The sequence below is a fragment of the Bacillus sp. LR_5 genome, from assembly GCF_042709275.1.
The window spans coordinates 1-57,671 of the sequence record NZ_JAVAXX010000003.1 but is presented as its reverse complement, the minus strand read 5'-3'; the positions used below and the strand labels follow the sequence as shown (position 1 = coordinate 57,671).

Sequence of the window (57,671 nt, the reverse complement as noted above, 5' to 3'; positions counted from 1 at the left end):
AACGTATCGGCAAGCACTTTATTAAAATAGTCTGCCACTTGGTTATGCTTATAAATGCCTTCCACCAATTCCATTGAGGAATGCGGGAACATGATATCTGTGGCAGGGACTTCCCCTGTCAAAATATCCGGTAATGCCTTCAACATGGTCTCTGCTAATACAACCATCGCCTTTGTATTGCTGTCATTGAGCCACTTTTCTTTTTTCGCATTCCATTCTTGCCAAAGCAGCCCAATATCCTCTGCTTGATCCTTCCTCACCAATGAATCTCCATCTTTCTTAAGATAATCATGCTGCAGAAGGAATTCACTGCTTTGCTGAAGCCATTTTTCATAAAATTCACGAGTCTTGTATTGTTGAAGGCGTTCAACTGATAATCTATGACCATCAAACAGTCCGGCCGTTTGCAGCTGCCCTAACAACAACCTGTAAAGAAGATCGTCCAGCTCTTCATGTGTGACTCTTTGTAATTGTCCTGTTTTCGGCAGGCGCTCCTTCAGGCTTTCAGCGTCAACTGAAGGGTGCTCGGGATAAAGGGTGATGAATTCATTCTGATTCACGCCTTCGACTGCGACAGGTTTTGTCGTATGAATGAAAGCCGTTTGGCTGACTGGCCCAGAAAGCAGTGCTTCCAGCGCCTTCATGCCTTCCGCAGGCTTAATTAAGCCTAAGCCAATTTGATTCATGAGCTGTACATATTGTTCATCCTCGGCGGCTTCACTGTTCCCCCAATATCCCCAGTTCATGACTTTTACAGGGCAAGCCCAGCTTTGGGAAAGACGGTGAGCAAAAGCATCTGCAAATGCGCAGCCAGAGGCATAATGGCTTTGTTTCACATTTTTGATATGGGCTACAAGCGAAGAGAAAAATAAAACAAAATCCAAATTCTCCTGACGGAACACTTGGGCCGTTTGAACACTGACATCCACCTTGGCCGCCAGTCCGGCTCTACATTCTTCCAGCGTCATTTTTTCCAGGCTTTGTTCAGATAAAACCATGGCAGAGTGAACGATTCCGTGAATGTGAGGATAACGCTTTTTCACTTGATCATAAGCCTGCTGCAATGAATGCATATCCGCTGCATCGGCAGCAATATAGTAAGGCTCAGGGCCAAGAGCGGAAAGACGGTCTGCTTTTGCCTTGATGGCATCATTGATTTGACTGCGTCCAATCCAAACGATTTGCGCCTGATAGCGGCGGATCATGTACTCACTCCATGCCGCCCCGATGTACCCGGCGCCTCCGATGACCACATAGACTCCGCCTTTTCGATATAGCGTGTCATTTGACGGTGAGTGCCGATATGGGATCAATTGCTGCTGATGCCATTGCTGATTCCGATAGGCCCAAGCGTGGCCGAGACGATCAGCAGGAAGGGTAAACATTTGTTTTACCGGCCATGTGCAGCCTTCTTCAAGATCAAGAAGACGGATTTTCCAATGCGGATATTCCTTAGCGATTGTGCCGGCTAGTCCGTGAATGCTTGCATGAGCTGGCTGTACAGTTTCATGTTGCGTAACCGGCTGCGCTTGGACGGTCACAAGAGACCATTCTAGCTGTTTCTCACCATAACCTAATTGAAGACATGCCTTCACAAGCTTAAACGCCTGAAGAACAGCCTCTTCTTGTCCCTCACTAAACATATTCTCCGAGTATGACGGAGCAATCCACAATACATGGTCAATGCTGCCGTACGGTTGCAGTTTGTCTGCTATTGCATCAATATCATCTGCAGGCCGAATATCGATAAAGGAAACCTGAGGATAATGCTGCTTTATTAATGCCCGTTCACCTTCAGTACCGCCGCATAAAACAGCACGCGTACCGATAAACGAAGCATCGCCCTCCTTATCTGGAGAAACCGGTTCCCAGGCAGGGATCATCATCGTATGCCCTGTCAGCGGGGAATCAGCTACTGTTTGAGGCTTGGCCTGCTCTCCATCAAGTGCTCGCATCGAAGCACCCTTCATTCGAACACAAACGTTCCCGTTCTCATCGCATAAATCAATATCATATTTTCTGACTTTGTCCTCCGCTTTGCTATCTGAACTGTATCGAATATAAGACCATATCTCTTCTGGACACGGGCTGAAAATGTCAAGCTCTTGCAATGCAAACGGGAGAGAAAGCTGATGAGCTTGTCTGTCAGCATTGACTGAGCTAACGATAAAACCGACTGTGGAGTGGAAGGCGGAATCCATCAAACTCGGGTGAAGCGTAAATTGCTGCTTACCGTCTTTTAGAGAATCGGGCAATGAGATTTTGGCAAGCAATTGATCTTGTCCGACGAGTACTTTTTCTATCCCTTGATAGCCCTCGCCATAGTCAAGCCCAATCTTTCGAAACGCCGTATAGCATTGTTCTGACGTTACTGTGTCCAGACTGCATTCTGTCTGGATTGATGCAAGGTCTAAAACTGGGGTGTCCGCTTTAGCTGAAATGACTGCACGGCCTTGACTGTGTACCATTGGGGTTTCTTCTTTAGTTTCAGAAATGCTATAAATGTCAAAGGAAATGTCCCCGTTATCTTCAGGATAAAGGCCAATATGTATTTCTTTTGGTTCACTTCCTATCGTGATAGGGCGGACCCAGACGATGTCTTTAAGCGACACAACTCTTTGTTCATCTTCCAGATCGCCCGCAGCTTTTTCCGCTGCTTCTCTTGCTATTTCTAAATAGGCAACACCCGGCAAGATTTTCTGTCCCTGCACAACATGATCAGATAGGAAAAATTCCTTGCCTGTAAAAACAGAGCTAAAGCGCTGCTCAGTAAAGTCTGACGTATTGCGGTGCACAAGCGGATGTAAGGTATGATTCACAGTGCTGGTTTTCGTTTCAGGAGCCGGTATCCAGTAGCGCTCCTTAGCAAACGGGTAGGTCGGAACGCTGATTTTAAGCGGCTTGCGATCGCCGTATAGGCCGACCCAGATGACCCGCTTTCCTTGAACCCATGATTCCGCCATTTTCTTCAATTCGCTGTTTGTTGATGTTGGTTCTGCAGCCTCCTGATCCTCCATGGCTTGCCCAGTCCAGCAACCATCGATCTCTTCTTCACCATTTGTAAACGCCCGAAGCTTAGCAGTTAAATCCTTTATGTCCTTCACGATGAAGGCTGCCCGCTCCTCCATTTCCACCCGGCCCGTCTGTAATGTATAAGCTAACGCTACAAGATTGACGTCCTCGCTCAGAAAATCAAGGAGTTTAACAGCGTAAGCCTGCAGACGGTCTTTGTTTCTCGCGGACAATGGAATCATTACTTCTTCATTTTTCGATAAAACCGGCTCTGAAAAGCTCTCTGCCGGAATATATTCCTCCAAAATAAGATGCGCATTGGACCCTGAGGCCCCAAACGAACTTAAACCGGCGCGGCGGGGATATGTGACGTCCATCCCGTTTTCTGTCATTGAAGGCTGCTCCCATTTTTTCGTTTCATGCTGAACAAAAAACGGGGTTTGATCGAGCTGCAAATATGGATTCAGCTCTTCTGAGTGTAATGATGGCACCAATGTTTTATGATGCAGCTGCAGGACAGTCTTTGTTAAGCCGCTGATGCCGGCTGCAGATTCGGCATGGCCAATGTTTGATTTCACAGAACCGATTGAGCAGAATTGCTTGTCTTGTGTATTGCGGCTGAAAGCCTTCACCAATCCTTGTATTTCAATCGGATCCCCTAATGAGGTTCCAGTGCCATGGGCTTCAACATAGCTGATGGTGCGTGGATCAATTCCCGTTTTCTCTAAACACGCTTCGATAACATCAGCTTGAGCGACAGGGCTCGGAACTGTAATTCCGCTTACTTTTCCTACGTGATTAATGACACTGCCTTTGATGACAGCATAAATCCGGTCACCGTCCTGTTCAGCTTTTCGGAGCGGCTTTAACAATACTGTTCCGACACCTTCTCCAGATACGTAGCCGTCCCCGCCTTTGCCGAATGTATGGCAATAGCCGTCACTCGAATGCATCCCCACACTGCCGTAGCTGATATATTTGGCCGGATGCAGTGATAAATTGACGCCTCCTGCAAGCGCGGCCTCGCATTCTCCATTCCGGATGCTCTCTATAGCCAGATGAACCGCAGTTAATGAAGAAGAGCAGACCGTGTCCACCGCCATGCTTGGGCCGTGGAAATTACAATAGTAAGAGACCCTGTTGGCAATTTGCGCATAATTCAGCGATAAAGGAAATGGATTGTGCTCTGATAGAGCCTCCGCTCCTATAAGGGAGTAGTCCTTATGCATAACACCGGCAAATACGCCGACATGCTGCCTTTTATTTTCTCCCTGCTGTGAAGCAATTGTTTCTGGTGTATACCCCGCATCTTCAATAGCTTCCCAGCACGTCTCTAAAAATAAGCGTTCCTGAGGGTCCATGGTTTCCGCTTCACGGGGTGAGATCCTGAAAAATTGAGGATCAAAGCAATCAGCATCCTCGATAAACCCGCCCCATTTCGAGAATGGCTTGCCTGAAGGTGACTCCAGCCCATTGTTTTCCTTCCATTCCCACCGCGAGTTGGGGATCTCTGTGATGCAGTCGGTACCTGCCTTAAGATGTTCCCAAAATTCCTGTATGTTTTTTGCCTTAGGATAACGGCCTGCTATTCCGATAATCGCAATATCCTCCCCGATTTCTCGTGAAGAGATAGCGGCTGCTGAAGAATCCTGCATTGGTACAGGAGACTGGCGGACTGTATCGTCCGCCTCTCCAATTGAATAGTAATCAGCAAGATGCGCAGCTAGTTCTGCAATCGTTGTATATTCAAACAGCAGTGTTGGAGAGAGGTCCGCTCCAATCTTAGCCCCTATCTCCTGAACCACATTAAGCAAGGATGGTGAATCCAGCCCAAGCTCATAGTATCCGGCATGGATATCCATTTGTTCTTCCGGCCTTTCAAGCTGTTCAGCAAGCAATTGACGCAAATACGTTTCAATTGCGGTATAGTCCTGACCAGGGTTTTGAGAGACAGCTTGTCTTTCTTCTTGACTTTCTTTTGCAGAAGGAAAGACTGCCGCATCCCGTACAGACTTGCCTGCAAACTGTTTCAGCTCGGCCACTTTTTGTCCTGATGAATTAAAATATTCAATCGTCATATATGTGAGTTCTTTCTTCTGGCGCACAGATGAAGAAAGTATCCGGGCTGTACATCCTTTTTGCAATCGTTCCGAAGCTGAAAACGATTCATAACACAATGGCAGATACATCGTTTGATCTGAGAGCAGGCAGCTTGAACCTATGCCGCTGCCGTCAATGAGAGTCGGATGAAACAGAAACGCTTCAGAATGAAGCAACGCTTCCTGTCCGACTGATAAATCTATCAAAGCACCCTCTTTGGTTTCAAAAATCTGCCCTTCCGCTTTCATCATGCCAGTATGCACTAATTGTTGAGAGCAGCATTGTTCATATATTTCATCCAAATTCAGAATCCTGTCAGCTGTACGTTTCCACTGATTAAGGTCTATTGATTCGGTAAAAGCAGTTCGCTCTTTACGATGCATGTCAGCCGTCACATATTGTCTTTTGTCCGATAGCGACTCACCACGCTGTTTTTGTCCGTCGATGATGATGGACCATTTCCCTTTCTTGCTTTCAGACACGTGAATGGTCAAAGCAATGTCATACCATTCGTCTGCGATCAAAGGGTAAAAAATGGTCAGGTTTTTCAATTCAAGCTCTTGATATGCATAACCATGTTCTTGGAATACTTGGTAGATCAAATCTATATAAGCAAGGCCGGGTAATAACGCTTGTCCATATACCTTGTGGTTGGACATAATAGGATTATTTATTGAAATGGTCAGTTGTTCAGTTATCATTTTCCCACTCCTCTCTTATTTGAAAGTTTTCCAAAACATATCTTTAGGAGCCCCCGTGTCTGAAAGCACTTTTTTCTGCACGGTTTGAGCTGATGGTTCTGTTAAAACGGGCTGACGATGCAATTCCGGCAGAGGCAAAGGTTTTCTTCTGATTGGACGCCCAGCCGAGTCTTTCCAAGCTTCTACAATCAGATGGACATTCGTTCCGCCATCGGCAAAGCAATTGATTGCCGCAGCTGGCGTTGTTTCGCTCCACTCGGTTTGCGATTTACAAAAATACAAATCTGTCTCTTCTATATCAAAATACGGCATGTTTTCGTCACCTGACAGGAATGGAACCAATTGTCTATGTTTCAGCATTAAAGCAACTTTAATCAGGCTCGCTATTCCTTCAGCACATAAAGGGTGGCCGATGTTAGGTTTCACTGATCCAAGCCCTAATGGCGCCTTTGAGCCAGAGCGGTAAATGGCTTGAATCGCCTTCAGTTCAAGTAAGTCTGTTACTGCTGATCCCGAACCATTCGCTTCGAGATAACTGATCTCTTCAGGCTTTTTGCCGCTTTTTTCAAGCGCTGTCTGCATGACATCCTTTTGCGCCTCGAGATTCGGTGAAGATGGGCCTGCCGTTCTTCCGTCATTGTTAATAGCAGCGGCTTTAATGACTGCGTATATGGAATCTCCGTCTTCGAGTGCTTGGCTGACGGTTTTGACGAGAACCATACCCACGCCTTCTCCTAAAATGACACCGTCTGCCCGCTTATCAAAAATATGGAATGACGGTTTGTCACATAAAAGTCCGCGCTCCTGAAACATTTGATGCGCATCAGCATCAAGCAAACTGACGCCGCCCACAACCGCTGCCTCAATATCTCCGCTTCGGAGAGCCTGAATGGCCATATTCAGCCCGACCAGCGCAGAGGAACAAGCGGTATCCAAGACAATACTTGGGCCCCTTAAGTCAAAAAATTGTGAAATGTTAGCTGCTAAATAGTTTTGTCCGCCAGCCACAATCGGATTTCTTGCTTTTGAAAGACTGGACGGATCAGGCTTGTGCTGGCTGCGGCCTCCTATATAAACACCAGCCCTCATGCCTTTCACTTCTTTCTCTGTATAACCGGCGTGATACCACAGTTTCAGGCTTTCCTCCAATACAGCCAAAGCTTGAGGATCCATCGCTCTGACATCGTTCTCGGACATCATGAAGAAATCATGATCAAATCGATTCATTTCATCAATGAGACCCGCGTAATTCGAGCTGGAATGCCCGAATCGTTCAGGCGGTACAGGTTTAATCGCAGACCGTCCATCACGTATTAAATCCCAGTATGCCTCAAGCGTTTCCGCTTCAGGGAACCTGCAAGTAAGACCGATGATGGCGATATCTTCTGTAAGGCCCGCCGTTTTTACATGACTTATCTGTTGCGGCTGCTGTTCTGGCAGTGGCGTCTGTTTCATTGCTGGTTGTGCCTTGACAGGTGTCTGTTTCTCAGGAACAGATCGATGCAAAATAGCTGATACATCATATTTCGATATGAGCCAGTTTGCAAAGGATTCTATTGTCGGATATTCAAACAAAATCGACGGATCAATATCTCCATTTAATGTTTGATTCATCTGCTGTACCAGCTGAGCCAATATAATCGAGTCGATTCCGTATTCTTGGAAAGGCTCATCCGTTTCAAAATCTTCAGCTGCTATCTTCAATTCATCTGAAAATAGAGTTACAAGCCAGTCGACTGTTTCAAGGAAAAGGTTTTGAGTGTCAGCTTGCTTTTTCGTCTCAGGATGTGAGAGAGCTTCAACAGGCCGTGACGGCTGTATAAGCTTGTCCGGCTTACATACATTTGTATCTTGGATTACCGGCAGCACGACAGCATGCTGTGTATCGGATAGAATCTGATCCAGCAGCTGTAATCCCTCATCGTTTCTCAAGCTTACCAATCCCGTTTGTTCTAAAGCTTTGCTGCGAACCTCACCTAAACCGGTTTCCTTCCAGTTAGGCCACTGAATGCTGACAATTGGACATTCATCTCTATGCGCCTCTGCAAAATAATCCATAAATGCATTCGCCATCGCGTAATCAGCTTGTCCGGCTGCAAGAATAGGAATGGCCGCTGATACTGATGAAAACAAGGCAACAAACGCCAACGGTTCACCTTTGAGCAGATCAAACAACGTTTGCAGGCCTTCGACTTTTGGTTCAAGCACCTGTTCGATCTCTTCTAGTGATTTTCTGATAAATGCCGGATTATGTTTGTTCACCTTCCCGGCACAATGGATGACTCCGCCAATCGGCCCCATTGTTTCGTGTATGGTCTTCAGGCTCTGTGCGACAGCAAATGAATCGGCCAGGTCCAGAGACAGCACTTGAACATCCGCACCCATGGCTTCTAGCTCTTGAATCGCATTTATTTTCTCAGCAATCGAGGCACTTTTTACTGAATTCCACTGGTCACGCAGCGGCAGCTCTTCACGGCCGATGAGCACCAGGTGCTTAACACCGTATGTTTTCACAAAATGCCGCGCACACAACGAACCGAGACCTCTTGTCCCGCCTGTAATGAGCAGGACTTTTTCTGCTGAAAAGGATACTTGCTTCTGATAAAGGCCGGCAGCGTCTGCTGGCTGCTCTGCCAAATATGCGCGATAACGCTTGCCGTCTCGATAACAGACTTCTGATTCTGTGCTATTGGCATAAAACTCGTCTGCAATCTGTTTGGCCAGCTCCTCATGAGAGGCTGCGAAATCCATATCTGCGTGTCTTGATGTAAGGTGGCTGTACTCGCTTTGAAGCATGCGATATAAACCGGCCCGTGAAGCACCAGACAAATGAACAGCTTTATTTTCGAAAGACTCCAGCCCTTTCGTTACACCCAAGATCGTCAAACGATACTTACTTGTACGTCCTTGCTCGATCAGCTTTTGGAGCCAGTTTATCCAGCTTATCGACTGCTCATGGCTCGTACCGCACCCGATCAGATCGATTGCTCCAGAGATATGTTCAAAGCCTGCAGCAGATACATGACCGAGCTCTTGACTGTCAAATATACGGTAATTCGAGAAATACTTCGAAAGCTCTGCCGCTAATGCCGTTGTCTCCTCGTTTGCTAAAATGGCAACGGTTTGATTCGTACGTTCTACTGATTCAATCGGACAATGCTGCCACTGTTTGCGCAGAAAGCAGTGCTTAGTAATCGGTTCGGAGTAAGGCTGTGCTGAACCACTGTTTTCGGGCTTGTCTTCTTGATGTGGCAGCCAGTAATACTCTTTTGCAAACGGATAAGCAGGCAGACTGATTCGGCGAGGCATGTGAGCTCCATAAAGTCCGTTCCAATCGATCTGCAGCCCTTTCACCCATAATTCCGCTACTTTCTCCAGCCTTTTCTTCTCTATCCATGTTTGCAGCAATGCTTTGGCATCATGATCTGTTTCAAATAGCTTGATTTCACTTTTCTTCGCTTTCACGTGAGCGGCAAATATGCTGTTGTTTGGCACATCCGCTAAATAATCACCTAAAGCTTTGATAACCGCTTCTTTCGAATCCGCCAAAAACGCCATCCGATAATCCATCGCTTCCCGGCCGGTTTGTAGCGTATATGCCATATCCTCCAAATCAATTTCTTCTATTGAATTTGCGTAATCTTTCATTACTTTTGCATAGGCCTTCAATTGCTGCTCTTTTTTCGCTGAGAGTACAAATAATGTTGAATGATGCTGCTTTGTTAATTGATCATTCCTCTGTTCAGGCTGATATTCTTCTATCACGATGTGGGCATTCGTCCCGCTATATCCGAAAGAGCTGACACAGGCTCTCCTCGGTTTTCCATCGGCCGATTCCCAAGGCTTAAGCTCCGTGTTTACATATAAAGGAGAATGCTCAAATTGAAAATGCTCATTCGGTGTCGTGAAGTTCAATGTCGGCACCAGGGTTTTGTGGTTCATACACAATAACACTTTTTGAACACTAGCTACTCCGGCCGCCGCGGATGTATGGCCAATGTTACTTTTGACTGAGCCGATTGCACAAAACTGTTTTTTGTCTGTTTTTTCTTGAAATACGGTGGACAAAGCCTCTAATTCAATTGGATCCCCTTGTTTCGTTCCGGTACCATGCATTTCTACATAACTGATACTCTCAGGATCTATGCCATATGTTTCATATATATCTCTTTCCAGATCCATTTGGCTTTTCGCACTCGGTGCCGTGATTCCGTTTGTTTTCCCGTCCTGATTAATACCTGAGCCAATGATGATGCCATAAATATGGTCACGGTCTGCTTCTGCATCTTTCAGCCTTTTCAGAACCAGCGCACCCGCACCCTCGCCGGGCACAAAACCATTCGCACCATTATCAAATGCTTTACATTGTCCATCAGGTGAAAGCATGCCGGCCTCACACATACTGATGTAAGATTCCGGCGTCAGGTATAAGCTGACACCGCCAACCAGCGCCATATCAATTTCTTTGTTTATGAGTGCCTGTCGCGCTAAATGTGTGCCGACCAAAGAAGATGAGCATGCGGTGTCAATAGGAATAGCAGGCCCTTTTAAATTAAGAAAATACGGAATACGCGCCGCGGCGATCGCAAAGCTGTTCCCGGTGGCGTTTGCTCTTGCCTGCCGATTCAGCATGACCCCATACTCATTGCTCATAATGCCAAGATAAACGCCGCATCTTTTCTCATTTAATGTTCGGGCGTTATATCCAGCGTCCTCAAAGGCTTTATAGCCTTCCTGCAAAAATATTCGGTGCTGCGGATCCATCAGTTCAGCTTCTGACGGCGGGATATTAAAAAACAACGGATCAAAATGTTCAATATCATCAAGCATCCCCATTGATTTGCAATAGACTTTCCCTTTTTTGTTCAAGGCAGGATCATAGTACTGATCAACATCCCACCGTGATGTTGGAATGTCCCGAATGGCATTTCTCGCATGAACCAGGTTATCCCAATACTCTCTTACATTACTTGCGCCCGGGTACCTTCCCGACATCCCGACAATGGCTATCGCATCCTCCCGGTGATCTTGATGAATAGGGGCAGGTTTCTTCTCATGTTCTTTCTTTATTGGATATTGAACAGACTGAAGCGGACGCTCTGACGGCTCTGCCTTAGGCAGTGCCGCCGGCTGTTTAACAGCTTCAGAGGGATCATTCTGTTCTGTCAATTCTTGTTTTCTATCGAGATGAGTTCCAAGCTCAGACTTTAGCATCTCGGCAAAATCGTGTATCGTTGGATAATCATACACTTTGGTGACTGAAAAGGACGTGCCATACTGCTTATTCACAGCTTTTATCCATTCGAGCCCGGTAATCGAGTCCATTCCGATATCAATGAATGCTTCGTCAATATCCACCTCATGCGGCTCCATGAATAACACGTCTGCTATGCTTTCCCTCAATTCTTCATTCAGCGTTTCAATTGCCCCAGTATTTTGGCTTGATGCGGATATTTGAGCTGCTGCATATTGAATAGTTGCTGCAGGTTCTTCCTGCAACGGTTGATGATGCTCTAACGGCTGCAGGGAGATATTGTCCGGTTTAGCAGCAGGTGCTGCTGTTTTCTGTTTCATCGGTGCGTACGTCCCCGTTTGCTTCGGGGCTTCGCTTTCTTCTGTTTTCTCTCTGGCTTGTGCGCTTAACTCATGTGCTAAGTAAACAGCGAAATCACGTGTTGTCGGATAATCATAAACCTTGGTGACATTTAGTGATGTCCCATACTGTTTATTTATTGCTTTTATCCATTCGAGTCCTGTAATCGAATCCATTCCGATGTCTATGAATGCGTCGTCTGGGTCAACCTCGTTTTGTTCCATGTACAGCACTTCCGCTAAGCTCGCCGTTAGTGCATCGCACAATTCTTCCGCCGAGATCGTCCCTGATTCTGTATCTGATGGAACCAGAGATGCTGTACGCTGCAAACGATCCTGATTGGCCATTAAAGGCTGTAACGTGATATTGGCAGGCTTGCCGCTGGCTTCTCTCACTATAGACGGCTTTTGTATGACCGGCTGTACCTCAGCAGCTGGGTCCACCGTTCTTTTTTCCTCAGCCTTTGTTGCATTAACTTCTATCCAATAGCGATCTCTTGCAAAAGGATAGGCAGGTAGACTGATGCGCCGCGGTTTCTGATCCTGATAAAGCGTGTCCCAGTCGATACGCAAGCCTCTTACCCAAAGGTCTAAAACCTTCGCGTACTTTCCTTTTTTCATCCATGCCTCGATTGTTTTTGACATATCTTCATCAGCGGCAAAAGCGGCAATGGATTCTTTGTTGCGTTTCACTTGTCCTCGATAGACAGATTCACGATCTTCTGTTCCTGAGACACATTCATTCAACTTTTCTTCAAGCTCCTGCATCGTTTCCACAACGAACGCCAGGCGATCATTCATCGCTTCACGCCCGACTTGCAGCGTATAGGCGATTCGGTGCAAATCAACTTCATCATATCGTTGTTCACGAATGGCATGCAGCAATCGTTCCGCCCGTTTCTGAAGTTTTTCCTCATTTTTTGCTGAGAGCACAATGACAGCTGGCTGTTTCCCTGCTAGGGAACGTTCCTGCCCAGATTCCGGAACATACTCTTCTATTAAAATATGGGCGTTAACTCCCCCAGCGCCAAATGAAGAGATGCCTGCGATTCTCGGATATTCGATGTCTTTACCATTGACAGAAATGATGGGCCTCTTCCATTCTTCTAGCTCTTGCTGTACTTTAAACGGTGAGTTATGGAAATCAATATTCGGGTTCAACACGTTTGAATGTAGGGAAGGCGCGAGCTGCCTGTTTTTCATTTGGAGCAATACCTTCGTTAATCCTGCGATACCTGCTGCACTCTCACAGTGCCCGATATTTGATTTGGCTGAGCCTATTGCACAAAATTGTTTGTCTTTCGTTTGTTGCGTAAACACTTTGGACAGCCCTGTCATTTCAATAGGATCTCCGAGAGACGTTCCCGTGCCGTGCGCTTCGATATAACTGACTGCCCGCGGGTCAACCTTTGCTTCCACAAATGCCTTTTTGATCACATCTGCTTGGGCGTTCGGGTTGGGAACTGAGTAACCGTTTGTTTTTCCTCCGTGGTTAATGGCTGTCCCCTTAATGATTCCATATATGTGATCGCCATCTTCAACGGCTTTAGACAATGGCTTAAGAAGAACTGCTCCAACACCTTCACCCGGCACATAGCCGTCTCCACCCTCTCCGAAGCTTTCACATCGGCCTTTGCTGGACATAAATTTGTTCTGCCCAAGCATCAAATACTTATTGGGGTGGATTGAAACATTCACGCCGCCCGCGAATGCCGCCTCACACTCTCCGCGCTGCAAGCTTTGGCAGGCCAAATGAATAGCAGTTAAGGAAGAAGAACACATGGTATCCAAAGCAATACTCGGCCCATGAAAATCAAAATAATAAGATACCCGGTTCGCGATGGATGATGGATTCCCTGTTAACGCCAGAGACCTGCCGCGCACCTGCTCTTGCGCTCCGTACAGCTGGTATTCTTCGTACATGACCCCGACGTACACCCCGACGCTTCCGCCAAGCTCCGAATTACGCTTACGGCCAAGATGCTCCCTTGTATATCCTGCGTCTTCCATCGTTTCATACACACACTGCAAAAATAAACGCTCTTGAGGGTCCATTAATTTTGCTTCACGGGGCGAAATATGGAAAAACTGCGGATCAAACTTGTCTACATCCTTCATGAAGCCGCCCCACTTGCTGTAGGTTTTTCCAGGCTTGTCCTTATCTTCATCATAATAGAGACTATGATCCCAGCGATCTTCAGGAATTTCCGTAATACAGTCTCGTCCGTCCCTCAGGTTTTCCCACAATTCATAGATGTTGTCTGCCTGAGGATAGCGCCCTGAGATACCAATGATTGCAATTTCCTCTGTTTCCTTTTTTCTCGGCTGCTTCTGCCCTTTTTCTTGCAAAGGAAAGAATCCGGACTTTCTTGGGGCAACAGAGATTTCTCTCCTTTCAGGCTCTGAATCTGTTTTTCTATTCTCCGCAGCAGAAGGTTTGTCTGTTTCAATTTTCAAGATGTCCAGCAGCTTTTCTCGGTGGGAATCAGTAAAATACCGGGTTAATGACCGGATATCCTGGTACTCAAAGAACAATGTCTTAGACAAAGATCCAAATACTTTTTCTAATTGACCCGTTACATGCATGATCATAATAGAATCGATCCCGTAATCCTCGAGAGGAGCTTCAGCATCAATCTGGCCGGCCGGCAGCTTGATAACCGAAGAAAGCACTTGTTTCACATAATTCTCAGCTTTTTCTCTCAATGTCTCTTCATCGACTCCCAGGACAATGTCCGCTCTTTCCGTATTCTGATTGACATTTCTATTCTTCATATTGTGAGATGGGTCTTGACCATGTCCCGTTTCATATAAGAATGCACGTATCCGATTGGCAACACCGGAAGCCACTAATACTTGCGGCTTTCCTAACACCCAGCTATGATATAGCGCCTGAATCCCTCGCCTTGTTTCCATGGCTACCATGCCTGTTTCTTTTGTCAGCATCCTCGCAGTTTCAGCATCAATACGCATGCCCCCGTCTTTCCACAGCGGCCAGCATACCGAAAGTGTTTTTCCGTAACGTTTGTCCAGCGCTGCTTGACCATTTCGATATTCGCTGAATGCATTCATAAATGCATTCGCCATTGCATAATCAGCCTGTCCCGCACTTCCCACTGCTCCTGCACCTGAAGAAAAAAGGATAAAGAAATCAAGCGGAATATCTTTCGTTGCTTCATCAAGATGAATCAGACCGGCTACTTTTGGAGCGAGCACGGTTTGAACTTCTTCTTTCTTTTTCTTAATAATGAAATTATCTTTTATCATACCGGCGCTATGAATGATGCCGTCCAGGCCGCCGTAAGTGTTTTGGATCTCTATTATTAAGGCATCAACAGCTTGTTTCTCTGTCAGATCCGCCTGTCTGTAAACCGCTCGGACGCCAAGTTTCTGCAGCTCTTGAAGCATCACCTGCTTCCTTTCATCGAGAGGAGAGCGACCAGTCAGGATCATAACAGCATCATTCGTTTGGTTTGCGATTTCATTTGCAAAGATGAAGCCAAGGCCGCCTGCACCGCCTGTCATCAGATAAACCCCTTTATCTTTCCATGGCATGTCAGCACTTAGGTGCTCACCAGACGTTTCTTTCCATTTGCTTACAATACGTTTTCCTTGCCAGTAGCGGATATGTGTGTCAAGAGGACAGCGTCTGTTTTCTTCCAATATTTCGTATAGGCCACTAGCAGATATCCCGGTATCTAATTCAATCAGCTGTCCCGTCAGTTTGGGATTTTCCAGTTCAGCCGTTTTGAGCAGTCCGGTTAAGCCGCTTAATAGCTGCGGCTCGTTCAACGCAGGCACCGCCACTTGAATGAATGTATGTCCCCCGGTTTTCGAGTGCAGCAGCTGTTTGATTTCTTCAAATAATTGTACGGCGTATGCTTCAAACCTTTCATCAATTGCCGCTGTATGATGATGCAGGACTATACAGTCAAGATCGTTTCGGATGTTTTCCATTTGTTCTCCAAAATCACAGATAACGACTTTATGTGTCTCGTACGCTATAAACTCTTTCTTCTCGTCAGGAGCATTTTCTTCCCAAACGTGTTCAAACAGCAGCGTGTCAATTGTCTCAGAAGGATTTTCTGTATCTGTTTCTAGCACTCTTGCAGAATAGCCCTTCATCTGCACGCAAACCTGCCCCTCTTCATTGCACAAATCGATATCAAGCTTCTGCATGCGATCCCCAGCTCCACTGCCCTCGCTGTATGTGATCCGCGCCCACATAGACGCCTCACAGCCTTTGAAGATTTGGACATCCTGCAATGCAAAAGGCAGCATGGCCTTTCTGTCTGCTAAACGCGTATCGTTTCCCAGCCTCAAACCGATAGATGCTTGAAATGCCGAATCTATCATGCTTGGATGCAGGACATAATGGTCTTCCGTGTCGGTGATCACAGGAGGCATCGTCAATTTCGCGAGAACTCCGTTTTTGCCGATATATATGCTGTCAATCGCTCTGTGGCTGTCACCATAATGAATGCCCATTTCTGCATAAGCCTCGTAGCAATCAGAAGGTGACAGAATCCGCTCATTATCATTTGCCTTCAGTTCTTCAATGTTGATTACCCGAGGTTCATCAGCCTCACAAAGCACTGCGACCCCTTGTCCATATACAACCGGCGCCTTCTCTGTGCTTTCAGGCTCTTGGCAGATTTCGAATGCAATCTCACCATTGTCCTCAGGATATAAACGTATGTGTATGTCTGCTTGCTGTTCTGTGACGGCAAACGGCCGAACCCAGACGATATTCCGGAGCCGGAATCCTGTCGGGAACTGATCTGCAGCTGCCTTTTCCACAGCCGCCCGTACCATTTCCAATAAAGCTGCACCGGGTAAAACCCGCTCGCCATTAATGACATGGTCCTTTAAGAAAAATTCATGTCCGGTGAACGCTGACCGAAAGCGGACTCCCGACATGTCGGACACATTTTGATGCAGAAGAGGATGTAGGATGTGTCCTTCCTGCTTAGAACGATTAGTCGCCGCCTCAGCTTTTGGCACCCAATAACGCACTTTCTCAAAAGGGTATGTCGGCAAGCTGATCCGTTTTGGTTTCTTTTCCTCATAAAGAAGCTTCCAGTCAACCGCAGATCCGTTCGCCCACTGCTCCGCAATCTGATCGAGTTTTCTTTGCTCCAGCAATTTATGTACCGTTTCGGCAGAAAGCGATAAATCGCTTCCTCTTGATATTCGGCTCATCCAGCAATGCTGAATGGATTCGTGCCCTTCTGCAAAAGCCTTCAATTGACCTGATAATTCTTGAATTCCGGCTGATACAAAAGCAACCCGCTCTTCCATAGGTTCACGACCTACCTGCAATGTATAAGCCAAATCTCTAATCTGAATCCCGTCGTGAAGAAACTCCAAGAGACGTTTTGCATATACACGAAGACGTTCTTGATTACGGGCAGAAAGCGGGATAACCGCCGGCATGTCAGAATCTGACGGCAATGGCAATGAAACGTCCTGCTCCGATGTTTGAGGAATGTATTCCTCAAGGATAATATGTGCGTTTGAACCGGTTGCCCCGAAGGAACTAATACCCGCCCGGCGCGGATAAAGGATGTCTTCCTCTTTCTCCTTGATAACAGGCTGTTTCCACGTTTCTGTTTCATGTTGTACATAAAATGGAGACTTTTCAAAATCCACGTACGGATTCAGTTCTTCTGAATGTAAAGAAGGCACGAGTGTTTGATGGTGAAGCTGAAGGGCAACCTTACTTAAACCGCTGATACCCGCGGCGGATTCAGCATGCCCGATGTTCGATTTAACAGAACCGATTGAACAGAACTGCCGATCCTGTGTATATTGGCGGAATGCTTTCATCAACCCCTGTAATTCGATCGGATCTCCTAAGGACGTACCGGTTCCGTGTGCTTCTACATAACTGATCGTCCGCGGGTCAATTCCCGTTTTCTCTAAGCATGCCTCAATCAGATCAGCTTGAGAAACTGGACTCGGCACTGAAATGCCGCTTACAGTGCCCACATGATTCACAGCACTTCCTTTAATCACTGCATAAATGCGATCTCCATCTTTCTCTGCCTGGTGCAATGGCTTTAATAAAACCGCACCGATTCCTTCAGCCGGCACATAACCGTCTCCATCCTTGCCAAATGTACGGCAGTGTCCGTCAGTGGAAAACATATCCCAGACCCCGTATGTCATATATTTATTAGGATGCAGGGACAGGTTCACTCCGCCTGCTAACGCGACATCACACTCACCGTGGCGAATGCTTTCCAACGCTAGATGTACAGCAGTCAGAGATGAGGAGCATACCGTATCGACCGCCATGCTCGGGCCGTGGAAATTACAAAAGTAAGATACACGGTTGGCGATTTGCGCATAGTTGAGCGAGAGAGGAAACACATTTTCCGCTGATGCTTCTTCAGCGCCGACTAATGTATAATCCTTATGCATGACGCCTGCAAAAACGCCTACATGCTGCCTTTTGTTCCGTCCTTTAGGCTTGGCCAAAGTCTTCGGCGTGTAGCCTGCATCCTCAATCGTTTCCCAGCAGGTTTCTAAAAACAGTCGCTCCTGAGGGTCCATGGTCTCTGCTTCTCTCGGCGTGATTCTGAAAAATTGAGGATCGAAGCAGTCTGGATCATCAATAAATCCGCCCCATTTGGAAATGTCCTTACCCGAAGGAGATGTGATTCCTTCAAGGCGCCGCCAATCCCAGCGCGACTCTGGAATCTCGCTAATGCAATCCTTGCCCTCTTTCAGATTGTTCCAAAATTCATGAATATTGTTTGCCTTCGGATACCTGCCCGCCAAGCCGATAATCGCAATGTCGCCTGCTGTCTCAGAAGGTGCAATATGAGAAAAGTCAGCAGGTCCGCTTGTCTTTCGGCCTTCGGCAGCCTTGTCGCCGATTATGCTATCGGAGACGTGCTCTCTTTCATTTTGATCAAGGGAACCAGCGGCACAAAAATGCTCAGCATATTCCTCGGCAAGAAACGCTGACAATTCGGCAATGGTGGTATGCTCAAACAAGAGAGTCGGCGAAAGGCTCTCACCGATCTTGTCACTGATGGTTTCTACCACTTCAAGCAAGCCTGATGAATTCAGTCCCATTTGGTAATAGCCGACCTGCTTTTCAATCTGTTCGATCGGCTTATTTATTTTGCCTGCAATTAATTGGCTTACGAACTGTTCAGCCTCGCCATAGGACCCCATACTGCCGGATGAAGATACGGTGTCAGCAGCTTGAGTATGCTCGACTGTGCCCTTTCCCGTCTCTTGTTTCTCCTCTACATCCTGTTGCTTTCCGCTAATCAGCTCTGCTTCCCGCACTAGTTTGCTTGTGAAGTTTTTCAGTTCAGCCACTTTTTCTCCCGAAGCGTTGAAAAATTCAAGTGTTACATAAATCAGCTCTTTTTCCTGCCGGACGGAGGAGCGCTTAATTCTCGTCATGCAATGTGTCTGCAAAAGTGCTGAAGCGGAAAAGGATTCATAGAACAGAGGCAAATACAGCCTCTGTTCTCCTTTAAGCAAAGATGTGAGCAAATTGTTGGCACCCACCCCGCTCCCGTCTATGAGAGTCGGATGAAACATAAAGCCTTCTGCGTGATGCATGGCTTCAGAACCGAGAGAAAGATCAAGAAGGACGCCGTTTTCGTCTTCATAAATGTGACCGCTGGCTTTCATATATTCGCTGTGCACTAACTCCTGACGTCTGCATTGTTCATATACATCATCAAGCTGAATAACGTTTTGCGCAGCTGCTTTAATCTGATTAAGATCCAGTGTTTCTTCAAATACAGCCGGGGAGTGGGCGTGCATGTCAGCCTTCATATAGACCTTTTCTTCTGAAGCTTTATTCCCGCCACGTTTTTCAAAGCCTTTAGCTGTGATTTGCCACTTTCCTTCTTTTTTCTCCGTACACTGGACATCGAGAACGATCACCGCATTCTGTTCCACAATCAGCGGCTGATAGATGGATAAATTCCGCAGCTGAAGCTCTGAGCAGGCGTAGCCGTGTTCTCTGAATATCTGGTAGATCATATCAATATAGGCTAATCCCGGCAGGACATTTTGTCCGTAAACCACATGGTGATAAATAAACGGATTTTTTAACGATAATGTGAGTTGTTTCGTTATATTTTTCACGTTAGACCTCCACCTCATAAGTATCCCATATGTTTGCCGCATCCACTTTTAAGGTCTCCGCTATCGGCTTTGACTCGCCGGGCGAAAACGCCCGTTTCTTTAATGGCGGAGGCGATATTGGACTGCGCTTGCTGGCGCGTTTTTCATCTTCTTCCCACGCCTCTACGATGACATGAGCATTCGTCCCCCCATCGGCAAAACAGTTGATGGCCGCCGCAGGCCGCGAATCTGTCCATTTTTCCAGCGTTCGGGCAAACGTAATATTCGCTTTCCGTTGATCGAAATGCGCCATCTCTTTTTCACCTGATAAAAATGGGACAAAGCGGCGCTCTTTCAGCATCAGTACAACTTTAATAAAGCTGGCGATCCCTTCAGCACATAGCGGATGCCCGATGTTCGGCTTGATGGAGCCGAGAGAAAGAGGCGATGAGTGATCGGAACGGTACACCGATTGGATCGCTTTCAGTTCAAGCAGATCGGTTACCATTGAACCTGACCCGTTTGCTTCAAGATAGCTGATGTCCTCTGGTTTTTTTCCGCTTTTGACAAGCGCGTCTTTCATGACTTCCTTTTGCGCTTCCAGATTAGGCGTGGCCGGGCCTGCCGTTCTTCCGTCGTTATTGACCGAGGCTGCTTTCACGACAGCATATATGGTATCTCCGTCTTCCAGCGCCTGTTTTACTGTTTTTAACATGGCCATTCCGACGCCTTCACCCAACACAACTCCATCGGCACGCTCATCAAACACATGGAAGGATGAAAGTTTGCTTAAAATGCCACGTCGGTCGAATAGTCTGTGAGAGGCATCTGAGCTCAGCAAGCTGACACCGCCGACTAAGGCAGATTGAATATCACCGCTACGCAGAGCTTGAATGGCCATATTCATGCCGACCAAAGCTGACGAACAGGCTGTATCTACTACAACACTCGGGCCGCGGACATCAAAAAACTGTGAAATATTAGCCGCTAAATAATTTTGGCCGACTGTCACGATCGGATTCTTAGCATGATGAAGACTCTCTTCATCAGGTTTGTGCTGGCTTCTGCCTCCAATATAAACGCCGACTGGCTTCCCCTTTATTTCCTCAGGTGTATATCCGGCGTGATACAAGAGCTTCAGACACTCTTCCAATACGAGTAATGCTTGCGGGTCCATCGCCCTTACGTCTTCTTCATGAAGCAGAAAGAAATCAGAGTCAAAATGGCTGACGTCATCAATCATGCCGGCATAATATGGCGTTTTACAGCCCCAGCGCTCTGCCGGAACCGGAGCGATTGATGAACGTCCCTCAGATAATAACGACCAATAGGTTTCTAGCGTATCTGCTCCCGGAAAGCGGCAAGACAGCCCGACAACAGCAATATCTTCTGCATGAGGGCCCGGTGAAAGAGTCGTCGGCGCTTGTATCTGGGCGGCAGGAGCACGCTCCTTCGCATGGGCAGATACGCCTGCTTCCATTTTGTTCTCCAAAGTTGCTGATGTACCCGATATCCCGCCTCCGAATAGAGCAGACAGCGTTTCGGAATAAGAGCCGATCAGCCAATCTGCGAATCTTTGAATTGTCGGGTATTCATATAGAATAGATGGATCGAGCGCTGCTTCTAATTTGCGGTTTATACGCTGAAGCACCTGTGCCAAAATGATCGAATCCACCCCATAATCTTGAAATAATCCGTCAATCTCAAAGTCTTCACGATCAATTCTCAGCTCTTCGGAAAACAAATCAACAAGCCAGGACTGTGTTTCAGATAATAGCCCCTCACTTTTGGAAATTGCATCGATCCCTTCGTTATCTTTGGCCAGCGGGCTCTGCAAAGTCGATTCCCGCAAACCATCCTCATGCCGTTTCCTCCGCTTCATCAGTAGCTCCGGCTCCCAATTTGTTTGATTCGCCACCGCAGGGAGAACAACCGGTTCGAGCGTTTTTGATAAGATTTGATCTAGAAAACGTAAGCCCTCTGAATTCGTAATGCTCAGCAAGCCGCTTTCTCGATATGCATCATTTGTCACTTCGCCCATACCGGTTTCTTTCCAATTCGGCCACTGAACACTGATGATCGGCGCATTTTTTCGATGTGCTTCAGCAAAATAATCCATATAGCTATTGGCCATAGCGTAGTCAGCTTGTCCCGCCGAAAGCTGCGGAATAATGGCTGAAACAGAAGAAAATAATACAAAAAACTGTAATGGCTCGTTACACACGTGGCGATATAGCGTTGTCAGCCCAGCAACTTTAGGCTCCAGCACCCGCTGAATATCATCAGAAGTTTTTCGGATAAACGCCAGAGTATTCATATCCGTCAGACCTGCACAATGAATGACACCGCCAATCGGTCCTAATGTTCGCTTGATATGTTGCAGCGTTTGCTCAACATGAGCATCATCAGATAGCGTAAGCGACAGCATTTGCACTTGCACACCCTGCGCTTCCAGCTCCCGCACTGCCTGAATTTTCTCTGCCGCGGATGTGTTTGATGTCTCAAAACGAGCCCACTCCTCTCGCGGTGGAAGCTGCTCTCGTCCGGTCAGCACCAGCTTTTTCACTCCATAGTGCTCCGCAAAATGCCGGGCGCATAATAGTCCGATGCCTCGTGTCCCGCCTGTAATAATAAGCACATGATCTTTAGGGAAGGTCATCCTTTGTTCGTCTCCCTCACCTGTTTCAGGAGACGCTTTTAGAAAAGCCTGATACCGCAAACCGTCTCTGTAGCAAACCTCCGTATTATGAGAATCTGAATAAAACTCATCAGCGATCTGCTTCGCGAGACGATGATGATCAATAACCTCCTCTGCATCCATATGTCTTGATGTAAGGTGGCTGTACTCGCTTTGAAGCATCCGATACAAACCAGCTCGTGAGGCGCCTGCCATTCGGACGGATGTGTTTTGAAACGATTCGAGCCCCTTCGTCACACAAAGCAGCCTGAGCCCCTCTTTATGCCCGAATTCAACCAGTCTCTGCACCCATTCAATCCAATCCAGCTGGTCTTCATCATCTTCTCCGCAGCCGATGACATCCACTAGGCCGTCAAACTCTTTCCAATCAATGTCTGGCTGGTGCCAGTCTATCCGGCTCACATCTAATATAAGATGGTTCGGAAAATACGTGGACACTTCAGCTGCCAAATCAGCTGTCTCTTGATTGCTCAGGATGGCAACCGTTCGTGTCACTGGCACTGTTGAGCCAACCGGGCTCAAACTCCATTGTTTTGTCAAAATACATGCGGTGCGCTTTTCTCTAGCATCAACTAGTTCTTTCTTGTCCGATTCTGAATGTTCCTTTACCGGTACCCAATAGCGATCCTTCGCAAATGGATATGAAGGGAGACTGATCAGGCGCGGTTTGGTCTCGCCGTATAATGTATTCCACTGGATCGTTACGCCTTTGACCCATAAATCAGCAAGTTTAGCGTATTTTCTTTTTCTGATCCAAGCATCAATTGCTATCGCCATATCCTCATCTTCTGTAAAAATGGCCTGGGTTTCTTTATTTCGATTCGACTGTCCCCGGAAGAATGCTTCAGTTTCTTCCTTACCGTCAACAAACGCCTGCAGTTTCTCTTCAAGTTCCTGCACCGTCCCCGCAATACACGCCAGACGCTCATCCATTTCTTCTCGCCCAACTTGCAGGGTGTAAGCGATGCGGTGCAAATCTTTATCTGTATATTTTTGCTTGCGAATCGCCTCCAGTAATTGCGAAGCACGATCCATTAGCCTGTTTTTATTTTTAGCCGACAGCACAATCATGTTTGGCTGTTCTGGTGCCGTTTGTTTTGAATTGGCTTTTGGCGTATATTCTTCAATCACAATATGTGCGTTTACTCCGCCAATTCCAAACGAACTGACTCCGGCGCGGCGCGGAAGCTCGTTTCCGTCACGATCTGTGACAGCCTTCCATTCCTGTTTTTCCTGAACGATGTAAAACGGACTGTCAGCCAGCTGAAGATAAGGATTAAGCGTCTCGCAATGCAGGCTTTTCACTAACGTTTTATGCTTCATTTGCAGCAGCACTTTGATCAGACCTGAGATTCCTGCGGCAAGCTCCAAATGGCCGATATTGCTTTTAACTGAGCCGATGCCGCAACGGTGATCCGGAATGTCCGGCTGGCTGCCGCCTCTCTTATTGGATAATTCCTTAAACGCGGCTTTCAGCCCGTTTATTTCAATTGGATCGCCCAATTCCGTCCCCGTTCCATGCGCTTCGATATATGTGATCGTGCTTGGATCTATGCCTGCTTGGCGATATGCACGCACTAACAGATCAGCTTGTGCTTTCGGATTAGGTGATGTGAGGGTATTGGCTCTTCCGCCGTGATTTTCCGCCGTCCCCCGAATAACACCGTAAATGTGATTCCCGTCGCGCTCGGCGTCTGCCAGCTTTTTCAGCATGACCATTCCGACACCTTCACCTCTGACATAGCCATTCGCATCGGCGGAGAAGGTTTTACACCTGCCGTCTTTGCTTAGCATGCCGGCCTTGCTGTAGCTAATGTGCGCCTCCTCGGTTAGGATCGTATTCACGCCTCCTGCGATCGCCATTTCACAATTGCCGCTTTGCATCGCGGTCACAGCACGGTGTATGGCTACAAGAGAGCTGGAACAAGCTGTTTCGACTGGCTCGCTCGGACCGTGGATATTTAAAAAATAACTCATTCTATTCGGGCCAACCGAAGGGATCATATGACCTGTAGCCGCATGGCCTTCAATTGGAAGATTCGCTCTATGGAATAGGTCTTTGTAACCTGTGTTTCCAGTACCGATAAAGATACCCGTCCCTGTACCCGAAAGGCTTTGCGGCGAGCAGCCCGCATCTTCCAGCGCCTTCCACACATACGTCATTAACAGACGTTGCTGAGGGTCTACATAATTGGCTTCTCGCGGCGAAACACCAAAAAACAATGGATCAAACTCTGCGACACCATCAATAAATCCGCCCCATTTGATGTCGGTTTTATTGACTTCAGTGTCAGGATTTCCATAATGCTCCCGCCAATCCCATCGATCTTTTGGAACTTCTGTGATGCTGTCTTTGCCTTCCTCTAGGTTTTTCCAAAATTCATCTATATCCATAGCGCCAGGGAATCGGCCGCTGATGCCCACAATTGCAATCGGCTCAAAATCGGCAGTCTGCTTTTTGCTGCTTTCTTCTTTTGCAATAACAGGCTGTTGGAAGCGGTGCTTTCTACGCGCTGTCATTTTCGGAACTTCAGATGATATATTAGTCTGTAACTCTTCTTGCCCCTCTGATTTTTTGCTCTCCTGAACAAAAGTTTCCTCAAATTCATCTATCAAATATCCAGCCAAGCTTTGAATGCTTCCATATTCAAAGAAAATGGTCGGCGTAAGCTCCAATTGATATGCTTCGTTGATCTTGTTTGTAAAGACCGTAAATGTAACCGAATCAAATCCGTATTCACTCAGCTCTGTATTGACATCAATATCTTCACTATCCACTTTTAAAATCGCACTGACCATGTTGCCTAATGATGCACTCAAGCTGTTTAAACTGTGCAATGAGCTTGACCTTTCATCTGTGTCATTAACAGCAGCATCTTGATTCAATTCTCCCGGATGCGCCGCCATTACATATTCAGCCAAGCTTTGGATGCTCCCATATTCAAAGAAAATGGTCGGCGTTAGTTCCAATTGGTATGCTTCGTTGATCTTGTTTGTAAAGACAGTGAATGTAACCGAATCGAATCCGTACTCACTCAGCTCTGTATTGACATCGATATCGTCAGTGTTTACCTTTAAAATCTCGCCAACCATTTGAATCAAAGACGACTCCAATTTTCGGGTTTGTCCGTGATCCTGATTCGCGTTTCTCTGATCGTTCCGTTTGGCTTTCTCTCCTGCAGACAGCAGTTTTTGCTTCATTTTCTGAAGCTGCCCTTCCATCACAAAAACTTGCGATTTTTCAGATGCTATTCCTTGATAAAATGCTTTCAAGGCGCTATCTGTTGGCATCGGGACCATTCCCATCGTTTTCAGCATTCTCTGCTCAACTTCAGCGCCGACTTGCATACCGCCTTCTTCCCATAACGGCCAGTTAAAGGAAATGGTTGAGCCGAATCGCTTCTTGGATGCCACAAGAGAACTGCGGTATGCAGCAAATGCATCCATAAACGTATTGGCTGCGGCATAATCGGCTTGTCCAGCGTTTCCTAAACATCCGGAAACAGATGAGAATAAAATGAAAAAGTCCAATGGAAAATCCTTGCTGCATTCGTCTACATGTAACAACCCGCTCACTTTTGGCTGTAACACTTCTAGAAACTCTTCATTCGTTTTATGAACGATGAAGTGATCTTTAATGCTGCCTGCACCGTGAATGATTCCGTTAAGAGTGCCATGCTTTTCTTTGATTTCCTCCATGAGACGCCGAACCGCCCTCTGATCACTTACATCAGCCTCTCGATAGACGACCTCTGCTCCCACGCTTCGAAGAGCCTCCAGTTCATGTTGCTTACGCTCACTCAAAACAGAGCGTCCCGTCAGCACAATAGTGGATCGAACGGTTCGATTAGCAATTTCCTTTGCAAACAGCAGGCCTATTCTTCCTGCTCCGCCTGTAATTAGATAAACACCCTCGTCTCTCCACGGCATATGAAGCTCTTCAGCGGAAGGCAGCGCCATTTCCCGCCAACCTTTCACAAAGCGGTTTCCATCCTCATATCGAATCTGTTTATCCGCAGGCTTGCGGCTGTCGTCTTTCAGCTTGAGATGAAGATCATTCATCTCTTCAGGTTTCTCGATTTCGATGACCTGAGCTGTCAGTTTGCTGAACTCTAATTCAGCTGTTTTAAGCAGACCGGAAACACCGGCAAACAATTGTTTCTCTTTTTTGAGAGGAACGATGGCTTGAATCATAATACGGCCGGCAGAATGCTCACGGATCTTTCTTTGCACTAGCTCAAACACGTTCTGCGCGTAAAACTGATAACGTTCAGCAATATGCCCTTCAGCTTCATTCAGAATTATGACATGGGCATCCTTCAAGTTTGATGCAAGGCTGTCTGTGACACTTCGTTCAGTTTCAAAGAGAACAACAATTTGCTCTGCGAATGAAAGGTCTTCGTCCTCAAATCCGCCCTTCTGTTCTCCCCATACCGGCTCGAGCATTAAGCGTTCATGCTGTGATGAAGGCTTTGATGAATGAACCTCTCCCTCCAATACTCTCGTGGAGAATCCTTTAATCCTGACACATACGTCTCCGCTCTCGTCAATGACATCGATATCCGCTTTCTGAACCATATCTCCGGCGTGATCACCGTCACTTAAGCGGGCATAAGCCCACATAGAAGAAGAACATCCTTTAATCACCTCAAGCTGTTCAAGCGCAAATGGCAAAATCAGCTTTTGATCCGTCAATTCCTGCATGATGCATATTGTTGCCGTCTGCAAGGCGGAGTCCATGATACTCGGGTGCAGCACAAACTGTTCTCTCGTTTCAGAAACGTTTTCTGGAAGCTGCAGCTGCGCCAAAACCTCTCTGTTTCCTATATCCACATTATTAATTCCTTGGAAGGCCGAACCATGGAACATCCCTCTGCTTCTGCCTTCTTCGTAAAATTGATCAGGTGACATCTTTCCTTTGACGCAGCGGCTTGAAATTTCAGTGAGATCTGCGACCGGCGTTTCGGCGGCAGATACCAGCTCCGCACTGCCTTGACTATGAATAATCGGGTCGGCCCCGTCTTCCTGTGTACTGTAAATGTCAAAAGTGATTTTCCCATCTTCTTCAGGAAAGAGACCGATATCCACTTGAGCCGAATGTTCGTCAACCACAACAGGCTGAACCCAGACTGTATGATTCAATTTGATTCTGACCCCTTGACCATTATTGCTTCCAGTCGCCTGCTTGACAGCCGCGTGCGCCATTTCAAGGTACGCAACACCAGGGAGCACCGGTTTTCCTCTTACTACATGGTCTCTCAGAAAGAATTCCTCACCAGTGAAAACCGAACTGAATTTCTGTTCAGAAAAATCAGATGTATTCTGATGGAGCAGCGGATGAATGAAACCGATCTCTGTCTGATTGGATGATATTTGACCCGACGGCTTGCGGTCATCCTGCGATGGCCAGTATCGTTCCTTTGCAAATGGATATGTCGGCAGGCTCATTCTGTATGGACGCTCACCTTTGTAAAGCTGCATCCAATCCATATGCGCTCCCTTGCTCCAAATTTCCGCGAGCTTGTTCACTTTTCCTTTGGCCATCCACTTACGGATCAGTTCCGCGCTGTCCTCGTCCTCCGTCAGCCATGAAATCTCCCTGTCATTGTGCTTACTTCCTTGAAAACAGCCTTCAATCGCTTTTTTCCCATTGATAAAATCTGTGAGCTTCTGTTTTAACTCATTCACATGATCGGCAGTAAAGGCGACACGATACTCCATCGCTTCCCGTCCGACCTGAAGGGTATACGCAAAATCAGGCAGCTGGCTGGGCTCAAGCCCTTTTCTTTCCAAATAGGCCAGAATGTCTTCTACATACTCTTGCAGCCTCTCTTTATTTTTCGCCGAGATCGGTATGATGCAGGTTCCGTCTATCTTTTTCTTATCTGAATCCCTTTTGTACTGTTCGAAAATCGCATGGGTGTTTGTCCCGCCAAGCCCGAACGAGCTAAGTGCAGCCCTGTGCGTTTTGATATCACGGCTTAACGTTTTCTTTTGATCAACGATGTAAAAAGGAGAGCTGGCCAAGTCTGTATTTGGATTCGGTTCCTTATAATTGATACTCGGTGCAAGCTCCTGATGGTAAAGACTCATCATGACCTTAATGCAGCCCGCCAGACCGGCAGCTGTATCTAAATGTCCGATATTGGTTTTCACCGACCCAATGCCACAAAATTGCGTTTTATTTGTATATTGCCTGTAAACGTTCGTTAAAGCCGCCAGCTCGATTGGATCTCCCAGCTTCGTTCCAGTTCCGTGCGCTTCCACATAGCAGATGGATTCAGGCTGTATCTTCGTTTGATTCATGACCTTTTGCACCACGTCAGCCTGTCCTTTGACACTAGGAGCATAAAAACCGACTTTGTCGGCGCCATCGTTATTTACACCTATGCCTCTCAGCAAAGCATAGATATGATCCCCGTCTTTTACAGCATCAGCCGCTTTTTTCAGCAATACTGCGGCAACACCCTCACCGCCTATCATTCCGTCAGCTGAAGCGTCAAAAGCTTTAATATGTCCGTCGCTCGAAAAGTTAAGACCCGGCTGATGCATATATCCGATATTTGACTCGGTATGCAGCGTTGCACCGCCAACTAAAGCATAAGCAGATTCACCTGACAGCAGGCTTTTATAGGCAGAATGCAATCCAATCAGGGACGATGAGCAATTGGCATGGACGAAATAGCTTGGCCCTTTCAGCCCGAGCTTATGGGAAATCATTGTCGGAATCGTCCCGCTCTGCGCAAGCACCCACGAGACATAGCCATCCGGCGTTTCCAGACTCTCTGTTGTATCTGACGGCAGCAGCGCGCGATAAGAATTATTGCTTGCCGACATAAAAACACTGGTTTGCGGAATCTGCTTCGCAGCATAACCGGCATCTTCTATTGCTTTCCATGAGTGAGTCAGCAGCATTCGAAGCTGCGGGTCCATAAATTCAGCGTCTTTAGGAGAGATTTGAAAGAAGCTTGGGTCAAATTTGTCTTTCCCATCAATTGAAGATTTAGCCGGGACATAGCTGGCATTCTCCGCTATCTCCTCCGAAATGCCAAAACGCTGAAGCTCTTCTTTACTAAAAAACGTAATGCTTTCCTTGCCGTCTCTGAGGTTCTCCCAAAACTCAGCATGGTTTTTCGCCCCTGGGAATTCACACGATATGCCAATAACCGCCACACTATCCTCATAATAATCTGGGAGTTCGCTCATCTGGGTGGACTGATCTATATGAACTGCCGGTTCTGTCGGCATCGGGGCACTTGTATCGGCCATCCGTTGTTCAGTAATGTATTGGCTGATATTTTTGATCGTTGAGTACTCAAACAGGTCTGTGACAGAAAACTCACAGGATAGTTCATGTTTGATGCGGTCAGCGACAGTAACCGCTAGAAGCGAATCCCCGCCCACATCGAAAAATCCGTCTTCCCATTCAATGTCAGTCATTTTCAGCACATCCTGCCAAATGGTGAAAACCGCATCCTGAATGTTCTTAGGAGAGATCTCCCTTTGCTTTGGCTGCTTCGCTGTAAGTTCGTTATTTTGAAGAATGTTTCTGTCTATTTTTCCGTTCGGTGTTAACGGCAGATGGTCAAGCTGAATAAAATAAGAAGGCACCATATAGGCAGGCAAAACGTCTTTTACATAATGACGCAGCTCCCTTGCCGCTAGAGAAGCATTTGCATGTTGAGCTGTATAATAGGCAGCAAGCTTATCCATTCCATTCTCTTCAGCTGCAACCACGACGCATTCCTGAATGCCAGGATGCTGACTGAGCCTGCTTTCAATATCGCCAAGTTCAATACGGAACCCGCGTATTTTCACTTGATTATCGATACGGCCTATATATTCAATTCGTCCTCCCGGCAGCCAGCGCGCCATATCTCCTGTTCTATAAAGCTTCGATCCAGGCTCAAAAGGGCTGTCAATGAATTTCGAATTCGTTAATTCTTGCTTTTTGTAATAGCCCTTCGCCACGCCGTCCCCTGCAATGCAAAGCTCACCCGGAACTCCAGCCGGTACTGGAACAAGCTGAGAATCCGTAATATACATTTGTGTATTGGCGATTGGCCTTCCTATCGTGGCATGAGAGCATTCTTCGTTAATGCGCTGAACCGCTGACCAGATTGTTGTTTCGGTTGGCCCGAACATATTCCAGGCTTCGCTGCCTGTATGTAAGAAATATCGTTTTAACGTCTCAGGCAAAGCTTCGCCTCCGCATAGAATTTTCACTCTCTCTTCATTTTCCCAGCCTGAATAAAAGAGCATCTTCCATGTAGCGGGGGTTGCCTGCATCACTGTCGGTTTGATCGTTTGGATGTCCTGTTTCAGTTTTTCAACGTCTTTTGTATGCTCCGTTTGACAAATATGGCAGTGTGCGCCCTTTATCAAAGGCAAATATAACTCCAGAGCTGCGATATCAAAACAATAGGTTGTGACAGCGAGCAATTTATCCTCTGGCGAAAGACCTGGTGTTTCTCCCATTGAAACGAGAAAATTTGTCAAAGCTTTATGTGGTATCATAACGCCTTTTGGCTTTCCTGTGCTGCCGGATGTATAAATGACATATGCCAAGTGCTCCGGCGTGACAGTGCGTGTAAGCACTTTTCGATCAGAGGCTGTTTGTGCGATCTCATCCCAGTCTTGATCTAACAGAGCAGTCTTGATGCCGTTCCAATTCAACGTATTTACTAATTCTGATGTCGTCAGCGTCATGGATACTTCACTGTCCTCCAGCATGTATTCCAGTCGCTCAGCCGGATAGGACGGGTCTAACGGCACATATGCTCCTCCAGCCTTAACAATCGCCAATAATCCCACCAGCATGTCAAGCGATCGATCCACATAGATTCCCGCCAGACGGTCAGGTCCCACTCCATGCGCCTGCAAATAAATGGCCAGCTGTGTACTTCTTTCATCGAGCTCCCGATACGTCAATGTTTGATCTTCATAGCTGACAGCTGCTCTATCAGGTGTCTTTTTCGCCTGCTGCTCAAATAATTCATGAAAACATGTATATGGATACGTTTTGCCAGTGGCATTCCATGTTTTGAGAATCATCTGCTCCTCTGCTTCAGGTAATAAAGAATACTCTTTTAAAGGTTGAGAAGGATTCAACATCGCCTGTTCTGTTACATAAACAAAATGATCGAACATCGCGGATATAGAAGCCGCATCAAACAGCGTAGTTACGTACTTGATGTTCAGCTCCATTTTTTCTTCTGTTTCCCACAGTTCAAATACTAGTTCGTATTCGCCCTCTTGATGAATACGATCAATGAAATCGACAGAAAAGAAGTCAGCATAGCGGCTCAACAAGTTTTGATAGCTTCCGGATTGAAGAAAATTTTGATAGAAAAAAGCGGTTTGAAATATTGGTGAACCCGTTTGGCTGCGAGGAGCATTCAAATCCCTCACCATTTTCGGAAAAGGATAAGCTGCATGATCAAGCCCATCCAGCATCGTTAATTGCAATTTTGAAATAAATTCAGAAAAAGTGTCTGCCGGGTTCAGCTCACTGCGAATCGGGAGCATATTGAGAAAATGTCCAATGGAAGTATCAAATCTTTCTTCCGGTCTCACCATTGCCGGCATGCCGACAATCTGTTCCTTTTGGCCGGTATAACGGCCAAGCAGCATCATATAGCAGCTCAAGAATACCGTCGAAACATTCACAGAATGCTCTTTCGCAAACGCCCTCACCCGATTCATGAAGCCGCTGGGCAGCTGCCGGGTGTATGTATCCTCTTCAAACTCAGAATCAGCTGAACTCGTGCTGACCTTAGGCAACTGCAGATTCGGCAAAGTTCCCGATAGCTGTTTCTGCCAGTATGAACGATGCTTCGCGCCGTCTTCTCCGGCTAGCATGTTCTGCTCCCATGCCGTAAAATCATGATTCATGGCAGGAGAAACTGACACTTCCGGCTGTCGTCCTTCTAAAAGAAGCTTATAGCTGTCAAACAGACAGCGTATAAATGTTACAGATGAAACCCCGTCAAAAATCATATGGTGAATGACAATAAGCAAAAAATGCTCTTGTTCAGATCTGGAAAAACTCATGACACGCACTAATGGGCTGTTTTCCTTTACATACGGTTCCTTTGCTTTCTTTCTAAGAAAAGAAGGAATGGCAGACTCTTTCATACCAGAAATGTCTTCTGTCTTGATTTCAAGCGAAATCGCTGGCTCATTTTTTAGAAATGGTACTCCATCTTTCTCTTGGATGATGTGCTTTAAGATCGGGTGCTGATTCAATACAAGGCCGAAAGCCTGCTGTAATGTTTCAAGGTGAAGCCCTGACGAAAATCGAAAACAGAGAGGTACGTGATATGCACTTTTTTCAGGTGACATTTTTTGCAATGTCCATAATCCTTTTTGAACCTCAGATAGGGGCTGAAAAGATGCCTGACTCTTTTCCGGTTCCGTTTTAAAAGTGTCAGTACCCTCCCTGTCAGCAGACAAGCTGCTAATGTCTTCATGATCAGATAGATAATGAGCCAAGCGTTCAATCGTAGGATACTTATGTATCTCTCTGGCTGTGAGTTTGATACTGTATTTTTTCTCGATCGACCGAATGAGCTTCATCATCTTGATAGAATTCACTCCAAGGCTCTGGATAGTTGCATTTGGCTCTACCCAATCACGGGAAACATGCAACTCCTCAGTCAAACAGCTGAGCAGATGCTCCTGTACCTCTTCCCTTATTCTTTTCGCATGATCTGCTTGCTGCGTCTCCCCGTCCTGAACCGCACCGTTCATCCGGTTGGATTTATGAAGCAAGGAGTCGAACTCCCCATTTTCAAATGAAGTTTTCAGCTGAGTGCGCTGAATCTTTCCGATAGCCGTTTTCGGAATCTCTTCTTTTTGGACCGGCAGCAAATATTCTGGGGTGACTCCGATCACCTGTGAGACATGGGATTGTATGTTTCTAAGAAGCTGAGACATTTGCTCATCATTCATTTTTGCGGAAGCAACAAAGAAGATAGCCAGCTGATCTGTTGAATTCTGATCCACGCGGACTGCGCAGGCAGCAGTATAAGAAGTTTCGATGTCCGGTAATTCTTCAACAGCAGACTCAATCGCATGACTGTAATAATTAATGCCGTTAATGATAATTGCATCTTTCGTGCGCCCCGTTATGGTTAAGCGCCCGTTTCGCAAAAAGCCAAGATCTCCGGTTTCAAACCATCCATCTTCTGTAAACACACTCTCATTTAAATCCGGGCGCCGGTAATAACCGCTTGTAACGGAAAGACCAGAGACTTGAAAACGGCCAATCTCGCCTTCTTCAACCACTTCATTATGGTCATTCACTATTCTCATAGAGAATCCAGGAATTGGAGAACCTATCTCGACAAAATGATCATCATCACTTGTTGCAGCCCGGGTAAACTCATGAGAAAAAATAACGCCCGATGAAGTTTCGGACATTCCCCATGCAGGTCGGATGGCATCAGCAGGCAGTCCATAAGGTTCTAAAAGCTCAAGCATTCTGCGCCCTACCTTGGCTACCATTGCTTCACCGCCATTGAGCATGTAACGCATTGAGGACAGATCCCATTTCCGATCTTTCATTTCTTCTGCAAAATCAGTGACAAGACCGAACGCAAAATTCGGCGCCCACGTAACAGAAGCACGGTAATGATCAATCCAATCCAGCCATTTCAGCGGCTCCATTAAGATCGTTTCACTTGAGACGTTAATTTCTTGGCAGCCGAGATAGACATCCCGCAAATGCAGCATCCCAATGCCTCCGACATGATCAAACGGCATCCAGTTAAACGTGATATCTTCTCTGGTGAAGCCTTGCATTTGAATAATCCCTTTCACCATACTCATAATGTTTCGATGATTCAGCATAACTGCTTTGGGCGTTCCCGTACTGCCTGAAGTCAGCAATAAAAGCGCTAAGTCTTCAGGACTGGATTGATGCCAATCCGTCTCCGCTTCAGCACTGAGCAGATCCTCTACAGCAATTGCACGGAATTCTTCAAGGTCTTGCTCTTTTGCCCAATTGAGCATTTCCTGGTGCATGTCCCGATCCGTAAGCACCACCGGCTTATCAAGAAGCGTCCATGCGTCTTTCAGCTTTTGAGTCCCGCTGCTCGATTCAGCATATGTTGGCGGAACGGCTAACGGAGCCGGAACAATTCCTGCTAAAACACACCCCCAGAATGCAGGGAGAAGCTGTGAATTGTCGCCAAGCTGCAAAATCACATTTTGTTTTGCTTTCAGGCCTGATTGGCGGAGACCCTTCACGATACGCAACGCATCATTCCACAATCGTCCATATGATTGGTACACTTCAGTTCCATCCGGCTGCAAATAAATGATTCCCTTTGTATCCCCCAGCTCCGCAGCCGTTCTGTATAAAACCTCAGGTATTGTTGCCGGCTGCTCTTCAGATATATGTAAAGTCTCACCATAGCTGACAGAAGGATTAGCTAAATTGCGGGTATTATCATTATTTCTCATCGCGCTGCCTCCATTTCACCTGCGAATTTTTATGTAGATTCTCAGTTAATTTCCATACAAACCTTTGATTCTCGTTTTGACTTCGTCATGATGAAATGTTTTCTCATGCATTATCACTTCCTGTTCTATGACGCGCGGCAGCTGCTCACGAAGCGGGGCCACCAAATGATCTTTTAATGTAACCAATGAGTTTCTCGGCTTTTCCGCCAGTTCATGCGCCAGCTCCACCGCATAATCTACTACTTCCGCCCGGGGCAGAACTTTAAAAGGAACCCCTCTTTTTTCAAGATCAGCTCCGCGATAGCTGCCCGCATTCATTAATATTTCCTGGGCCAGGCTGAATCCCAGTTTTTCAGGCACGATAAAGGTAGCACCCATTCCAGGCGTAAATCCGTATTTCATAAAATTAGCCGTATACACACTCTCTCTGCTTAAAATGACAATGTCAGCAAAGAGCCCCATGACAAAGCCGCCTCCAATTCCGTGGCCCTGCATGGCCGCAATGACCGGAATCTCGCAATCCAGCGCCAGAGAATAAAGATTGTCATCCGTGAACTTGGTTAATCCTTGCTGAATTCGAAGCAGACCTTCTTGCGTTCCTCCTGAAGCAAAATAATTATCATATCCTGTCAAAATGACCGCTTTATAATTGGGTTGCTGACGAATGAATTCAAACGCTTGAATTAAACCATCTGTAAGTTCTTGTGAAAACGCGTTTTTATGAGTGCGGTCATGCATCTTTACCTGAATAATGGCGGGCTCGATTTCGATGAGCTCTACAACAGAATGCGTCATGATGTCCTCCTAACGGTTCTGATTGTCAACGTTTCAAATGATTACTGATCCTCCCATGGAAATTGCCCTGTTTCAACATACCTGATGAGTCCCATTTGGTTTTGAGGATCAGAAAACATGTCTTGATTTGCAGTTAAAGCGAGGGGTTTCGAATGGCTGACCTGATGATCAAGTGAGCTCATATACTGTTTATAACGCGCGATTCCCTTTTTATTCAGCCTCCGCAAACGCAATAAATGCTTTCTCAGCAGAACCTCACTTTGAGCATCAAACGCATCTATTAATCCCCATTCACTGGCTTCCTGAACGGAAACCGGCTTTGTCATCAGGGTCATATAATGTGCTTTCTGTCTGCCAATCCGGCGGATCAGAAACGGTAAAACACAAGCCGGATACAGACCGAACAACAGCTCAGAGAGACTGAATGACGCCGTTTCATCAGCAATGGCAATATCTGTAGCCGATACGAATCCAAGGCCGCCGGCATTCACTTTTCCCCTGACATGCGAAATCGTGATATAAGGGCCGGTCTGTAATTTCAGCCACAAATCATAGAGAGGCTCTTGGGACCTTGCCTGTTTTCTGCCACTTTTCATTTCCTGATAGATTTCTTGAAAATCCGCGCCGAAGCAAAATACCTCGGGAAGCCCTTCTAAAACAACAACCGTAACTGATGATGTTTCACATTGGTTTAACACTTGTAAACATTCTTCAATAAGTGTGTCATTAATCGTATTATTCGCTTCAGGACGGTGAAATGTGATATAACAAACCGACTCTTGAATGCGGACCTTTATCGTTTGATAGGTCACGAGATCCACCTGTATTTCCGATGAAACTCAGAAATTTCTTCTAAAAACAAGCGCGGCTTCTTTTTTGTAAACTGCATGATGCCCGGTATCATCTCAAAATCCAGCTTTACATTGCGTGTCCCGAACCGCACCATCCCGCTCCCCTTAAACAGCAGCTCATACTCATCCATAGAGAGCTGATACCGGCGATCTAAATGATTCTCAATGCCAAATGAGCGCTGGCGCTCCTGGCCTTGCGGAGTTGTAATTCCGCTGTAAAATTCAGAACAGCAGCCTGATCCGTAGGAAAAACAGCCGATTCGTTTAGGCGAATCAAACCGCCCTTGGTCTATCGTGCTTGCCAATGCCAGAAACAAGGCAGCTCCCATAATATTTCCAACCCGCTGGCAGTAGTTTAAACCTGGCATAACCCGATTTAAAAAATCCGTTTCAATCTCAGCTGTTTTCATCTTCGCCACCTTGCGCATCATTGTTCGGTGCGCACCTTTCACCATCCCGCCAAATGGTGTATGGTAAGCAAGGTATTGAAACGTGTCCTGATAACTCGCACCCGGTACACGTTTTTGGTATTCCAGAAAGGTTTGTTCGCAGCAATCCAGATATGACATTAAAGACAGGTCAGAATCTCCCGCTTCACTGTCGGGAATGGGACGGCAGGTATCCATCACTTCATAGCCGTAATAGCCATTTGCTCCTGGATCTATTTGAAACACCTCGGGATTTTCGCCTACTAAAACAGCCACCGCTCCCGCTCCGGCGCTCGGTTCGGCATAAGACCAGTCTTCACTTAAAGCGTCTCCGCCCTCAGCGATTAAAAAACGTGAAATATCACTGGCGATAACCAGTGCTTTGGCACCCGGAGAAGTCTGGGATAATATAAAATTCACCGCCATCTGAAATCCCGCGGTTCCTGAATAACATGCTTGTTTAATCTCAAACAAACGGCAGTTGCGGTTAAGTCCTAAATATTCATGGATATATGTACTTAACGATTTCCCAAAGTCGATCCCGGATTCAGAGCAAGTGATCAGCAATTCAATCCGTTCTTTTTCTGCTTCGGATAAAGCATCAATAATCGGCTTAGCTGCATTGACTCCAAAGGTTACTGGATCTTCATAAGGCAATGCTACCGCTTTTTCTTTCATTAATAAATTTTCAAATCTGGCAGTATCTAAGTGTCTGTATTTGGCCAGTTCCATGACATCAAGGTATGCCGTTCCGCCAAAGACATTCATCGCTTCTATTCCGGCTGAAACCATTTATGATTCGCCTCCACATTTCTCAATGTTTTGTATACAAACCGCGGTGTTCATTCCGCCAAACCCCATACTTAAGCTCAGCGCATTTTTGATGCGGTATGAAATCGATTTCTCATTTACCCAATGAAAGGAATCATCGATCGGATGATCCAAATTCCGGCTCGGGTGCAGGGCAAATTCTCTCATTTGCAGCAGAACAGAAATAATCTCTACAATGCCCGCAGCACTAAGGCCGTGCCCGGTTATCGATTTAGTTGCATTTATATAAGCATGGGAAAGCCGGCATGCATGCAGTGCCTTTAATTCAATTTCATCTCCAATAAAAGAACCTGTTCCATGGGGATTAATATAATCAATCTCTTCTGGTGAAAGACCTGCACGCTCCAGCGCCTCCTGGATGACATGAATCTCTCCTTCTAAAGAAGGATCGGGATTCCGGTTCCCGTCTAGTTTGATTGACCATCCAGACAATGCTGCATAAGGTTTAACACCTCGGCGTACAGCCGTCTCCTTTCGTTCTATCACCAATGCGCCGCATGATTCTCCATAAATAAACCCGTCTCTGTTCTGATCGAAGGGGCGGCACGCTTTTTCAGGCTCATCAGCATATTTGTCCGTTCCCATAGCGCCTAAAGCCCTGAGCGCTTCGCATTCCATGTAAGAAAGATCCATTAATGCACCCAGTGCTATGCAAACATCAACCTCACCTGATAAGACTTGCTGAATCGCATGAATGACTGCTAATTGGCTGCTGGCGGAGGCTCCTCCCACCGTATAAGCTAAGCCCGTGATGCCAAACTGATCTGTGCATAGCCCGCAAAGGTCGCTATCCATAAAAGACAGGCCATACGACGGCGAAATAAAGCCAGGGCGATCTTGATAACTTTCATAAAGCTGTAAGGTTTCTCTCTGCTGAAAATTTGATCCACCGACTACAAGTCCGATACGTGCAGAATCGGTATCGTCTAATTTAGCCTCCTCCCAAGCCTCTGAGAGAGTTACCAATGCAGCACGGCTGGAAAATGACGCTTTTCGCAACAATTTTTTAGAGAGTCGGTCGGGATAGGACAATGACGCAATTTCAGCTCCGATAAACTGGCTGTCTTTTTGTCTGCCTGGACGCTTCATGACATCAAAGGCATGCCTGCCAGACAGCAGCGAGGAAGCAAAGTCCTCTTTCCCTTGACCAATGGCGGCAGTGACGCCTACACCGGTCACCACCACCTCAGACAGATTGCACTTTGTCATAAAGCACCTCAGCTAATTCGCCAATGTTTTTCACCCCGGACAGCTCAATACGGGGAATTTTTAATGATAGATCCTCGAGCACCATTGTGATAATCTCTGCTCTGTCTACAGAGTCAGCTCCTAACTGAACTAACTGATCTTCAGGCGCAAAACTGTGTCCGTCTAATTCAGGAAGTACCTCGCAAATATTGGTGACTAACACTTCAAAGATTCTCTGTTTATCCATAACGCGCTCTCTCCTTCAAGGGATCATTTTAGCCATTTTTATAGGTATATTTACGCAATATTCTAACTATTGATCTTCTGCTATCTGATTAATACGAAGGTTGATACATTGATTGCATCCGTTCATGAAGCAATGCTGCCGTTTCTGTCATTAATGTTTTTCCGATCTCATCCACATGGCGATTGCGCCAGTTTTCTAATTCCGATCCTTTTACCCATTGATTAAAAGCTCCTAAAGCCGGACCGCAGTGAATTTGATAATCGACCTTCGAATGTTCGCTTCCGTTGATTGCCAAGTTGGAGCTGTATCTGAAGTACCACCTGAAAATCAGAGCCATTTTATGTTTCGGATTTCGTTCAGCCTTCTCAATTTCTGCCGCGGGATAATGTAATGTAATATCTTCATATATATCTTCTATACTGCGTTTGAAGTATTTCTCTTCAAGCTGAGTCAACGTCTTTGCATCCAGCTCACGTATTGACCCATATCGCTGGTACAGTTCATATAATTTGCTTGCCCGCGCCGGAAAGAACACGCCTTTCTTCAGCACTTGCACTTTGCTGCCCGATTCAAACATATCGCCTGCAGGCGCATAGGCTGTATCTTGTACATTCATCTGCTGAAGCAAATCCTTTACTTTATCACTTGTTGCCGCCTCAACCGTACATTGATTGATTGAGCCTGTAACAATAAAATCCGCACCAAGCATAAAAGCTGCCACCGCTGCATCAGGCGTTCCAATTCCTCCAGCTGCACCAACTCTAATTTTTTTCGGATATTGATATTTTTTCATCATTTCATCTCTTAATGATGTCATCGCCGGCATCAGGCTGTATGCTACACCGCCATCTGTATGACCGCCTGAATCAGCTTCCACACAAATATCGTCAGCCATCGGAATGCACCGTAATAATTCAGCTTCATTCACAGTGATTTTATTTTCTCTTAAAAGCTTTTGCAGCATATTCTCAGGCGCAGGACTCAGAAATGATTCTGCAACTTCCGGCCGTGATATTTTCGCAATGATACGATTTGAGCGTATAATTTCACCATTGTGGTTTCGTTTCACTCCTTTTGCGCGATACCTTACCAATGCGGGAGTGACACTTAAAAATGCTGAAGCTTCTACATTTCTCACTTGATGCTTTAATAACAGATCAATCATTTTTTCTTCTGATTCAGTATGTTTCATATTGTGGACGAGATTGATGCCATAGGCTTGTCCTTCCCCTAACTCCCCTTGAATGGTGAGGATGGCATCTTCAACCTCATTCAGGCTCAGGCCGCCTGTGCCAAAGAACCCCATCATTCCCGCTCTTGACAGCTTTACTACCATTTCTTTCGAAGCAATGCCGCGGTACATTCCTCCTGCAAGATAAGCATAGGTAAGATGATAATCCCGTTTAAACTCATCACTTCCTAATGACTCTGCCGTAATCCCAGCTTGAACATTAGGTCGATGGTCAGCAGCTTCTGGATGACTTGAAGCATGTTTCTTATCGGGTGCATGTGTTAATGGTTCTGCTTCATTTTTAATACGATGGATGAGGCCGGTTAACACAGTTCCAGGCCCGATCTCTTCAAACTCCATTTCTCCTCTTCCCATCAGAAAACGTATGCTGCCCGTCCATTTCACTGTGCTGTCCATTTGTTCAGATAACGTCTCTTTTAACCTGTCCTGACGATACGGCTCTGCATAGACATTCGAGATAACCGGGATAGCCAAAGGCCTAAAATGGAATGAGTCAATAAATTGCTTAAATTCCTGTTTTGCTTCATTCATATATCTGGAATGAAAAGCTCCGCTTACGTTTAAAGGATGAAACAGCTTTACATCCTTGGTGTTTTCAAAAACCGTTCGGGCTTTTTCAATCTCTTTTTTTTGGCCGGAAATCACAATTTGCCGGGGCGTATTTTCATTTGCCACATCAATGTCATGGAGACGGTGCTCTTCTAAAACGGCTGTAACTTGTTCCCTATTCAAGCCGATCACAGCAGCCATTCCGCCTCCTGTAATTCGTCCCATCAGTTCGCCTCTTTTTTTGACAAGTCTTAATCCTGTTTCAAAATCAAATGCACCCGCTGCAAACAGCGCATTGTATTCTCCTAAGCTATGTCCGGCCGCAAAATCAGGTTTTCTGCCGGTCTCCTCTACCCTCTTCAAATAATTGAGTGCATTGACGACGTACAAAGCCGGCTGCGTGTACTGAGTATGGTTTAAATCCAAATAGGATTTTTCAGTACAGAGCTTTTCTATTGAATAGCCCAATATTTGATCTGCTTGGTCAGTCAAATGCTGATAGTGTTCAAATAGCCCTTGTCCCATCCCCTTTTGCTGGGAGCCTTGCCCTGGAAAAACATATGTAATCATCTTGTAAACTTCCTTTCTGGTCTACGGAAACACTCAACCGTATTCAGATTTTTCAGCTCCTGATGAAATGGTGTCATAATCGAGCAGCAGCGGTTAGTTGAATCTCCCGGGATCAGCTGTTTCACAAAAGCAGTTAAGGTGCCGGACGGACCTAAATCGATAAACCGGCATGTATGCTGGCTTTCCAAATATCGAATCGCTTCGCGAAATTTCATTGGCTCTCTGACCGCATTCCAAAAGAAATGCTTGTCCATTTCGTAAAGGCAGCTTCCCGTTAAACTCGATATAACCGGTATTGACGGGTTTTTAAAAGAGATTGATCTCAAAAATTCTGCATAGGCGCTTTCTGCCGGATCAATAAGCGAAGAATGAAAGGCATAAGACACAGGCAGCAGCTGGCAAAGAATCTGTTTCTCTTTTAAAGCCTCCATGATCTGCTTTATGTTTTCTTCTTCACCAGAAATGACGAAGTGCGAATCATAATTGATAGAAATGAGTTCACTATTTCCAAACAGCTGCGGATAATCATTCAGTAATTGCGGTTTATCAAGAATGGCAAGCATTTTCCCTTTATCGCAAGATTTTTGGATAACTATAGCCTGTTCAAGTATGCAATCCAGTATATTCTCTGCGTCTGACACACCTGAAACAGCGGCCGATGTGAATTCTCCCAGACTTGATCCCAATACGTAATCAGGATAGATTCCCCTATCTTCTAAAACTTTGTATAAAGAATACTCAACCATAAAGATTGCAGGGTGGGAAAAAAGAAGGCTGTCAAACGGTTCCGCCACACGTTTAGCCGGATGATAAATTTCTTCAACAATGGATGTTCCGATTCGCTGCGCTGCAATGGCATCCATTTCAAGCATCGATTGACGAAACACGATATTTTCCTTAAATAATTCCTTCCCCATATGATAGTACTGGGAACCTTGTCCGGAAAACATAAAAACGAGCGGTTCATTCATATGCATAACCTACTTTTTTTATATTTATGACGGCTATTTAGATTTCTCTCAATGTATACAATACACAGCAGCGAGTGAAATGTAATATTTAATTGAAAAGACATAATGTAAAAAATAAGAAGAATCAACTTTTAGGAGGATTGCTTTTGGTGCTCTGGATGCGGCTCTATTTGAAGTGGTCTAGGTGTATGTTGATATCTCAAAATTGATATAACATAATGACAGGATCAGCAAAGAACATCGACTCTATGATTTGGGTGCGGTTAAATAGAAGGCCATCTTGATGTGAGAGCGATGGTCTGTCATGATATGCCGGCTGACTGGACATAGTTCAAATATCGTGCGGATATGTTTTATCAGCCTCTTTATGTAACAGTATATAAACTTATTCATTCAGAAACAGTGTCTTTAGAACGATTACATCTCCAAAACTTTATACCTTAATAAAAGAAAATCTGTCCTTAGCCTGTTCATACGGTGCATGGGTCTCAGGAACAATTCGTTTTAGCGGGGCATTGGCTCCGCATCTTTTTTTATGCGATGAATTAACCCTGTTAAAACATTTCCAGGTCCTATTTCCTCAAACTCCATTTGGCCTTTTTTCATTAAGTAGCTTATGCTCTCAGTCCATTTCACTGAATGATTGATTTGATCAGCCAGCGTTTGCTTCATTAATTCGTATGTATACGGTTTGGCATACACATTCGAAATAACCGGGATAGACAGAGGTGAAAAATGAAAGGTTTGAAGGAACTGTTCGAATTCTTCTTTTGCTTTATTCATGTATCTGGAATGAAACGCGCCGCTTACGTTTAAGGGGAGTACCATTGTAACTTCAGTCATCGTTTCAAAAAGAGATGCGGCTTTTTCAATCTCATCTTTTTTTCCTGAAATCACAATTTGATATGGGGCGTTCACATTGGCGATATCAACATCGTGTAAATGATATTCTTTCAGAGCCTTTGCAACCTGCTCTTCATTTAATCCCATAATAGCGGCCATACCGCCGTTGCTCACCATACTCATCAGCTCGCCTCTTTTTCTGACAAGCTTTAAACCTGTCTCAAAATCAAAGGCTCCAGCTGCAAATAACGCATTGTACTCACCCAAGCTGTGCCCGGCGACAAAGTCAGGCTTAGCTTCTTCTTCCCTGATTTTTTTCAGATAGCTTAATGCGTTTACCACATATAATGCCGGCTGGGTAAATTGCGTTTTGTTTAAATTGGAATAAGGATTTTCCATGCAAAGACGTTTGATTGAATATCCTAAGATCTCATCTGCCTGAGCCGTCAGTTCTTTAAATTCATCAAATAGATCGCTGCCCATTCCCTGTTTCTGTGAACCCTGGCCCGGAAAAACATATGTGATCATTCTCTCAAAGCCACCTTTCCAATTAGTAGATGTGTTTCACTTCTGTATCATTTTATAAAAAATAGTGATGACCGGATAAATAGTAGCATGTTCATGTTGATGGTAACCTCTGTAAATATTATCCGTCAAGTTAATTTTTCCTACAGTTTACTTGATTGTTTTCCTGATTTTTTCAATTGAGGCATAAAGGATCAGGGGATATAGCAGAACATAAGAAAAATGACCTGTATCACGTATAGGGCGCGGATATGATGAGAATACGCTTTACTTATCTCCTGAGCCTTGTTCGAAATAAATAAAATCGTTCTATATAATCATTTTAAAAATGACCAATCATTTAGATATTCGAAGGAAAATAGGATAATAGATTCAGAAGGCTTATTTAAAATCAAAAATACCTTTTTGGTTTTTACGAGTGCGAAATTTCACAAAATATTCTTTTTTATCAATTTGAAAGTAAATATTATACTGAAAAAGATCCTCTATCGTATGGCCGGGTGTTTTGCCAAATGAGTGACCAGGATAAACCCGTACATAGGGAGAAACCTCCGACTTAATCCTTTGAATGCTTCTGAACATCTCTTCTGCAGAACTTCCATCATCCTCACATATGCCGCACCCTTCTGTAAATACCGTATCTCCGGTAAACATACTTTCAGAAAACAAATAACACATTCCGCCGGCTGTATGCCCCGGTGTGAGAAGGCATTGCGCTCTTGTGTTGCCTATGCTGATCGTCTGATGATCATGCAAGCCAATTAAATTTCGGCAGCTGAATTGATAATAATCAATTTCTTTTTTCGACATATAAACTTGAACGTTAAACATCTTCGTCAGCGGCTCTACCAGGTTAACGTGATCATAATGAGAGTGTGTCAATGCGATTGCTGTTAATTCAACATCCAGCTCGGAAAGTTTAGTTGTTATTTTACTCAGTTCCCATGAGGGATCAACAACAATTGCAGATCTGCTTACAATATCTTCAATGATATAGCAATAATTCGTCCAGCCCTGATACCTAGTTTTAATTGGATGTACCTTATACGTAAGATTCATTTACACCATTCCTATCATGTAAAGTTCTTAAATGATGGGCAAACTGTTCAACCCTCAGTCGTCTTTCATTCCACTTTACCAAACAGCATGATTGTTTTCCATTTTTTTCAGAGACCCTGTTCCTTCTGCATATAAAAAAGCTATTCTTCTGGAAGCATGTCCAACGAGAATAGCTTTTTCGCACTATATCTTAGGGATTTCTTTCTTCTGTCTCATTTGTTTCTTTCACGCAAATTGATTCTACATGCTGCATAATGACACGTTTGATCCTGTCTTTATTCACTCTCACAGGATCAAGCATCGCATGTAAAGCCAAGCCATCAATAAGCGCGTAAAGTCTCTCAGCTTCAATATCTTTATCAGCATCCTGCCTCAGTAAATCGAATTCATCTAAATAGGCAATCAGATTCCGCATGCCGCTGTAAATTCCGTCATGATTCGCATCAAACATATCCTTTTTATGTCTGGCGTAAACCGTAAAAGCGAACCACACCTCCATCTCTCTTACCGTTTCTTCATTCGTTGGGACAATTTCAAGCAAAATATGTAACACTTTTTCCTTAGGGGGCACATTCCTCATTGTAATGTCCTTAATTCGGGCCATCACCTTTTCTTGAACGAGTTTCATTGCAAAAACAAGCAGTTCATCCTGAGTAGAAAAATAATGGCGCAGCGCACCTAATGACAATCCTGCTTCCTTTGCAATGTTCCTGGCTGAGGCTCCCTCCATCCCCCGTTCTAAAATCACCCGCCACGTTGCTTCTGCAATTTCTTTTCTTCTTTTCTCATGGTCAATTTGTTTTGGCATAGCTTTATTGTAACAAGAAAAAAATAAGAGAGCAATTTTATAATACAGTTGTATTACAAAAACAAAAATGGTAACATATTATTTAAATAATACAACTGTATTGAAAAGAGGGGAATGGATTGAACGGTATCGCATGGATGATTGTCTTCTGTGAAATTGCGTTTTGGGTTGTGATTGCTTTAGGGCTTGCTGTACGCTACCTATTCAAACAGCATACATTAGGACTGCTATTCCTTGCCTTAACTCCAGTTATCGATTTGATCTTATTAGCGGCAACTGGTGTGGACCTTTACCGCGGAGCCTCAGCGACTGCTGCCCACGGGATTGCTGCTGTTTACATCGGGATATCGATCGCCTATGGGAAACAAATGATTCAATGGGCAGATGAAAAATTTCAATATTATGTAACAAAAAAAGGCGCAAAACCGCTGAAACGTTTTGGAATGGATCATGCCAAGCACTATGCGAAAGGCTGGATAAGACATGTGCTGGCCTACCTAATTGGTGTAGGACTATTAGCAGGGATGATCTATTTTATCAATGATTCCGCCCGAACCGAGGCATTGAGCGGCATTCTTAAACTGTGGACTGTCATCATAGGCATTGACTTTCTCATTACTGCCAGCTATTTTATTTGGCCAAAAAAAGAGAAAGCTTCGGCGAATCTCAGGAGTTAACATGATGAAAAAGGTCCTTCCCCAGCGGAAAGGACCTTTTTTGGTTTTGTCAAAATATGTTATACTATTTTCATTAGAAAACAGACTTATAGATATTTTGGGCTAATTCAAGAGTAACTGTTTGTATGAGTAAGCAGGTGAAGGGAGTGTTATACTTGAGCCAAAAAGAACAGAACGAACACTCTAAAGATTTTAACCTAAGATCAAAATTAATCGAAATTGTCTCTATCACTTTTATCGTTGCTATTGCACTTGTAGTAATCTTCGGCGGCTATTTTTTTGGGATCAAAGGATTATTCTCTATACTGGGCGTCACATATGATTCAAATCAAACATTAGTTTTATTTATTTTAGTCTGTTTTGCTGTCGGCTTGATCATAGACCCGCTTACAAAGATTATCTCTATGATTTTGGCAAGATCACTTTCATTGAAAAAAACTGCACTTTTTGCTTTTATACTGTACTTTGTGAGCAATTTCATAACGATCTGTTTTGCAGATTACTATATGCAGTCTATATATATTCCAGATGTCTTGCTTGTTGTGATATCAGCTTTGATGGCTTTCATTGAACTTGCATTTGACCAGCCAAATGGGGAAGCAGCTTAAAATTGCCTGTGATAAATTAAGCGTTTTTGTTTTATATCATTCTCATCATCTAATTTGGAAGATAGTCCACAATAAAATGTAAAATGATGAGTGGAATCATAGAATCGATAATGATAGATATGGCAGAAAACAAAGTACAATTCCACAACTCCTTATATTTTGACATTACCAGTTATAAAAGCGGATAAAACAAGTATTTTCCTTTCATCATTCAAAATAAAACTCCCTGTTCACATGAACAGGAAGCAAACCACAATGATTTAATTTAAATTCTGCATTCTACAATTATTCTTACATTCGGATCATCGAGTTCATTCAAAACGATAATCATATTTGGACCACATGCCATGTTCCCACCCCCTTGCCCAAAATATACATTAATTTCAATTACTTGTAAATTACAATTTTGTTATGCCGAGGGAATGTATCCATGAAGAATTATGTATTAACACTGTTCACACGTTTACAATAGTTTCTTTTAATTGATTACTTCAAATCAGTACAAAAAAAGCATTGATCCATTCAAAGAATGTCTCAATGCCTAAATTTTCCCCTTCACCCAATCCCGCTACATCACGCGTTTGAACATCTTTTCCATCTCATAAGTGGAATGGTGAATGATGATCGGACGGCCGTGCGGGCATGTAAATGGGTCTGATGTGCTTCGGAGGTCGTCTAGAAGCGCTTTGATTTCGTCGTTTCTGAGGTGGCGGTTTGCTTTGATGGAGCCCTTGCAGCTCATCATAATCGCCGCTTCCTCGCGCAGTTTTTTAATATCAATATGTTTGGAGTCGAGCACCTGCTGAATGATTTCTTCTATCAGCTCAGCTTCTTCTCCCTTTGGAAACCAGGCCGGGTGGCAGCGGACGATATAGCTGTTAGAGCCGAATGACTCTAAAAAGACACCGACGCTTTCCAGTTCTTGTTTGTGCTGTTCAATAATCAGCGCCTCGTTCGTGGAGTAGTGGAACGTCAGCGGCACGATCATATCCTGCACCTCAGGCTCAACCTCTCCCACCTTTTCGCGGAAATATTCGTACTTAATACGCTCTTGGGCGGCGTGCTGGTCAATAATGTATAAGCCGTTTTCATTTTGTGCCAATATATAAGTCCCATGCATCTGGCCGATCGGGTACATAATCGGAACCCGCTCAGACGTTGGCTCAGGATGTTCTTCTTGATGGTGTTCCTGCTCAAAAGCCACAGGCTGATCTTCTGAAACATCAGGCACTTCAATCCTATGTTCCTGATCAAAGCTAGGTGGAGTATCAAATTGAGCAGAGGGCAATTCTTCCTCCGTATTAACCGGCTCTTTCACGACTGAGCTGAGCTTCATTGGTGAATAAGATGGCGCAGGCGCTTTTTCCGGTACTTTTCTTTCCGCAGGCTTTTCATCAAAGGTTATGAACTGCTGCTCATTTTTGATGGCAGGTGCCGATTTTTTCGGGAGCTGGGCACTTGGAATCAGCTGCTGCTGTTTAAATACATCTTTTATTCCGTCACGAATTAAGTCATGAAGCTCTGTTTCCTTGCTGAGACGGACCTCAAGCTTCGATGGGTGCACGTTGACATCAACTAAAATCGGGTCCATCGTAATTTCTATAAAGGTTATTGGATGGCGTCCAATCGGCAGAAGCGTATGATATCCTTCGTGCACCGCTTTGACAAGCGGGAAATTTTTAATATAACGGCCATTGATGACAGACGACATATAGTTTCTCGACGCCCGTGTAATCTCTGGGAGGGCGATATATCCCTTAACTTCAAAATCCAATGAGCTCACATGCAGCGGAAGCATTTTTTTGGCGACAGCCGTGCCGTAAATCGCCGCCAGGACATGGCGCACATCTCCGTTTCCATTCGTTTGAAGAAGATTTTTCCCATGATGGCGCAGGCGGATTGATACCTCCGGATGGGCCAGAGCAATACGGTTGACCACATCTGTAATGTTCCCAAGCTCTGTATGAACGGTTTTCATATATTTCAAACGGGCCGGTGTGTTAAAAAACAGATTGGAAACGACAATTTCAGTTCCCTTTCTGCTTGAGGAACGCGATTCAGAAATCATGTTTCCTCCTTGGAGTACGAGCTTCGTCCCTGCTCCTTCACCGGTGCTTGTCGTAATCTCTAGATGAGAGACTGACGCGATACTCGGCAGTGCCTCTCCCCTAAAACCAAGCGTTCTCACCCTGAATAAATCATTTTCATCTTTTATTTTACTCGTTGCGTGGCGGCGGAAAGCACGCTTGCAATCTTCATTTTCCATTCCTTCGCCGTTATCCAGTACCCGAATGGATGCAAGGCCTGCTTCCTCAATATCGATTTCAATGACTGTGCTGTCAGCGTCAATCGCATTTTCCACCAACTCTTTGACGACTGAGGCGGGCCGCTCCACAACCTCGCCTGCCGCTATTTTATTTGAAAGCTCATCTGACAGCTGGATGACTTTTGCCACATTCATCACCCCGTTTTAATGTAATTTCTTTTGCAGCTTATACATTTCATTCATCGCTTCAAGCGGTGTCATATCCAATATATTAAGTGATTTGAAAGCATCGAGCACTTGCTTTTCTTTTTTTGAAAGCTTTGGCGCTTCCACCCGCTTTTCCGCTTCGGCAAAAAAGGACAGCTGTGCCGGCTCTTCTTTCACCTGAGGTTTCTGCACCGGCACTTCCGGTTTGTTCCCTGAATGCTCAAGCTCTTTTAAAATATCTTGAGCGCGCGAAATAAGATCTTCCGGCAATTCAGCAAGCTGGGCTACATGGATACCATAGCTTTTGTCAGCGGCCCCTTCTTTAATTTGATGAAGAAAGACAACCGTTCCGTTATATTCTTCAGCGCGAACATGAACGTTTTTCAGCTGCGGCAGCTTGTCCTCAAGCACAGTCAGCTCGTGATAGTGCGTGCTGAACAGCGTCTTGGCGCCGATATGATCGTGAACATATTCGATAATGGCTTGTGCCAGCGCCATGCCGTCATAAGTGGACGTTCCCCGCCCGATTTCGTCAAACAAAATCAGACTGTTTTTCGTCGCATTTACAATCGCATTTTTAGCTTCAAGCATTTCCACCATAAATGTACTTTGTCCGGAAATCAAATCATCCGCAGCGCCGATTCGCGTAAAAATTTGATCAAAAATCGGAAGCACCGCTTTTTTCGCAGGTACAAAGCAGCCGATTTGCGCCATGATGGAAATGAGCGCAATTTGTCTCATATACGTGCTCTTCCCTGACATGTTTGGACCGGTAATGAGAAGCATTTGTCTGTTATCGCCCATCATACAATTGTTCGGGACGTATTCCTGGCTGTCCATGACTTTTTCAACAACCGGGTGTCTGCCTTCTACCACTTCGACTTCATCTTTAGAGAACTCCGGTTTCGTGTAGTGACGTTTTTCACTGATTGTCGCAAAGCATTGCAGTGCGTCTAGCTCGCTCATCTGTTTGGCAAGCTGCTGCAGCCGCGGAATATACTGCTTCACTTTCTCGCGCAGCTCGGTAAACAGCTCATACTCCAGTTCACAGATGTTATTTTCTGCTTCTAAAATGAGCGCTTCTTTTTCTTTTAATTCAGGTGTAATGTAGCGCTCTGCATTCGTTAACGTTTGCTTCCGCTCATATCGCCCTTCCTCAAGCAAATGCAAATTCGCTCTTGTCACTTCAATATAATAACCGAAAACTTTATTGAAGCCGACCTTTAAAGAGCGAATGCCCGTATATTCGCGCTCCTGCTGTTCCAAGCGGGCAATCCAGTCTTTTCCGTTTCTGCTTGCGTCACGGTATTCATCAAGCTTTTGATTGTATCCGTCTTTAATCAGGTTCCCTTCTTTTAACGATAAAGGAGGGTTTGCGTACAGCGCTTCTTCCAGCAATCCAAGCACATCCCCGCAAGGATCAATCCGTTCGGCACGTTCCTTGGCCTTGTCATGAGCCAGTGACGCAACCAGCTGTTTAATGCCAGGCACTTGCTTTAACGATTCCTTCAGTTGAATCAAATCCCGTGCATTGACATTTCCAAATGCAACGCGGCCTGCAAGGCGTTCTAGGTCATATACTTCTTTTAACCGTTCACGCAGGTCTTCCCGTTCGAAGAAATGGGACATCAATGTTTCCACCATTTCTTGGCGCTCTTCGATTTGATTGACTCTGATAAGCGGCCGGTCAATCCACTGTTTAAGCAGCCGGCCTCCCATTGCAGTTTTTGTTTCATCCAGCAGCCACAAAAGGGAACCTTTTTTATTTTTCGAACGGATCGTTTCAGTCAGCTCCAGATTTCGCTTTGAGTACAAATCAATTTTCATCGCTTCCTCAAGCTCATACACCTGTACGGGCTGAAGATGATCAAGACTGCGCTTTTGGGTTCTTTTCAGATACGTATACAAGCGCAAAAATGTTTTTGTTACATCTTCATTATCTAAATGCTCAATGATCATTACGTGTTCGTCTGTTTCACCATCTTCAATTGAGATCGTTGCACCGCACCGCTCTTTCAGCTGTGCGACCGTATCGGCATCCAAGCTGCCTGAAACGACGATTTCCCGTGCGCCGACTGAATAAATTTCTGATATGACATCTTCGAGCCGTTCAATCAAAACAGCCAAATTTTCTCCCGTTGTTAAATCAGACAGCGCCAGCCCGTATCCATTCGAGCAGACGGAAACAGACGCGATAAAGTTGTTTTCTGATTCATGGATGCCTTTGCCGTCCATTACAGTTCCGGGTGTAATAAGCTGAACCACTTCTCGTTTCACAACGCCCTTTGCGGCTTTCGGATCTTCCGTCTGTTCACAGATAGCCACTTTATACCCTTTTTTAATCAGCTGCTCGATATACGCGGAGGCAGAATGATACGGCACACCGCACATCGGTATTTTTTCAGCCGCACCGCCGTCTCTGCTTGTTAACGTAATTTCCAGCTCTTGTGACGCTTTTTTGGCGTCCTCAAAAAACATTTCGTAAAAATCACCAAGGCGAAAAAATAAAAAGGCATCCTGGTGCTCTGCCTTTATTTTTAAATATTGCTGTATCATAGGCGTATAACCGGCCATTGTTTTATCCCTCACTATGTATCAACGTTTCTATTTTCCAACCTTCATTATAACATAAACAAAAGGTGATAAAAGAATGATATATCAATATAAAAAAGAGACTTGGGGGTACTGTCTCCCCTAGTCCCTTTTTTATTCTTCAGGATCTCCCACTAAAAATTCCGGGTTGATGTCTTCCAGCTCTTCATCAAGCTCATCTTCCCAATCTTCTTCGTCTTCCTCTTCCCAATCAGGATTGACCTCAACCACTACCTTTGTTTCTCCTACCACTTCCGCCAAAAACTCCCTTTCTGCCTGCACAACAATTTTATTTCCATTCGGTGAAATGGTCACTTCTAGACAGTTAGGCTGCTGAAGGACTTTCGCAATTACTTCATGTTCATCATCTAAGTAATTGTTGTCTCTGTATCTGAGTTTAATGACATCTACGTATTTCACCCGTTCTGTGACAACCTCTGTTTTTGTGTTGTCCGCGTAAGAGTACCATACGTTTATATCATAATACCCTTCAATTTCTACTGTTTTTCCGATTTTTTCAGCGTCATACTTGTGGTTAATGATCCAACCACCCAAAATGCTGCTCGGTTTTTTCTCAGGGGAGATGGTATTGGTGCATTGGGTGAATTTTCTGCCTTTCGCTACTACCGCCTTCGTAATAATTTCCCTGTATTCAGACATTCCGGCATGCCTCCTTGTTCTTCTTCGTGTTATCTTATGCTGGGCATTTGTCTAGTGTGCATTTTTATAAATAAAATATAAAAATACAAAGTTTCTGTTCCATTGTATGCAGGCGTGCCTAGAAACTTTACTTTTAAGTGCGATAAAGTTTACTCGCGGCTGAGCAGAGAAAAACAAATTGAACATTTGGTACATAGATTATTTAGTTCATTTTTAGCCGCTTGAATAAAAAAAACACGGGCCAGTAAAGGCACCGTGTTTAGAGAGAACAGCTGTTATTTGAATGTTTCACCTTCGAACCGGTTTCCCCTTTCAGCAGGTCGCCTCCGGTTGACGTGATGATTTCATTTGTGACTTGATTGGAAATGGTGTGTGCAACGAGCTGCAGAAGGTCATTTACCTCCATCTGCGAGTCTCTGAATTCCTGGATGACAGGAATCTCTTCAAGCTCTTCTTGCAGCGCGTCAATTTTTGCTTCTACTTGTTTGAGCGCTTCATGCTTTTCATAATGCTTCAGATTGACAGCTTGCTTTTGCAGGGCTTTAATCTGATTAACAATTGTAGACACTTTGTCATTCTCATTGATTTGCGCCTCAGCCCGTTTGAAAAAATCAACCTCTTCTGTTTCAGAGATCATTTTTGCAAGGTTTCGTGCCTGCTGCACAATGTCTTTTTTTGAGTAGAGCGTCATCTTATTTCACCTCGATTGCTTCTCCTACCATTTCTCCGTCAAGCGACCATGTTTTCGCTTGCTGGATTTTCACGCGGACGATTTTGCCGATGGCTTCCTTCGGCCCTTTGAAATTGACAAGCTTGCTTTTTTCAGTGTAGCCGGCAAGAATATCAGGATTATTTTTGCTTTCACCTTCAACTAATACTTCGACAACCTTGCCTTCGTATTCCTTCATTTTTTTAGCAGAAATTTCATTCACCAGTGCGTTCAGACGCTGCAGACGTTCTTTTTTCACGCGCATCGGTACATTATCCTTCATTTTGGCAGCCGGAGTGCCCTCACGCGGAGAGTAAATGAACGTATAGGCGCTGTCAAACTCTACTTCACGGTATAGAGAAAGCGTTTCTTCAAACTGTTCGTCCGTTTCGTTCGGGAATCCGACGATAATGTCCGTTGTCAAAGATGCGTTCGGCATTGCTGCCTTAATTTTTCGCACGAGCTCCATGTAACGCTCTCTGTCATATTTGCGGGCCATCAGCTTCAGAACCTCTGAGCTTCCTGATTGAACCGGAAGATGAATGTGATCAAGCAGGTTTCCGCCTTTTGCCAGCACTTCAATGAGACGGTCGTCAAAGTCACGCGGATGACTCGTTGTAAAACGGATTCTCGGGATATCGATTTTTCTCAACTCATCCATCAAATCACCGAGGCCGTACGTCATATCTTCAAAGTCTTTTCCGTACGCGTTTACGTTTTGACCTAATAGTGTAATTTCCTTGTAGCCTTCACTTGCGAGCCTTCTCACTTCCTGAATGATCTCTTCAGGGCGGCGGCTTCTTTCTTTTCCGCGTGTGTAAGGCACAATGCAATACGTACAGAATTTGTCACAGCCGTACATGATATTGACCCAGCCCTTAATTTTTCCGTTCCGGACTTTCGGAAGGTTTTCAATAACGTCCCCTTCCTTGGACCAAACTTCTATGACCATTTCTTTTGAAAGGTATGCTTCTGACAAAAGCTCTGGCAGGCGATGGATGTTATGCGTTCCGAAAATCATATCGACAAACGGATGCTTTTTCAAAATCCGGTTCACGACTGATTCCTCTTGGGACATACAGCCGCACACGCCTAAAATCAGATCGGGATTGTTTTTTTTCAGCGCTTTTAAGTGCCCCAGCTCACCAAACACCTTGTTCTCGGCATTTTCACGGATCGCACATGTGTTTAACAAAATGACATTGGCATCATCAACAGAGTTTGTCGCTTCGTAACCGAGCGCCATAAAGATCCCTGCCATAACCTCTGTATCGTGTTCATTCATTTGGCAGCCGTACGTACGGATATAGAACTTTCTTCCGTCTCCCAATCCTTTAAATTGTTCAGAAATTTTAAAGTCATTATGATAAGTAACGGCTTCCTTGCCTCTTTTTTTCGCATCTTTTAAGGAAGGCGGAATATAAACAGCTTCAAAGTACTTGCTGTAATCCTTCTCGGATTTTTTGTCCGATGGATTAACTTGTCCGCTCTCTAATTTTTGCTTTTCATTCATGTCATGATTTCTCCTTTCAAACCAAACTTCCACCCTTCAGTATAAAGGTTATTGAAGCTCTGCACAACTGGCAACCTATCATTGTACACTCATTGAGAATAATAATCAATAAGGAATCAAAAGAGGAAGAGTATACTCTTCCTCTTACAATAGCTGGAGCTCCTTAGCCGTCTTTTCGATAACGGCAAGCGCCTCATCCAGTTCTTCTTTAGTGTGCTCAGCGGTAATAATCGTGCGAATTCTGGCTTTTCCCTTTGCTACAGTCGGGAAAACGATGCTTTGGGCAAAAACGCCGCGAGAAAGGAGCTGATCAGAAAATTGCTTTGCCACTCCTTCGTCACCTATTAAAATAGGAAGAATTGGCGTCTCACTCTGCGTGAGCGTCAGACCCATTTTCACAAGCATTGATTTAAAATAGGCCGTATTCTCCCACAAGCGCTCCATATGCTCCGGCTCTTCCAGCAAGACATCAATCGCTTCCATACAAGCTGCAGTGACAGCCGGCGGATGGGATGTGCTGAATAAAAACGGACGGCCTTTATGGCGCAAATAATCGATCAGCACCTTTGAACCTGCGGCGTAGCCGCCGAGCACTCCTATTGCCTTGCTTAACGTTCCGACCTGAATATGGACTCTGCCGTCCAGACCGAAGTGATTCACCGTTCCCCTGCCGTTTTCACCCAGCACTCCCGATGCATGGGCGTCATCCACCATTACAAATGCGTCATATTTCTCAGCGAGTTCTACAATATCAGGCAAAGGAGCTATGTTGCCATCCATGGAAAATACGCCGTCTGTCACAATCAGACGCATCCGATAATTCATTGACTTTCTCAGCACCCTCTCTAAATCACTCATATCGACGTGCTGATACACCTTTTTATCCGCCTTTGTCAGTCGGATTCCATCAATAATAGAGGCATGGTTCAATTCATCTGAGATGACAATATCCTCTTTTGAAAGAATACTTGAAAGTACGCCTTGGTTTGTTGTGAAGCCTGATTGGAATACAAGTGCCGCCTCCGTTTTTTTAAAGGCTGCCAGCTTTTTCTCAAGCTCTTGATGCATTGTAAATGTACCGGCAATCGTTCTCACTGATCCGGTGCCTGCTCCAAATTGCTGGACGGCCTCCTGCGCGGCTTTGATGAGTCTTGGGTGTGAAGTAAAACCGAGGTAATTATTAGAAGAAAGCTGAATGACGTTTTTGTGATTCACTGTGACAGCTGGACCCTGCATTGATTCAAGCTGTTTGATCTCTTGCCATGTATGGTTTTCTTTCATTTTATCAAGCTCTGTTTTTAAAAACTCAAATTCCTTCATCATGTTTATCCCCCTTTATGGAATTAATATCACTTTTCCGCACTGGCCGCTTCTCATCAGTTCAAATCCTTTCTCAAACTCCTCTAACGGAAACTGATGGGTAATAACAGGTGAAAGATCGAGCACGTTTGAGCTGAGCAATTGAGACACCTGCCGCCATGTCGAAAACATTTTTCTTCCTGTGATTCCTTGAATCGTAAGTCCTTTAAATACTACTTTATTCGTTAAATCAATTGTCACCGGATGTTCCGGCAAGCTGAGAATATGAAATCTTCCGCCATTCGCAGCCATCGCAAGACCTTGGGCAATCGCTGAGGGATGACCCGACATTTCACAAACGAGATCCACTCCTTCCCCATTCGTTAAAGCGCTTACAATTTTGAGCGGATCTTCGTTTTCAATAGAAACAGTACGTGTAGCTCCCATTTGTTTGGCAAGCGCCAACCTGTATTCATTTTTATCAATCGCTATCACTTGAGAAGCACCTGCTGCTTTTGCAACCGCAACAGCCATAAGACCAATCGGTCCGCATCCGATGACTGCAGTTGTTCCTCCTGCGGGCTGGCTCTCGAGTACTGTGTGAACCGCATTTCCTAAAGGTTCTTGAATGGAAGCAATCGCCGGGTCCATATCGGCGGGATTCTTCCAAACGTTATCAGCGGGGACTTTCACATACTCCGCAAAACAGCCTGCCGTGTCCACCCCAATAATAGCTGTATTGGTGCAAACATGAGATTTTCCGGTTACGCAAGGGACACATTCACCGCAGACAATATGCGTTTCAGCAGACACATACTCCCCTACTTTTACATTGCCGGCATTCTCTCCTACAGCTTCAACAATGCCGCTGAACTCATGGCCGAAAACATAGGGAGTTTTGATTCTCTGGCGTGCCCATTGATCCCAATTATAAATGTGCACATCCGTGCCGCAAATGGAAGCAGCTTTCACTTTTATGAGGACTTCATGTTTATCGATCTCAGGAATGGGAACTTCAGTCAGTACAGCACCGAACGCCCCCTCCTTTTTCATTAGAGCTTTCATCTTTCCACTCCGCATGTACAATCCCCCTTGAAAAATTCTTATTACATTCGGATTGTACCATGATACGGAATAAGCGTAAACAGCACTGTCTTTCTGAGAAAGACAAAAGTATCTGTCTTGAAAAATGGGCGGAATTTTTTTCTGAAACGTTCTAAAACATTTCTGACTTGTGTATATCCGTCATTTATATGCTGAAAATACTATTGGAAGAAAATATCACAACAAATGAAAAACAACCTGTTTGCTCACGCAAACAGGTTGAGAATGCTTTATTTGTTTTTAGCGAGGCTCCACGATTAATTTAATCGCCGTTCTTTCTTCCCCATCGATCTGAATATCAGTAAAAGCCGGAATACAAATCAAATCAACGCCGCTTGGCGCCACAAATCCCCTGGCAATCGCCACAGCTTTTACAGCCTGGTTTAATGCACCCGCTCCAATCGCTTGAATCTCGGCGGCCCCTCGCTCTCTTAACACACCTGCAAGT

General features: G+C 45.2%; 23 protein-coding genes and 1 pseudogene (1 of these 24 running past the window's edge). 2 read left to right on the top strand and 22 right to left on the bottom strand.

What is annotated here, in order from left to right:
* The 14 genes and pseudogenes from RAC86_RS01775 to RAC86_RS01710 all read right to left on the bottom strand — a co-directional run.
* Positions 1-5,813, bottom strand: the 5' end (the start) of a protein-coding gene (locus tag RAC86_RS01775) for an SDR family NAD(P)-dependent oxidoreductase (protein ID WP_072566303.1). Its footprint begins 6,970 nt before the window's first position; only the first 5,813 of its 12,783 coding nucleotides appear in the window; it begins with the start codon at positions 5,811-5,813; its stop codon lies off the left edge, out of view.
* A gap of 15 nt (positions 5,814-5,828) precedes the next feature.
* Complete coding sequence (locus RAC86_RS01770; RefSeq protein ID WP_072566302.1) at positions 5,829-19,544, bottom strand: type I polyketide synthase; 13,716 nt, start codon at positions 19,542-19,544, stop codon at positions 5,829-5,831.
* Positions 19,528-34,671, bottom strand: a complete 15,144-nt coding sequence (locus RAC86_RS01765; RefSeq protein ID WP_072566301.1) for a non-ribosomal peptide synthetase — start codon at positions 34,669-34,671, stop codon at positions 19,528-19,530. The genes RAC86_RS01770 and RAC86_RS01765 overlap by 17 nt, the downstream gene beginning before the upstream one ends.
* A gap of 45 nt (positions 34,672-34,716) precedes the next feature.
* Positions 34,717-35,466 (bottom strand): polyketide synthase, encoded by a 750-nt coding sequence (locus RAC86_RS01760; RefSeq protein ID WP_072566300.1) that lies wholly within the window; start codon positions 35,464-35,466, stop codon positions 34,717-34,719.
* A 41-nt stretch (positions 35,467-35,507) separates the two neighbouring features.
* Positions 35,508-36,287: an enoyl-CoA hydratase/isomerase gene (locus RAC86_RS01755; RefSeq protein ID WP_072566299.1), complete on the bottom strand. Its 780-nt coding sequence runs from the start codon at positions 36,285-36,287 to the stop codon at positions 35,508-35,510.
* Complete coding sequence (gene pksG, locus RAC86_RS01750; RefSeq protein ID WP_014113854.1) at positions 36,275-37,537, bottom strand: polyketide biosynthesis 3-hydroxy-3-methylglutaryl-ACP synthase PksG; 1,263 nt, start codon at positions 37,535-37,537, stop codon at positions 36,275-36,277. Before pksG ends, RAC86_RS01755 begins: the two co-directional genes overlap by 13 nt.
* Positions 37,538-38,785 carry a beta-ketoacyl synthase N-terminal-like domain-containing protein gene (locus RAC86_RS01745; RefSeq protein WP_072566298.1) on the bottom strand — a complete coding sequence of 416 codons (1,248 nt, stop codon included), beginning with the start codon at positions 38,783-38,785 and terminating at the stop codon, positions 37,538-37,540. It lies immediately after the preceding gene.
* Entirely contained in the window at positions 38,763-39,011 is a 249-nt protein-coding gene (locus tag RAC86_RS01740; RefSeq protein ID WP_014113852.1) for an acyl carrier protein, read from the bottom strand. Before RAC86_RS01740 ends, RAC86_RS01745 begins: the two co-directional genes overlap by 23 nt.
* Positions 39,012-39,099: 88 nt before the next feature.
* Positions 39,100-41,382 carry an ACP S-malonyltransferase gene (gene fabD, locus RAC86_RS01735; protein ID WP_072566297.1) on the bottom strand — a complete coding sequence of 761 codons (2,283 nt, stop codon included), beginning with the start codon at positions 41,380-41,382 and terminating at the stop codon, positions 39,100-39,102.
* Positions 41,379-42,353: an acyltransferase domain-containing protein gene (locus RAC86_RS01730; RefSeq protein WP_072566296.1), complete on the bottom strand. Its 975-nt coding sequence runs from the start codon at positions 42,351-42,353 to the stop codon at positions 41,379-41,381. The genes fabD (RAC86_RS01735) and RAC86_RS01730 overlap by 4 nt, the downstream gene beginning before the upstream one ends.
* A 504-nt stretch (positions 42,354-42,857) precedes the next feature.
* Positions 42,858-43,724: an ACP S-malonyltransferase gene (fabD, locus tag RAC86_RS01725; RefSeq protein WP_072566295.1), complete on the bottom strand. Its 867-nt coding sequence runs from the start codon at positions 43,722-43,724 to the stop codon at positions 42,858-42,860.
* A pseudogene (locus RAC86_RS01720) lies at positions 43,721-43,983 on the bottom strand (hypothetical protein). Before RAC86_RS01720 ends, fabD (RAC86_RS01725) begins: the two are co-directional and overlap by 4 nt.
* Positions 43,984-44,102: 119 nt before the next feature.
* A complete protein-coding gene (locus RAC86_RS01715) occupies positions 44,103-44,780 on the bottom strand; it encodes an MBL fold metallo-hydrolase (RefSeq protein ID WP_072566294.1) in 678 nt (225 codons plus the stop codon).
* A gap of 190 nt (positions 44,781-44,970) precedes the next feature.
* Positions 44,971-45,588: a TetR/AcrR family transcriptional regulator gene (locus RAC86_RS01710; protein ID WP_014113847.1), complete on the bottom strand. Its 618-nt coding sequence runs from the start codon at positions 45,586-45,588 to the stop codon at positions 44,971-44,973.
* Between the two features lie 119 nt (positions 45,589-45,707).
* Here RAC86_RS01710 and RAC86_RS01705 point away from each other — a divergent pair, with 119 nt between their 5' ends.
* Positions 45,708-46,265 carry a hypothetical protein gene (locus tag RAC86_RS01705; RefSeq protein WP_072566293.1) on the top strand — a complete coding sequence of 186 codons (558 nt, stop codon included), beginning with the start codon at positions 45,708-45,710 and terminating at the stop codon, positions 46,263-46,265.
* A 155-nt stretch (positions 46,266-46,420) separates the two neighbouring features.
* A complete protein-coding gene (locus RAC86_RS01700; protein ID WP_072182669.1) occupies positions 46,421-46,873 on the top strand; it encodes a regulatory YrvL family protein in 453 nt (150 codons plus the stop codon).
* A 568-nt stretch (positions 46,874-47,441) separates the two neighbouring features.
* Here the strand turns inward: RAC86_RS01700 and mutL are convergent.
* The 8 genes from mutL to spoVS form a co-directional block, all read right to left on the bottom strand.
* A complete protein-coding gene (gene mutL / locus RAC86_RS01695; RefSeq protein WP_072182670.1) occupies positions 47,442-49,328 on the bottom strand; it encodes a DNA mismatch repair endonuclease MutL in 1,887 nt (628 codons plus the stop codon).
* 15 nt (positions 49,329-49,343) lie between these two features.
* On the bottom strand, positions 49,344-51,920 hold the full coding sequence (mutS, locus tag RAC86_RS01690; RefSeq protein WP_072566292.1) for a DNA mismatch repair protein MutS: 2,577 nt from the start codon (positions 51,918-51,920) through the stop codon (positions 49,344-49,346).
* 132 nt (positions 51,921-52,052) lie between these two features.
* Entirely contained in the window at positions 52,053-52,598 is a 546-nt protein-coding gene (gene cotE / locus RAC86_RS01685) for an outer spore coat protein CotE (RefSeq protein WP_003221022.1), read from the bottom strand.
* Between the two features lie 259 nt (positions 52,599-52,857).
* Entirely contained in the window at positions 52,858-53,289 is a 432-nt protein-coding gene (ricA, locus tag RAC86_RS01680; protein WP_003231834.1) for a regulatory iron-sulfur-containing complex subunit RicA, read from the bottom strand.
* 1 nt (position 53,290) lies between these two features.
* On the bottom strand, positions 53,291-54,820 hold the full coding sequence (gene miaB / locus RAC86_RS01675) for a tRNA (N6-isopentenyl adenosine(37)-C2)-methylthiotransferase MiaB (protein WP_003221018.1): 1,530 nt from the start codon (positions 54,818-54,820) through the stop codon (positions 53,291-53,293).
* A gap of 144 nt (positions 54,821-54,964) precedes the next feature.
* Positions 54,965-56,143, bottom strand: a complete 1,179-nt coding sequence (locus RAC86_RS01670) for a glycine C-acetyltransferase (protein WP_014113842.1) — start codon at positions 56,141-56,143, stop codon at positions 54,965-54,967.
* A gap of 12 nt (positions 56,144-56,155) precedes the next feature.
* Complete coding sequence (tdh, locus tag RAC86_RS01665; protein ID WP_072566291.1) at positions 56,156-57,199, bottom strand: L-threonine 3-dehydrogenase; 1,044 nt, start codon at positions 57,197-57,199, stop codon at positions 56,156-56,158.
* A gap of 264 nt (positions 57,200-57,463) precedes the next feature.
* Positions 57,464-57,671: stage V sporulation protein SpoVS (gene spoVS, locus RAC86_RS01660; protein WP_377885345.1), on the bottom strand; the 208-nt coding region annotated here is incomplete at its 5' end.

Excerpts from the sequence above, each read along its gene's own strand:
- RAC86_RS01770 (WP_072566302.1), bottom strand. The coding sequence starts at position 19,544 with ATGAGGTGGAGGTCTAACGTGAAAAATATAACGAAACAACTCACATTA.
- RAC86_RS01765 (WP_072566301.1), bottom strand. The coding sequence starts at position 34,671 with ATGAGAAATAATGATAATACCCGCAATTTAGCTAATCCTTCTGTCAGC.
- RAC86_RS01760 (WP_072566300.1), bottom strand. The coding sequence starts at position 35,466 with ATGACGCATTCTGTTGTAGAGCTCATCGAAATCGAGCCCGCCATTATT.
- pksG (WP_014113854.1), bottom strand. The coding sequence starts at position 37,537 with ATGGTTTCAGCCGGAATAGAAGCGATGAATGTCTTTGGCGGAACGGCA.
- RAC86_RS01745 (WP_072566298.1), bottom strand. The coding sequence starts at position 38,785 with ATGACAAAGTGCAATCTGTCTGAGGTGGTGGTGACCGGTGTAGGCGTC.
- RAC86_RS01740 (WP_014113852.1), bottom strand. The coding sequence starts at position 39,011 with ATGGATAAACAGAGAATCTTTGAAGTGTTAGTCACCAATATTTGCGAG.
- fabD (WP_072566297.1), bottom strand. The coding sequence starts at position 41,382 with ATGATTACATATGTTTTTCCAGGGCAAGGCTCCCAGCAAAAGGGGATG.
- RAC86_RS01730 (WP_072566296.1), bottom strand. The coding sequence starts at position 42,353 with ATGAATGAACCGCTCGTTTTTATGTTTTCCGGACAAGGTTCCCAGTAC.
- fabD (WP_072566295.1), bottom strand. The coding sequence starts at position 43,724 with ATGATCACATATGTTTTTCCGGGCCAGGGTTCACAGAAACAGGGAATG.
- RAC86_RS01715 (WP_072566294.1), bottom strand. The coding sequence starts at position 44,780 with ATGAATCTTACGTATAAGGTACATCCAATTAAAACTAGGTATCAGGGC.
- RAC86_RS01710 (WP_014113847.1), bottom strand. The coding sequence starts at position 45,588 with ATGCCAAAACAAATTGACCATGAGAAAAGAAGAAAAGAAATTGCAGAA.
- mutS (WP_072566292.1), bottom strand. The coding sequence starts at position 51,920 with ATGGCCGGTTATACGCCTATGATACAGCAATATTTAAAAATAAAGGCA.
- cotE (WP_003221022.1), bottom strand. The coding sequence starts at position 52,598 with ATGTCTGAATACAGGGAAATTATTACGAAGGCGGTAGTAGCGAAAGGC.
- ricA (WP_003231834.1), bottom strand. The coding sequence starts at position 53,289 with ATGACGCTCTACTCAAAAAAAGACATTGTGCAGCAGGCACGAAACCTT.
- miaB (WP_003221018.1), bottom strand. The coding sequence starts at position 54,820 with ATGAATGAAAAGCAAAAATTAGAGAGCGGACAAGTTAATCCATCGGAC.
- RAC86_RS01670 (WP_014113842.1), bottom strand. The coding sequence starts at position 56,143 with ATGATGAAGGAATTTGAGTTTTTAAAAACAGAGCTTGATAAAATGAAA.
- tdh (WP_072566291.1), bottom strand. The coding sequence starts at position 57,199 with ATGCGGAGTGGAAAGATGAAAGCTCTAATGAAAAAGGAGGGGGCGTTC.